The 55853-nt window shown below is 71.0% G+C and carries 55 protein-coding genes and 1 tRNA gene; 39 read left to right on the top strand and 17 right to left on the bottom strand.

Going from position 1 to position 55853, the window contains the following annotated elements; genetic code table 11:
- Positions 1-166 precede the first annotated feature (166 nt).
- Genes hisD through hisF form a run of 9 tightly spaced genes read left to right on the top strand, consistent with a single transcriptional unit; the run spans position 167 to position 6168 of the window.
- Positions 167-1483: a histidinol dehydrogenase gene (hisD, locus tag ABZ815_RS31560; RefSeq protein ID WP_357704337.1), complete on the top strand. Its 1317-nt coding sequence runs from the start codon at positions 167-169 to the stop codon at positions 1481-1483.
- Positions 1480-2565, top strand: a complete 1086-nt coding sequence (locus ABZ815_RS31565) for a histidinol-phosphate transaminase (RefSeq protein WP_357704339.1) — start codon at positions 1480-1482, stop codon at positions 2563-2565. Before hisD ends, ABZ815_RS31565 begins: the two co-directional genes overlap by 4 nt.
- Positions 2562-3155 carry an imidazoleglycerol-phosphate dehydratase HisB gene (gene hisB, locus ABZ815_RS31570; RefSeq protein WP_357704341.1) on the top strand — a complete coding sequence of 198 codons (594 nt, stop codon included), beginning with the start codon at positions 2562-2564 and terminating at the stop codon, positions 3153-3155. Before ABZ815_RS31565 ends, hisB begins: the two co-directional genes overlap by 4 nt.
- Positions 3152-3307 carry a hypothetical protein gene (locus ABZ815_RS31575; RefSeq protein ID WP_357704343.1) on the top strand — a complete coding sequence of 52 codons (156 nt, stop codon included), beginning with the start codon at positions 3152-3154 and terminating at the stop codon, positions 3305-3307. The genes hisB and ABZ815_RS31575 overlap by 4 nt, the downstream gene beginning before the upstream one ends.
- A complete protein-coding gene (gene hisH / locus ABZ815_RS31580; protein WP_357704345.1) occupies positions 3304-3939 on the top strand; it encodes an imidazole glycerol phosphate synthase subunit HisH in 636 nt (211 codons plus the stop codon). Before ABZ815_RS31575 ends, hisH begins: the two co-directional genes overlap by 4 nt.
- Positions 3936-4265: a hypothetical protein gene (locus tag ABZ815_RS31585; RefSeq protein WP_357704347.1), complete on the top strand. Its 330-nt coding sequence runs from the start codon at positions 3936-3938 to the stop codon at positions 4263-4265. The genes hisH and ABZ815_RS31585 overlap by 4 nt, the downstream gene beginning before the upstream one ends.
- A complete protein-coding gene (priA, locus tag ABZ815_RS31590) occupies positions 4266-4988 on the top strand; it encodes a bifunctional 1-(5-phosphoribosyl)-5-((5-phosphoribosylamino)methylideneamino)imidazole-4-carboxamide isomerase/phosphoribosylanthranilate isomerase PriA (protein ID WP_357704349.1) in 723 nt (240 codons plus the stop codon).
- A 32-nt stretch (positions 4989-5020) separates the two neighbouring features.
- Complete coding sequence (locus tag ABZ815_RS31595) at positions 5021-5410, top strand: Rid family hydrolase (RefSeq protein ID WP_352326354.1); 390 nt, start codon at positions 5021-5023, stop codon at positions 5408-5410.
- Complete coding sequence (gene hisF / locus ABZ815_RS31600; protein WP_357704351.1) at positions 5407-6168, top strand: imidazole glycerol phosphate synthase subunit HisF; 762 nt, start codon at positions 5407-5409, stop codon at positions 6166-6168. Before ABZ815_RS31595 ends, hisF begins: the two co-directional genes overlap by 4 nt.
- 41 nt (positions 6169-6209) lie before the next feature.
- Here hisF and ABZ815_RS31605 read toward each other — a convergent pair whose 3' ends face one another.
- The 3 genes from ABZ815_RS31605 to ABZ815_RS31615 form a co-directional block, all read right to left on the bottom strand.
- On the bottom strand, positions 6210-7571 hold the full coding sequence (locus ABZ815_RS31605; protein ID WP_357704353.1) for a glutamine synthetase family protein: 1362 nt from the start codon (positions 7569-7571) through the stop codon (positions 6210-6212).
- 62 nt (positions 7572-7633) lie between these two features.
- Positions 7634-7795, bottom strand: coding sequence for a hypothetical protein (locus ABZ815_RS31610; RefSeq protein WP_185844438.1), 162 nt, complete (start codon positions 7793-7795; stop codon positions 7634-7636).
- 163 nt (positions 7796-7958) lie between these two features.
- Positions 7959-8588, bottom strand: coding sequence for a TIGR03085 family metal-binding protein (locus ABZ815_RS31615; RefSeq protein ID WP_357704355.1), 630 nt, complete (start codon positions 8586-8588; stop codon positions 7959-7961).
- Positions 8589-8705: 117 nt separating this feature from the next.
- Between ABZ815_RS31615 and ABZ815_RS31620 the strand changes: the two genes are divergently transcribed.
- Positions 8706-10508: an ABC transporter ATP-binding protein gene (locus ABZ815_RS31620; RefSeq protein WP_357704621.1), complete on the top strand. Its 1803-nt coding sequence runs from the start codon at positions 8706-8708 to the stop codon at positions 10506-10508.
- Complete coding sequence (locus ABZ815_RS31625) at positions 10505-12283, top strand: ABC transporter ATP-binding protein (protein ID WP_357704357.1); 1779 nt, start codon at positions 10505-10507, stop codon at positions 12281-12283. Before ABZ815_RS31620 ends, ABZ815_RS31625 begins: the two co-directional genes overlap by 4 nt.
- Positions 12284-12340: 57 nt before the next feature.
- Here ABZ815_RS31625 and ABZ815_RS31630 read toward each other — a convergent pair whose 3' ends face one another.
- Both ABZ815_RS31630 and ABZ815_RS31635 read right to left on the bottom strand, forming a co-directional pair.
- The gene (locus ABZ815_RS31630; protein ID WP_352326361.1) at positions 12341-12730 is read right to left on the bottom strand and encodes an ATP-binding protein; all 390 of its coding nucleotides are present in this window, start codon (positions 12728-12730) and stop codon (positions 12341-12343) included.
- A complete protein-coding gene (locus tag ABZ815_RS31635) occupies positions 12723-13559 on the bottom strand; it encodes an MEDS domain-containing protein (RefSeq protein ID WP_357704359.1) in 837 nt (278 codons plus the stop codon). The genes ABZ815_RS31630 and ABZ815_RS31635 overlap by 8 nt, the downstream gene beginning before the upstream one ends.
- Positions 13560-13702: 143 nt before the next feature.
- Between ABZ815_RS31635 and ABZ815_RS31640 the strand changes: the two genes are divergently transcribed.
- From ABZ815_RS31640 to trpA, 9 genes are all read left to right on the top strand, one after another.
- Entirely contained in the window at positions 13703-14077 is a 375-nt protein-coding gene (locus ABZ815_RS31640; RefSeq protein ID WP_357704623.1) for an STAS domain-containing protein, read from the top strand.
- A gap of 8 nt (positions 14078-14085) precedes the next feature.
- Positions 14086-14421 (top strand): phosphoribosyl-AMP cyclohydrolase, encoded by a 336-nt coding sequence (gene hisI / locus ABZ815_RS31645; protein ID WP_357704361.1) that lies wholly within the window; start codon positions 14086-14088, stop codon positions 14419-14421.
- 9 nt (positions 14422-14430) lie between these two features.
- Positions 14431-15069, top strand: a complete 639-nt coding sequence (locus ABZ815_RS31650; RefSeq protein ID WP_357704363.1) for a TIGR02234 family membrane protein — start codon at positions 14431-14433, stop codon at positions 15067-15069.
- A 109-nt stretch (positions 15070-15178) separates the two neighbouring features.
- Complete coding sequence (locus ABZ815_RS31655) at positions 15179-15853, top strand: DUF4190 domain-containing protein (protein ID WP_357704365.1); 675 nt, start codon at positions 15179-15181, stop codon at positions 15851-15853.
- Between the two features lie 144 nt (positions 15854-15997).
- Entirely contained in the window at positions 15998-16600 is a 603-nt protein-coding gene (locus tag ABZ815_RS31660) for a CD225/dispanin family protein (protein ID WP_357704367.1), read from the top strand.
- 20 nt (positions 16601-16620) lie between these two features.
- Complete coding sequence (locus ABZ815_RS31665) at positions 16621-17052, top strand: DUF2752 domain-containing protein (RefSeq protein ID WP_357704369.1); 432 nt, start codon at positions 16621-16623, stop codon at positions 17050-17052.
- Between the two features lie 119 nt (positions 17053-17171).
- Positions 17172-18011: an indole-3-glycerol phosphate synthase TrpC gene (gene trpC, locus ABZ815_RS31670; protein WP_125630391.1), complete on the top strand. Its 840-nt coding sequence runs from the start codon at positions 17172-17174 to the stop codon at positions 18009-18011.
- Positions 18012-18031: 20 nt separating this feature from the next.
- Positions 18032-19255 (top strand): tryptophan synthase subunit beta, encoded by a 1224-nt coding sequence (gene trpB, locus ABZ815_RS31675; RefSeq protein WP_357704625.1) that lies wholly within the window; start codon positions 18032-18034, stop codon positions 19253-19255.
- An 86-nt stretch (positions 19256-19341) separates the two neighbouring features.
- On the top strand, positions 19342-20136 hold the full coding sequence (gene trpA / locus ABZ815_RS31680) for a tryptophan synthase subunit alpha (RefSeq protein ID WP_357704371.1): 795 nt from the start codon (positions 19342-19344) through the stop codon (positions 20134-20136).
- An 88-nt stretch (positions 20137-20224) separates the two neighbouring features.
- On the opposite strand, the gene ABZ815_RS31685 is transcribed toward trpA, so the two are convergent.
- Entirely contained in the window at positions 20225-21952 is a 1728-nt protein-coding gene (locus ABZ815_RS31685; protein ID WP_357704373.1) for a beta-galactosidase family protein, read from the bottom strand.
- Positions 21953-22058: 106 nt separating this feature from the next.
- Between ABZ815_RS31685 and ABZ815_RS31690 the strand changes: the two genes are divergently transcribed.
- From ABZ815_RS31690 to ABZ815_RS31710, 5 genes are all read left to right on the top strand, one after another.
- The gene (locus tag ABZ815_RS31690; protein ID WP_357704375.1) at positions 22059-22898 is read left to right on the top strand and encodes a helix-turn-helix transcriptional regulator; all 840 of its coding nucleotides are present in this window, start codon (positions 22059-22061) and stop codon (positions 22896-22898) included.
- Positions 22899-23042: 144 nt separating this feature from the next.
- The gene (locus ABZ815_RS31695; protein ID WP_357704377.1) at positions 23043-23561 is read left to right on the top strand and encodes a MauE/DoxX family redox-associated membrane protein; all 519 of its coding nucleotides are present in this window, start codon (positions 23043-23045) and stop codon (positions 23559-23561) included.
- Positions 23533-24297: a thioredoxin domain-containing protein gene (locus ABZ815_RS31700; RefSeq protein ID WP_357704379.1), complete on the top strand. Its 765-nt coding sequence runs from the start codon at positions 23533-23535 to the stop codon at positions 24295-24297. Before ABZ815_RS31695 ends, ABZ815_RS31700 begins: the two co-directional genes overlap by 29 nt.
- A gap of 27 nt (positions 24298-24324) precedes the next feature.
- On the top strand, positions 24325-25368 hold the full coding sequence (gene lgt / locus ABZ815_RS31705; protein WP_357704381.1) for a prolipoprotein diacylglyceryl transferase: 1044 nt from the start codon (positions 24325-24327) through the stop codon (positions 25366-25368).
- The gene (locus tag ABZ815_RS31710; protein ID WP_357704383.1) at positions 25365-26069 is read left to right on the top strand and encodes a VIT1/CCC1 transporter family protein; all 705 of its coding nucleotides are present in this window, start codon (positions 25365-25367) and stop codon (positions 26067-26069) included. Before lgt ends, ABZ815_RS31710 begins: the two co-directional genes overlap by 4 nt.
- A 107-nt stretch (positions 26070-26176) precedes the next feature.
- Here ABZ815_RS31710 and ABZ815_RS31715 read toward each other — a convergent pair whose 3' ends face one another.
- Positions 26177-26503: a hypothetical protein gene (locus ABZ815_RS31715; protein ID WP_357704385.1), complete on the bottom strand. Its 327-nt coding sequence runs from the start codon at positions 26501-26503 to the stop codon at positions 26177-26179.
- Positions 26504-26986: 483 nt separating this feature from the next.
- Between ABZ815_RS31715 and ABZ815_RS31720 the strand changes: the two genes are divergently transcribed.
- Together ABZ815_RS31720 and ABZ815_RS31725 are read left to right on the top strand one after the other, a co-directional pair.
- Positions 26987-27976 carry a hypothetical protein gene (locus ABZ815_RS31720; protein WP_357704387.1) on the top strand — a complete coding sequence of 330 codons (990 nt, stop codon included), beginning with the start codon at positions 26987-26989 and terminating at the stop codon, positions 27974-27976.
- Positions 27973-28608, top strand: a complete 636-nt coding sequence (locus ABZ815_RS31725; protein WP_357704389.1) for a hypothetical protein — start codon at positions 27973-27975, stop codon at positions 28606-28608. Before ABZ815_RS31720 ends, ABZ815_RS31725 begins: the two co-directional genes overlap by 4 nt.
- Before the next feature lie 28 nt (positions 28609-28636).
- On the opposite strand, the gene ABZ815_RS31730 is transcribed toward ABZ815_RS31725, so the two are convergent.
- Positions 28637-30178 carry a bis-aminopropyl spermidine synthase family protein gene (locus tag ABZ815_RS31730; protein WP_357704391.1) on the bottom strand — a complete coding sequence of 514 codons (1542 nt, stop codon included), beginning with the start codon at positions 30176-30178 and terminating at the stop codon, positions 28637-28639.
- A gap of 312 nt (positions 30179-30490) precedes the next feature.
- Between ABZ815_RS31730 and gltB the strand changes: the two genes are divergently transcribed.
- The 7 genes from gltB (at position 30491) to pyk (ending at position 42349) form a co-directional block, all read left to right on the top strand.
- A complete protein-coding gene (gene gltB, locus ABZ815_RS31735; protein WP_357704393.1) occupies positions 30491-34996 on the top strand; it encodes a glutamate synthase large subunit in 4506 nt (1501 codons plus the stop codon).
- Between the two features lie 13 nt (positions 34997-35009).
- The gene (locus ABZ815_RS31740) at positions 35010-36488 is read left to right on the top strand and encodes a glutamate synthase subunit beta (RefSeq protein WP_357704395.1); all 1479 of its coding nucleotides are present in this window, start codon (positions 35010-35012) and stop codon (positions 36486-36488) included.
- A 103-nt stretch (positions 36489-36591) separates the two neighbouring features.
- Positions 36592-37173, top strand: a complete 582-nt coding sequence (locus ABZ815_RS31745; RefSeq protein WP_357704397.1) for a helix-turn-helix domain-containing protein — start codon at positions 36592-36594, stop codon at positions 37171-37173.
- 90 nt (positions 37174-37263) lie between these two features.
- Entirely contained in the window at positions 37264-38709 is a 1446-nt protein-coding gene (locus tag ABZ815_RS31750) for an MDR family MFS transporter (protein WP_357704399.1), read from the top strand.
- A 135-nt stretch (positions 38710-38844) separates the two neighbouring features.
- On the top strand, positions 38845-40536 hold the full coding sequence (locus tag ABZ815_RS31755) for a S8 family serine peptidase (protein WP_357704401.1): 1692 nt from the start codon (positions 38845-38847) through the stop codon (positions 40534-40536).
- A complete protein-coding gene (locus tag ABZ815_RS31760) occupies positions 40533-40883 on the top strand; it encodes a DUF2784 domain-containing protein (RefSeq protein WP_357704403.1) in 351 nt (116 codons plus the stop codon). The genes ABZ815_RS31755 and ABZ815_RS31760 overlap by 4 nt, the downstream gene beginning before the upstream one ends.
- 35 nt (positions 40884-40918) lie before the next feature.
- Positions 40919-42349, top strand: coding sequence for a pyruvate kinase (gene pyk, locus ABZ815_RS31765; protein ID WP_357704405.1), 1431 nt, complete (start codon positions 40919-40921; stop codon positions 42347-42349).
- A 125-nt stretch (positions 42350-42474) separates the two neighbouring features.
- Here pyk and dapD read toward each other — a convergent pair whose 3' ends face one another.
- Both dapD and ABZ815_RS31775 read right to left on the bottom strand, forming a co-directional pair.
- Positions 42475-43437: a 2,3,4,5-tetrahydropyridine-2,6-dicarboxylate N-succinyltransferase gene (gene dapD / locus ABZ815_RS31770; protein WP_357704407.1), complete on the bottom strand. Its 963-nt coding sequence runs from the start codon at positions 43435-43437 to the stop codon at positions 42475-42477.
- 24 nt (positions 43438-43461) lie between these two features.
- Positions 43462-43884, bottom strand: coding sequence for a pyridoxamine 5'-phosphate oxidase family protein (locus tag ABZ815_RS31775; RefSeq protein WP_357704409.1), 423 nt, complete (start codon positions 43882-43884; stop codon positions 43462-43464).
- Between the two features lie 225 nt (positions 43885-44109).
- On the opposite strand from ABZ815_RS31775, the gene ABZ815_RS31780 reads away from it, so the two are divergent.
- A complete protein-coding gene (locus ABZ815_RS31780; RefSeq protein WP_357704411.1) occupies positions 44110-44703 on the top strand; it encodes a TIGR03086 family metal-binding protein in 594 nt (197 codons plus the stop codon).
- A 145-nt stretch (positions 44704-44848) separates the two neighbouring features.
- Here the strand turns inward: ABZ815_RS31780 and ABZ815_RS31785 are convergent.
- A tRNA-Leu gene (locus ABZ815_RS31785) sits at positions 44849-44921 on the bottom strand.
- 89 nt (positions 44922-45010) lie between these two features.
- Between ABZ815_RS31785 and ABZ815_RS31790 the strand changes: the two genes are divergently transcribed.
- The 3 genes from ABZ815_RS31790 (at position 45011) to ABZ815_RS31800 (ending at position 48598) form a co-directional block, all read left to right on the top strand.
- Positions 45011-45595 (top strand): response regulator, encoded by a 585-nt coding sequence (locus tag ABZ815_RS31790; protein WP_352327599.1) that lies wholly within the window; start codon positions 45011-45013, stop codon positions 45593-45595.
- A gap of 151 nt (positions 45596-45746) precedes the next feature.
- Positions 45747-47039, top strand: coding sequence for an ABC transporter substrate-binding protein (locus tag ABZ815_RS31795; RefSeq protein ID WP_357704413.1), 1293 nt, complete (start codon positions 45747-45749; stop codon positions 47037-47039).
- Positions 47040-47290: 251 nt separating this feature from the next.
- The gene (locus ABZ815_RS31800) at positions 47291-48598 is read left to right on the top strand and encodes an ABC transporter substrate-binding protein (protein WP_357704415.1); all 1308 of its coding nucleotides are present in this window, start codon (positions 47291-47293) and stop codon (positions 48596-48598) included.
- Between the two features lie 3 nt (positions 48599-48601).
- Here ABZ815_RS31800 and ABZ815_RS31805 read toward each other — a convergent pair whose 3' ends face one another.
- A complete protein-coding gene (locus tag ABZ815_RS31805; protein ID WP_357704417.1) occupies positions 48602-49300 on the bottom strand; it encodes a hypothetical protein in 699 nt (232 codons plus the stop codon).
- Between the two features lie 340 nt (positions 49301-49640).
- Here ABZ815_RS31805 and ABZ815_RS31810 point away from each other — a divergent pair, with 340 nt between their 5' ends.
- The gene (locus ABZ815_RS31810; RefSeq protein WP_357704419.1) at positions 49641-50936 is read left to right on the top strand and encodes an ABC transporter substrate-binding protein; all 1296 of its coding nucleotides are present in this window, start codon (positions 49641-49643) and stop codon (positions 50934-50936) included.
- A 50-nt stretch (positions 50937-50986) separates the two neighbouring features.
- On the opposite strand, the gene ABZ815_RS31815 is transcribed toward ABZ815_RS31810, so the two are convergent.
- The 5 genes from ABZ815_RS31815 to ABZ815_RS31835 are packed head-to-tail and all read right to left on the bottom strand — an operon-like array spanning position 50987 to position 55372.
- Positions 50987-51388: a hypothetical protein gene (locus tag ABZ815_RS31815; protein WP_357704421.1), complete on the bottom strand. Its 402-nt coding sequence runs from the start codon at positions 51386-51388 to the stop codon at positions 50987-50989.
- Positions 51389-51447: 59 nt separating this feature from the next.
- On the bottom strand, positions 51448-52272 hold the full coding sequence (locus ABZ815_RS31820) for an ABC transporter ATP-binding protein (RefSeq protein ID WP_357704422.1): 825 nt from the start codon (positions 52270-52272) through the stop codon (positions 51448-51450).
- On the bottom strand, positions 52269-53207 hold the full coding sequence (locus tag ABZ815_RS31825; protein ID WP_357704424.1) for an ABC transporter ATP-binding protein: 939 nt from the start codon (positions 53205-53207) through the stop codon (positions 52269-52271). The genes ABZ815_RS31820 and ABZ815_RS31825 overlap by 4 nt, the downstream gene beginning before the upstream one ends.
- Positions 53197-54195: a branched-chain amino acid ABC transporter permease gene (locus tag ABZ815_RS31830; RefSeq protein WP_357704426.1), complete on the bottom strand. Its 999-nt coding sequence runs from the start codon at positions 54193-54195 to the stop codon at positions 53197-53199. The genes ABZ815_RS31825 and ABZ815_RS31830 overlap by 11 nt, the downstream gene beginning before the upstream one ends.
- Before the next feature lie 16 nt (positions 54196-54211).
- Entirely contained in the window at positions 54212-55372 is a 1161-nt protein-coding gene (locus tag ABZ815_RS31835; RefSeq protein WP_357704428.1) for a branched-chain amino acid ABC transporter permease, read from the bottom strand.
- Positions 55373-55853 lie beyond the last annotated feature (481 nt).

Consider the following 55853-nt stretch of genomic DNA (forward strand, 5'->3'; position numbering starts at 1 on the left):
TGCGGCGTCGCTCTGGGCGCCCCGGTCTGGGCGCTGGCGTGGTTGTGGCGGCCCGCCCGGGCGTCGTGCCCCCCCCGCCGCGCGCGGCCCCCCGTAACCCGCCTCACCTGCGTCCCGCATTCTGGACAGAACCGGATGCGGGGCCCGGACTCCGTAGACTGTCAGGGTGATTTCCCGTATTGACATGCGCGGTTCCCTCCCCGAGAACCTGCGCGACGTGCTGCCACGCGCCGAGCTCGACGTCGAGGCCGCCCTGGAGAAGGTGCGGCCCATCTGCGACGACGTGCGCCATCGCGGGGCGGCAGCCGTACGGGAGCTGACCGCCAGGTTCGACGGTGTCGAGATCGCCTCCGCCCGCGTCCCCGCCGACGCGATCCGCCGGGCGCTCGACGAGCTCGACCCCCGGGTCCGGGCCGCGCTGGAGGAGTCGATCAGGCGGGCCAGGCTGGTCCACCGCGACCAGCGCCGCTCCGACACCACCACGCAGGTCGTGCCCGGCGGCACGGTCACCGAGCGCTGGGTGCCGGTCGACCGCGTGGGCCTCTACGTGCCCGGCGGCCGGGCCGTCTACCCCTCCAGCGTGGTCATGAACGTCGTCCCCGCCCAGGAGGCGGGCGTCGCCTCGCTGGCGGTCACCAGCCCCGCCCAGAAGGAGTTCGGCGGGCTGCCCCACCCCACCATCCTGGCCGCGTGCGCGCTGCTCGGCGTCGACGAGGTCTACTCCGTGGGCGGGGCGCAGGCCGTGGCCATGTTCGCCTACGGCACCGAGGAGTGCGCGCCCGCGACCATGGTGACCGGCCCCGGCAACATCTGGGTCGCCGCCGCCAAGCGCCTGCTCAAGGGCCGCATCGGCATCGACTCCGAGGCCGGTCCCACCGAGATCGCCATCCTGGCCGACGAGACCGCCGACCCGGTGCACGTCGCCGCCGACCTGATCAGCCAGGCCGAGCACGACACGATCGCCGCCGCCGTCCTGGTCACCACCAGCCCCGAGCTGGCCGAGGCGGTCGAGAAGGAGCTGCCGGGCCAGGTCTCGGCCACCCGCCACTCCGAGCGCATCACCGAGGCGCTGGGCGGCCGGCAGTCGGGCATCGTGCTGGTCTCCTCGATCGACGACGGCCTCAAGGTCGTCGACGCGTACGCGGCCGAGCACCTGGAGATCCACACCGCCGGCGCGGCCGAGGTCGCGGCCAGGGTGCGCAACGCCGGGGCGATCTTCGTCGGCACCTACGCGCCGGTCTCGCTCGGCGACTACCTCGCCGGGTCCAACCACGTGCTGCCCACGGGTGGCTGCGCCTGCCACTCCAGCGGCCTGTCGGTGCAGTCGTTCCTGCGCGGCATCCACGTCGTCGACTACACCCGCGAGGCGCTGGCCCAGGCGGCGGCCCACGTGTCGGTGCTGGCCGACGCCGAAGACCTGCCGGCGCACGGCGCCGCGATCCGCGCCCGCTTCGACTGGCGAGTCCCCACGGAGTCAGAGTGAATCCCGCCGACGTGACGCTCGACGACCTGCCCATCCGCGACGACCTGAAGGGCCGCTCGCCCTACGGCGCGCCGCAGATCGACGTGCCAGTCCGGCTCAACACCAACGAGAACCCCTATCCGCCCTCGCCCGCGCTGGTCGCCGACCTGGCCGAGGCCGTCGCCGCGAACGCGGGCGAGCTCAACCGCTACCCCGACCGCGACGCGACGCGGCTGCGCGCCGAGCTGGCCGCCTACCTGGGCCACGGGCTGAGCCCCGACCAGGTGTGGGCGGCCAACGGCTCCAACGAGGTGCTCCAGCAGATCCTGCAGGCCTTCGGCGGCCACGGGCGCACCGCGATCGGGTTCGAGCCGTCGTACTCGATGCACCCGATCCTCACCACCGGCACCAGCACCGAGTGGATCGGCGCCCTGCGCGAGGACGACTTCTCGCTCGACCCCGGCAAGGCCGTCGCGGCGATCGAGGAGCACCGGCCCGACATCGTCTTCCTGGCCTCGCCCAACAACCCGACCGGCACCGCGCAGCCGCTGTCGACGATCGAGGCGGTGCTCGCCGCCGCCCCGGGCGTGGTGGTGATCGACGAGGCCTACGCCGAGTTCGCCCGCGAGGGCACCCCGTCGGCGCTGACGCTGCTGCCGCGCCACCCCAGGCTGATCGTCACCCGCACGATGTCCAAGGCGTTCGCCATGGCCGGCACGCGGCTGGGCTACCTGGCCGCGCATCCGGCCGTGGTGCAGGCGCTGCTGCTGGTGCGGCTGCCGTACCACCTGTCCACGCTCACCCAGACGGCCGCGCGCGTCGCCCTGCGCCATCGCGACGAGCTGCTCGGCACGGTCGACGCGCTGCGCGCGGAGCGGGATGCCACGGTCGCGTGGCTGCGCGGCAAGGGGCTGTCGGTGGCCGACTCCGACGCCAACTTCGTGCTGTTCGGGCGGTTCCCCGACCGGCGCGCGGTGTGGGAGGGGCTGCTGGCGCACGGCGTGCTCATCCGCGAGGTGGGCCCGCCAGAATGGCTGCGTGTGTCGATCGGCACCGGCGAGGAGATGGCGGCCTTCCGCGCCGCGATGGAGGAGGTTCTGTGAGTCGCGTAGGGCGCGTGGAGCGGGCAACGAAGGAGACCTCGGTCCTGGTCGAGGTTGGCCTCGACGGCACCGGCCTGGTCGACGTCTCGACCGGGGTGGGCTTCTTCGACCACATGCTGGCCCAGCTCGGCAAGCACGGTCTGTTCGACCTGACCGTCAAGACCGAGGGCGACCTGCATATCGACGCCCACCACACGATCGAGGACACCGCGCTGGCGCTCGGCGCGGCCTTCCGCCAGGCGCTGGGCGACAAGTCCGGCATCCGGCGGTTCGGCAGCGCGTCGTGCCCGCTGGACGAGTCGCTGGCCCAGGTCACGGTCGACCTGTCCGGGCGGCCGTACCTCGTGCACAGCGAGCCCGAGGGCATGGCCCCGATGATCGGCCCCGACTACGACACGACGATGACCCGGCACATCCTGGAGTCGCTGGTGGCCCAGGCGGCCATCTGCCTGCACGTGCACGTGCCGTACGGGCGTAACGCCCATCACATCGTCGAGGCCCAGTTCAAGGCGCTGGCCAGGGCGCTGCGCGAGGCGTCCGAGCTCGACCCGCGCGCCTCGGGCGTGCCGAGTACCAAGGGCGTGCTGTGACCGACAATCTCATCGCCGGCGTGATGGTGTTCCTCGGCCTGTTCCTCGGCGGAGGCGTGTTCTCGCTGGCCAAGCAGGGTCTCAAGGTGGGCGCCGCGGTCTGCGCGGTCGGCGCGGCGATGGCGATCACGGCGGGGGTGTTGTGGTGGTGAGCAAGAACATCGTGGTGCTCGACTACGGCTCGGGCAACCTGCGCTCGGCCGAGCGGGCCCTGGCCAGGGTCGGCGCGGACGTCACCGTGACCGCCGACTTCGACGCGGCCCTCGACGCCGACGGGCTGGTCGTGCCGGGCGTCGGCGCGTTCGCGGCCTGCATGGCCGGGCTCAAGGCCGTCCACGGCGACCGGGTCATCGGCCGCCGCCTGGCCGGCGGGCGTCCGGTGCTGGGCATCTGCGTCGGCATGCAGATCCTGTTCGCCAGGGGCGTCGAGCACGGCGTCGAGACCGAGGGCTGCGGCGAGTGGCCGGGCACGGTCGAGCGGCTGGAGGCGCCCGTGCTGCCGCACATGGGGTGGAACACGGTCAAGGCGCCCGCCGACAGCGTGCTGTTCGCCGGGCTCGACGCCGACACCCGCTTCTACTTCGTGCACTCCTACGGCGTGCGCGAGTGGGAGCTCCACCCGGCCGACCAGGGCTTCGCCGCGCCCGTGGTGACCTGGGCCGAGCACGGCGTGCCGTTCGTGGCCGCCGCAGAGAACGGCCCGCTCATGGCCACCCAGTTCCACCCCGAGAAGTCCGGCGACGCCGGAGCCGCCCTGCTGAGGAACTGGCTAGAGACGGTATGAGCAAGGAGCGGGCGCGCCGGCGGGCCGTGCGGGAGGCCGAGCGGGCGCGCGCGATCCGGCTCAACGAGGAGCGGCAGGCGCGCCGGGCCCGGCGCCGCGCCCTGACCGCCCGCCTGATCCCGCGTCCGGTCAGGTTCGCCCGGCAGGGCGGCCTGATCGCCCGCCGCCACCGCGCCCAGAACGTCGCGGTGGCGCTCGGCTTCCTGATCGTGCAGGCGATCGTGTGGCTGGTGTGGGGCTCGCCGGCGCTGAGCCTCGCCGTGTTCGTCTTCTCCCTGCTGCTCGCACCCGTTGTCGTGACCCTCGCTTTCGACCGGAGGACCTGAATGTCGCTCGTATTGCTGCCCGCCGTGGATGTGGCCGATGGCCAGGCCGTACGCCTCGTGCAGGGGGAGGCCGGGACCGAGACCGGCTTCGGCGAGCCGCTCGCCGCGGCGCTGGCCTGGCAGCAGGCGGGCGCCGAGTGGGTCCATCTGGTCGACCTCGACGCCGCCTTCGGCAGGGGCTCCAACAAGGAGCTGATCAGCGAGGTGATCGGCAAGCTCGACGTCGACGTGGAGCTGTCGGGCGGCATCCGCGACGACGAGTCGCTGGCCGCCGCCCTTTCCACCGGCTGCCGCCGGGTCAACATCGGCACCGCCGCCCTGGAGAACCCCGACTGGTGCCGCAAGATCATCGCCGAGCACGGCGACCGGATCGCCGTCGGCCTCGACGTGCGCGGCACCACGCTGGCCGCCCGCGGCTGGACGAAGGAGGGCGGCGACCTGTGGGAGGTGCTCGACCGCCTGGAGGCCGACGGCTGCCCCCGCTACGTCGTCACGGACGTGACCAAGGACGGCATGCTCCAGGGCCCCAACCTCGACCTCTACCGGCGTATCTGCGCACGCACCGACAAGCCCGTGATCGCCAGTGGCGGAGTGTCCAGTCTTGACGACCTGGTGGCACTGGCTTCTCTCGTCCCGGACGGAGTGGAGGGAGCCATCGTGGGCAGGGCCCTGTACGCTCACGCGTTCACTCTGGAGGACGCGCTGGCCGCGGTACGCGTTTAGCTTCGCCGGGAGGGGGCGGAATGAGCGTCAGCATGGAAAGCACCGGTCCGAGGGTGTTTTCGGGCGGCATCTGGGAGGAGAAGTACGGCTACGCCCGCGCCGTGGTCGTGGGAGAGCGGGTGATCGTGTCCGGGTGCACGGCCACGATCGACGGCGAGGTGCGTCACGTCGGCGACGCCTACCGGCAGAGCCTGACCGCCATCGACATCGCGCTCGACGCCGTCGAGGTCGGCGGCCTGACCCGCGAGGACGTCGTCATGGTCCGCTACTACGTGGTGGAGCAGCGCCACTTCGACCTCGTCGGCCGGGCCATCTACGAGGTCTTCGGGCACGTGCGGCCCGCCTGCACAGGAGTGAGGGTCGCCGGGCTGGTCGACCCTCGAATGCTGGTCGAGATCGAAATCGAGGCACTACGAGCATGACCGTAGCGGTAAGAGTGATCCCCTGTCTCGACGTCGACGCCGGACGGGTCGTCAAGGGCGTCAACTTCGAGAACATGCGCGACGCGGGAGATCCGGTCGAACTGGCCAGGCGCTACGACGAGGAGGGCGCCGACGAGCTGACCTTCCTCGACATCACCGCGTCGTCGGGCGAGCGGGAGACCATGCTCGACGTGGTGCGCCGCACCGCCGAGCAGGTGTTCATCCCGCTCACCGTGGGCGGCGGCGTGCGCGCGGTCGACGACGTCAACCGGCTGCTGCGGGCCGGGGCCGACAAGGTGTCCCTGAACACCGCGGCGATCGCCAGGCCCGAGCTGCTGACCGAGGCGTCGCGGCGGTTCGGCGCGCAGTGCGTGGTGCTGTCGGTCGACGCGCGCCGGGCGCCGGGCATGCCCAGCGGGTTCGAGGTGACCACCCACGGCGGCCGGCGCGGCACGGGCATCGACGCCGTGGAGTGGTCGGCGCGCGGCGAGGAGCTGGGCGTGGGCGAGATCCTGCTCAACTCGATGGACGGCGACGGCACCCTCGACGGCTACGACCTGGAGCTGCTGCGCGCGGTGCGCACGGCGGTGCGGGTGCCGGTGATCGCCAGCGGCGGGGCCGGCCGGCTGGAGGACTTCCCACCGGCGATCGCGGCCGGGGCCGACGCCGTGCTGGCCGCGAGCGTGTTCCACTTCGGCACGCTGAAGATCGGCGACGTCAAGGAGACGCTGCGGATGGCGGGCCACCCGGTCCGCTGAGACCGCCCGCCGGCCCCGCCCGCGCGAGGCCGGCGGCCGGTTCAGAACACCCGCATGTGGTGGTAGAGCTCGTAGGAGACGTCCTGGGCGGCGAACGCGGCCGCCTCCGAACGCTTGACCGCCAGGTACGCCTCGCGCCGCAACGGCCCGAGCGCCTCCATGAGCACCTCGTCGGCCTCCAGCGCGTCGAGCGCCTCCTCCAGCGAGCCGGGCAGGCGCTGGTAGCGGCCGGGCAGGGTGTCGGGATCGACGTCCACGGCCTCGCCCGGGTCGAGCTTGCGCCGGATGCCGTCGAGCCCGGCGTGGATGACCGCGCCGAGCGACAGGTACGGGTTGGCCGAGGAGTCCGACGGCTTCAGCTCCAGGTTCGGCTCGCCGCTCTCGCCCAGCGGCGAGCACACGCGCACGGCCGCCTCCCGGTTGTCGGGGCCGTAGACCGCGTACGCGCTGGACCACATGCGGGGCGCGAGCCGGCGGAAGCTGTTGACGCTGCCGCAGGTCAGGGCGGTCAGGGCGGGCAGGTGGGCGATCAGGCCGCCGATGAAGCCCGTCCGCGCGTCGCCGTCCTCGGCGAACAGGTTCCGGGTGTCGCGCCACAGCGACAGGTGCAGGTGGGCGCCGTTGCCGGCCTGGTCGGCCAGGGGTTTGGGAGCCAGCGAGGCCCACATCGACATGCGCATCGCCACGCCGCGCACGGTCTCGCGGTAGAGCACGTGGTTGTCGGCGGCGCGCAGCGCCGGAGCATGGCGCACCGACAGCTCCTGCTGGCCGGGGCCGAGCTCGGGATGGTAGTGCTCGACGCGCAGGCCCTGGGTCTCCAGGGCGCGGACGAGCTTGATCGCGTAGTCGTGCGCGGTGTCGAAGCCGGTGTTGGCATTGCAGAGAGTGTCGTCGAGCGGCACCAGCCGGTCGGGGCCGCCACCGGGGTCGGGCAGGCGGCGGCCCAGCGTGAACTCGGGCTCGAAGGCCGCCTCGATCCGGTAGCCGTCGGCGGCCAGCTCCGCCACGGCGTCCTTGAGGAACGTGCGGGCGCAGGCTTCCCAGGGTGAGCCGTCGGGACGGCGAAGGTCCGACAGCATCGCGGCGGCGCCCGGCGCATGGGGCAACAGGACGAACGTGGCGGGGTCGGGGACAATGCGAACCTCACCCACCGGACCCAGATGCTCGACCTCCTGGAGCTGGTCGAGCATGTTCATCGCCATCATGGCCACCGTGTGCCCGATGCCCGAGTTGAGCCGTTCGGCCAGCCGGGACCGGGACGCCGCCTTGCCACGGACCACGCCACCGTGGTCGGCGTACAGGAAACGGATCAGCTCGACGCCCTCAAGCTCGGCCCGTTCGAGGACGCGCCGGGCCTGCGGATCGAGCTGATTGATCTTGGTGCCGCTGGGGCGATCTCTCATCCTGCCTGCGTAACACGATCTGTCAGCGCGTGGAAGCACCCAGCGCGGACAGAACGCGAACGTCAGGTCAGAACGTTCGTAAAGAAGACCGCCAATTGGTTGGCTCCTTGGACAATTCCATCAAACACGCCGTTGACCGCGGCCGCCGCCTGGGCCGGCCGGGTGAACAGGTAGAAGACCACGAACGCCACCAGAACGTACGTAGCCACCTTCTTGACCTGCATGGGGGGCCTCCTGCAGTCCATTCCCAGCCGTATATACCCGGATCTGGGCGATCACGGTCATCTTCTGTGAAGATGTCCAAGATCCTAACCGGGGGGCTTCTTTCCTGTGCCATCGTACGTGCTGAAGGTTTAAGACGAAGGGTTTCTGCGCCGAGGGTTTCGGTCAGAATCCGAGCCGGGCTTCGGTTGCCCGGGTCACCGCCGGGTCGTCGCCGGTCAGCTCCACCCTGGCGTGCGCCTGCCGGCCGAAGCAGAACAGCAGGAGCTCCTGGGCCGTGCCGGTGACCTGCACCTTGGCGCCCTCCCGCGCCCCGCCGAGCGCGACCCCGCCGCCGGTGCGGCGCAGCACCAGCCGCACGGGCGAGCGGCGCAGCATGAGCCGGGCGCCCGCCGCCACCCGCTTCCAGATGAGCCGGTCGAGGTCGGCCGGCAGCTCGCGGGGCTCCCATCCGGGCTGGGCGCGGCGCACGTCCTCGTGGTGGACGAAGAACTCCAGCGTGTTGACCGCCGTGTCGAGGAAGGGCAGCAGCCCGTAGACGCCGCCCGGCCGGCGCACGATGCCCACCAGCTCGGGGTAGGGGTGCTTGGCCTTCAGGCCGTTCTGGACCGAGGCGGTGTAGCCCGCCAGCGCGGAGATCCCGATGCCGCCCATGGCGTCCGGCCGGCGCTCGCGCAGCACGAGGTGGGCGGCCAGGTCGTAGGTGTTCCACCTCTCGCACAGGGTGGGCGCGCCGGGGCCGAGCCGGTCGAACAGGTCGCAGAGCGCGGCGCGTTCGCCACGAGCGTGAGTCACCCGGCCAAGCCTACCTGTGGGAATAAGGAGCTGATCTGACGTGATAGGGACATAGATAGAAATTTCGACGTTTGAAGGGAAAAATACCGAGTGGCGAGCAAGGTCACCTCGGCCGTCATGCGTCAAGGGCTGCGTGTCCTTGGGGTGGCCATTCGCACGGAGAGAGCCGTGTTCGCGATGGCCGCGCTGGCCAGCGCGGTCTACGGCGGCATGACCGTCGCCTCCGCCTGGGCACTGGGCTGGGCGACGCAGAACGTGGTGCTGCCCGCCTTCGACCGGGGCGAGACCGCCGCCGGCGCCCTGTGGACCGGGGCCGCGCTCATCGTCGGCACCGCGCTGCTGAAGGCGATCGGCGTGGCCGGACGCCGCATCCTGGCCGGCGTCGTGCAGTACCGCATGCAGGCCAGGTCGCGCAGGGACGTGACCAAGCAGTACCTGCGGCTGCCGCTGTCCTGGCACCACCAGCACCCGACCGGGCAACTGCTGTCCAACGCCAGCGCCGACGCCGAGGCCGCCTGGGCGCCGCTCGCGCCGCTGCCGATGGCCGTCGGCGTGCTGGTCATGCTGTTCACCGCGGCCATCGCCATGGTCTTCACCGACCTCGTGCTCGCCCTGGTGGGCTTCCTGATCTTCCCGGCCATCGCCGTGCTGAACCTGATCTACCAGCGCAGGCTCAGCCCCCTGGCCACCCGCGCCCAGCAACTGCGCGCCGAGGTCAGCGAGATCGCCCACGAGAGCTTCGACGGCGCGCTGGTCATCAAGACCCTCGGCCGCGAGGAGCTGGAGACCGACCGCTTCCGCCGCCGCGCCCACGAGCTGCGCGACGCCAACATCGCCGTCGGCCGGGTGCGCGGGCTGTTCGACCCCATGCTGGAGGCGCTGCCCACGATCGGCGTGCTGGCCGTGCTCGGGGTCGGCGCGCTGCGCCTGTCCACGGGCGCGATCGACTCCGGCGACCTGGTGCAGGTCGCCTACCTGTTCACGCTGCTGGCCTTCCCGATCAGGGCGCTGGGCTGGGTGCTGGCCGAGCTGCCGCGCAGCGTCGTCGGCTGGCAGCGGGTGCAGGCCGTGCTCGACGCCGAAGGCTCCATGGACTACGGCGACACGCCGGTGGCCTCGTCCGGGCCCGCCGAGCTCAAGGTCGCCGGCGTGTCCTACGCCTACGGCCAGGCCGAGGTGCTGCACGACGTCACCTTCGACGTGCCGCCCGGCCGTACCGTGGCCCTCGTCGGGCCGACCGGGTCGGGCAAGTCGACGCTGGTGCAGCTTCTCGCCCGGCTCGTCGACCCCGCCTCCGGGCAGGTGCTGCTCGACGGCGTGGACGTGCGCGACCTGCCCTACGGCGCCATCGCCGCCTCCGCCGCGCTGGTGCCCCAGCAGACGTTCCTGTTCGACGACACCGTACGCGGCAACGTCGCGCTCGGCCTGGACACCGGCGACGAGGACGTGTGGGCGGCGCTGCGCCTGGCCCAGGCCGACGGCTTCGTCGGCCGCCTGGGCGACGGCCTGGACACCCGCGTCGGCGAGCGCGGCGCGTCGCTGTCCGGCGGCCAGCGCCAGCGCATCGCCCTGGCCCGCGCGGTCGTCCGCCGCCCGCGCCTGCTCATCCTGGACGACGCCACCTCCAGCGTGGACCCCCAGGTCGAGGCCAGAATCCTGCACGGGCTGCGGGACACCGCGCACGCCTCCACCGTCGTCGTCGTCGCCTACCGCATGGCCACCATCGCCCTGGCCGACGAGGTGGTCTACCTCGACCACGGCCGGGTCGTGGACCGCGGGACCCACGAGGAGCTGCTCGTACGCTGCCTCGGATACCGCAACCTGGTGACCGCCTACGAGCGCGAGGAGGCCGAACGGGCCGCCATCGACCTGGCCCCGGCCCAGGACGCCGAAGAGGAAGAGGAAGAGGTCAGCGCATGAGCGAGGCGCTCCAGGGCAACGTCGAGCGGTCCGCGCTGGCCACCATCTGGCACGGCCTGTCGCTCACCCCCGAGTTCCGCAAGGGGCTGGCCGGCACGCTGGGGCTGGCCGTCGTGGCGACCGTCGGCAAGATCATCGTGCCCGTCGCGGTGCAGCAGACGATCGACACCGGCATCAAGTCCGGCACGCCGGACCTGCCGTACATCACCCGGGCCGTCCTGGTGTGCGCCGCGGCGGTGGTGCTGACCGCGCTGGCCGGCTACATCATGAACGTGCGCCTCTACAAGGCCACCGAGTCCTCGCTGGCCAGCCTGCGCGTCCGCGGGTTCCGGCACGTGCACGACCTGTCGGTGCTCACCCAGAACAGCGAGCGGCGCGGCGCGCTGGTCTCGCGGGTCACCAACGACATCGACCAGATCAGCACGTTCATGCAGTGGGGCGGGTTGATGATCATCGTGGCGTTCGGCCAGCTCTTCGTGGCCAGCGTGCTCATGCTGGTCTACTCCTGGCAGCTCACGCTCCTGGTGTGGGCGTGCTTCGTCCCGCTGGTGATCGCGCTGCCGCGCTTCCAGCGGTTGTTGTCGCGGGCGTACACGACCGTGCGCGAGCGCACCGGCGACATGCTCGCCGCGGTCAGCGAGTCCGTCGTCGGCGCCGCCGTCATCAGGGCCTACGCCTCCGAGCGGCGCACCGCCGAACGCATCGACAGGTCCGTGGACGCCAACAGGGCCGCGCAGATCAAGGCCCAGACCATCGTGGGCTTCGTCTTCCCGCTGACCGAGATCGTGGCCGCGCTGGCCATCGCCGGGATCGTGCTGCTCGGGGTCAGGCTCGGGGTGTCCGGCGACATCACCGCGGGCAAGCTGGTGGCCTTCCTCTTCCTGGTCACGCTGTTCGTCTCGCCGCTGCAGACCGCCACCGAGGTGCTGAACGAGGCCCAGAACGCGGTGGCCGGGTACCGCCGCATCCTGGGCGTCCTGGACACCCCGCCGGACGTCGCCGACCCCGGTGAGAAGGGCGTGCTGCTGCCCCGGGGCCCGATCTCGGTGGCCTTCGAGAACGTGCACTTCTCCTACCCGGGCGGGCCGCCCGTGCTGCGCGAGGTCTCGCTGGAGATCCCGCCGCGCTCGCGGATCGCCGTCGTGGGCGAGACCGGGTCGGGCAAGACCACGTTCGCCAAGCTGCTGACCCGGCTCATGGACCCCGTCGGGGGCCGCGTCACCGTGGACGGCCACGACCTGCGCGACGTGCGCTTCTCCTCCCTGCGCGAACGCATCGTCATGGTCCCCCAGGACGGCTTCCTGTTCGACGGCACCCTGGAGGACAACGTCCGGTACGGCAGGCCGCCGGCGACCCGCGAGGAGATCCAGCTCGCGATGACCGAGCTCGGCCTGGCCGACTGGGTCGAGGGCCTGCCCGCGGGCCTGGACACGCCCGTCGGCCAGCGCGGCGAGTCGCTGTCGGCCGGGGAGCGCCAGCTCGTCGCCCTGGCCCGCGCCTACCTCGCCGACCCCGACCTGCTGCTGCTGGACGAGGCCACCTCGGCCGTCGACCCGGCCACCGAGGTGCGCCTGGCCCGCGCGCTGGAGGGCGTCACCAGGGGCCGTACCGCCGTCTCGATCGCCCACCGGCTCTCGACGGCGGAGAACGCCGACGAGGTGCTGGTGTTCGACGCCGGACGCCTGGTGCAGCGCGGCCCGCACGCCGAGCTGGTCAGCCGGCCCGGCGTCTACGCCGGTCTGCACGCCTCCTGGGTCTCGGCGGCACACTCCTAGCCAGGTGCGACGGTTTCCCGGTCGGGTGCGACGGCTTCTCGTCGAGCGCGGCGGCTCCTAGTCGAGGGCGGCGGCGAACGTCACGCTCGTGCCCGCCGGGCCGGACACGATCGTGATGTGGTCGCACAACATCCGGGTCAGCCACAGCCCCCGCCCGCGGAACTCCAGCCCCGCGGGCGGGCGCGCCTCGCCCATCCAGCCGGGCGGCAGCCCCGGGCCCTGGTCGGTGACCTCGCACCACAGCCGGCCCTCGCCCGACCACAACCGCAGCCGCCCCTGGCCGCCGCCGTGCAGGACGGCGTTGGTGGTGACCTCGTTGACCGCCAGCACGAAGTCCTCCAGCCGCCGCCCGCTCAGCCCTTCGTAGGCGGCCTGCTCGGCCACGGCCCTGCGCAGGAACGTGATGCGCCCGCGCGCGAAGGTCGCGCGGAGCACCTGCCTACCCATCGCCCACCCGGCGGACGACGACGTGCGTGTCGGCCCTGACCAGCCGGAGCACCCGGGCCACCCGCTCGGCGCAGACGACCACGGTCGAGCCATAGGGCCTGGCCGCGGCCGTGACGGTCAGCAGCCGGGCCGAGCCGGCGTCGATGAAGTCGAGGTGGGAGGCGTCGATCACGACCTGCCCCGGCTCCTTCTCCAGCGGCGACAGCACCGAGCCGAACGCCGGCCTGTTGGTGAGGTCGACGTCGCCCCACACCCGCAGCCCCGGCGGAGAGGAGGTGTTGGCGAAGCGCAGCAGGGCCTGCTCGGGGGCGATGGGGTGGACGGCGGTGGCCCGTTCGATGGCGTCGAGGGGGAACAGCTCGCGGTCGTACTGGCACACCGCGGCCAGCCAGCGCTCGCCGAACAGCTCGTTGGCCGCGGCCTCGAAGGCGGCCTGGGCCTGCGCGTCGCGCGCTCCCCAGGAGGCGTCGATCAGGGCGTAGACGCCGTGCTGGCCGTGCCTGCGCGCCCGGTAGTGGGCGTCGGCCAGGCCGTGCAGCAGGCGGTCGGGGTCGAGCCGGCCGTCGGTGAAGTGCGTCTCGGCACAGGAGAGGATCTCCACCTGCCCGGCGGCCTCGGCGTCGTCGAACCCGGGGATGAGCGGCGCCAGCCAGCCCCGGGTCTGCTCCGGGGTCTCCGCATGGGTGATGATCATCACCTTGGTCCGGCGGCGCAGCCCGTTGAGCGTGAACTGCCTGGTCGTCGTCATGCGCTGCCGGTCGCCCTCGAACGGCAGGCAGACGTGGTCCCCCAGATCCGGGTCGAGGACCGAGCCCGCGACGTGCACCACGATGTGTCCTCCCTAGCACGCGTCGCCTAGAAATTACCGTGATGCCCGCGATCACGTAGCGCGTTCTCGGCAAAACACACCGTTACCCGATGCGGGCCGGTGTACGTTTTCGGCGGGGCCGCCCAGGAAGGGTCGTGAAAGGCATGGGCGTGGACGTTCTGGAGACGACGCACAGCAGGCACGGGGAGATCGTGGTGGTCGGCCTCATGGGCGAGGTCGACGTCGACAACGTCGACCGGGTCAGGAGGTGCCTCGACGAGGCGGTGGAGGCGTACGGCCCGCGGCTGGTGGTCGACCTGACCGGGTTGACCTTCATCGACACCACGGGGCTCGGGGTGCTGGTACGCCAGCTCGCCGCGTTGCGCGACAGGAACGGCACGATGGCGCTGGTGGCCTCCGACGGCCAGGTGCTGCGACGGCTGCGCAGGACGAACCTGGCGGCCCTGTTCCCGATCCACGGCACCTTGTCCGAGGCGCTGGCCCAGCCGGAGGCGGGAGCACGAGGGCGGGCTGGTTGAATGGCAACATGTCCCTCGACCCCGAGATCGCCGCACGGCTGAAGCGCAACGCGGACGGCCTCGTGCCCGCCGTCGCCCAGCAGCACGACACCGGCGAAGTGCTCATGATGGCCTGGATGAACGACGAGGCGCTGCATCTCACGCTCACCACCGGCCGGGCCACCTACTGGTCGCGCAGCCGCGACGAGCTGTGGGTCAAGGGCGACACCTCCGGGAACGTCCAGCACGTCAAGAGCGTGGCCCTCGACTGCGACGGCGACACGATCCTGCTCAAGGTCGACCAGGTCGGCGCGGCGTGCCACACCGGCGACCACACCTGCTTCGACGCCGGCCTGATCGGTTAGGGCCGCGAGATGGCCTCCGACAACGGGCGGCGCGAGCTGTGGGCGTGGCTGGGGCTCACCGTCCTGGGCAGCTGCCTGGTGCTGCTGGCGGCCGGCCGGGGCTGGGTGCGGGTGCTCGGCGGGCAGGCCGCCGACGCCGTGGCGCCCACCGGCGGCGACCTGAGCCCCGTGCTCACGCCGCTGGGGCTGGCGGGGCTCGCGGGCGTGGTGGCCGTGCTGGCCACCAAGGGCGCCGGGCGCAGGGTCGTCGGCGTGCTGGTCGCGCTCTGCGGCGCGGGCGCGGCGGCGGGCACGTGGTCGGCGCTGGCCTCGGCCACCGTCACCGGCTGGCTGCGCGAGCACAACGCGATGCGCGCGATGGCCGGCCTGCCCTGGGAGCCGGTGCCGGCCTGGCCGGTCGTGGCCGGGCTCGGCGCGTTCCTGCTGCTGGCCGGCGGCGTGCTGGCCGTGGCGCGCGGCGGCAGGTGGACGGGCATGTCGGGCCGCTACGAGAGGGCCGCCGCCACCAGCGGAGACGGAACCGGCGACCGGGCTGACGACCGGGGCGGCGCGGTCGCGGCCTCCGCCCGCAGGGCCCATGACGACCGCGAGCTGTGGGACGCGCTCGACCGCGGCGACGACCCGACAGAGTCCCCGGATCGCCGTTGAGGTCGGTAGTCACGAAATCTCCACGGTTCTGAACCTGTGTCTGCTTGGCAAACCTTTTCTCAATAAGCTGCCGTTGCAACTCGCCGAGAACACAAGAGGAGCCAGGCTCATGAGCTACGGGGACCAGGGCGGCAGCGGGGGCTACGGCGCGCAGCCACCCGGCGGAGGCTACGGCCAGCAGCCGCCCACCGGCGGCGGCTACGGCCAGGGCCCGGGTCACGGCCAGCAGCCCCCGAGCGGCGGCTACGGTCAGCAGCCCCCGAGCGGCGGCTACGGTCAGCAGCCCCCCAGCGGTGGCGGCTATGGCCAGCAGCCCCAGAGCGGCGGCTACAACCAGCAGCCGCCCGGCGGTTACGGCTACAACCAGCAGCCGCCGAGCTACCCCCAGGAGCCCCTCGGCTACGGGCAGCAGCCGCAGCCCCCGAGCGGCGGCTACGCCCAGCCCGGCTACGGCCAGCAGGGTTACGGCCAGCCCGGCTACGGCCAGTACGGCGCCCCCCAGCAGCCCCGCTCCACCAACGGCATGGCGGTGGCCTCGCTCATCCTCGGCATCGTCGGCCTGGTCACCTGCGGCGCGACCAGCATCGTCGGCGTCATCCTCGGTCACATCGCGCTCAACCGCATCAAGCGCACGGGGGAGGAGGGCCAGGGCATGGCGATGGGCGGCCTGGTGACCTCGTACATCATGGTCGTGCTCTTCGTGCTGCTCTTCCTGCTGTGGGGCGGGGCCCTGCTGACCCTGATCGGCCTCGGCTCGGCGGCCTCCGTCAGCGACTACTCGTGAACGGACGGGGCGCAGCGTGACGCCCCGCTTGCGGTGTGATTACGAATTGTCCGCAACGTGGGCGTTAGTCCACGTAGGGGATGCTTTCTCGCTAGGCTGCCGCGCGCAACTCGCTTCACGATGACGACATGAGGAGTCATGAGCATGAGTTACGGAAACCAGGGCGACGGTGGTTACGGCGCCCAGCCGCCCGGCGGCGGTTACGGCCAGCAGCCGCCGAGCGGTGGTGGCGGTTACGGCCAGCAGCCGCCCAGCGGTGGTGGCGGCTACGGCCAGCAGCCCCCCAGCGGTGGCGGTTACGGCGGCGGCTACGGCCAGCAGCCCCCGAGTGGCGGCGGCTACGGCGAGCAGCCCCCCGGTGGTTACGGTCAGCAGCCACCGAGCAGTGGCGGCTACGGCCAGCCCCCCGGTGGCGGTTACGGGCAGCCGCCCGGTGGTTACCCCGGTGGCGGCTACGGCCCCGGTGGCGGCGGCACCCCGCCGGACAACCAGCTGGTCCCGGCGATCCTCACCACCCTGTTCTGCTGCCTGCCCCTCGGCATCGTGGCGATCGTGAAGTCGTCGCAGGTCAACTCCAAGTGGCAGGTCGGCGACTACCAGGGCGCCATGCAGGCCGCCGAGGAGGCCAAGACCTGGTGGAAGCGCAGCCTGATCTTCGGCATCATCGCCATCGTGCTGCTCATCATCTTCTACGTGGTGGTGTTCGTCCTGCTCGCCGCCTCCACGAGCAGCTACGGCTCTTACTGACGGACGGGGACACCGAGAGCATGAACATCGCAACAACCGGGCGGCGGGGGACGAGACGGCTGAAGGGCCTGCTCGCGCCGCTCGGTGTTGCGGCCGCGGCGGGGGCCGTGTTCGGCGTGGTCGGCGTGGTCGACCCCAACCAGCCCGGCCACTACCCGACCTGCCCGTTCCTGTGGGTCACCGGCCTCTACTGCCCGGGCTGCGGCACGCTGCGCACCATCCACGCGCTGGCCCACCTCGACCCGGTGGCCGCCCTCGGGCTCAACCCGCTGGCCGTGGCCATGATCCCGTTCCTGCTGTTCTGGTGGGGGCGGTGGGTCGTACGGGCCTGGCAGGGCAGGCCGCGGCGAACCACTCTGGCGCATCCGGCGTGGCTGTGGGCCTTCATCGGGGTCGTGATGGTCTACTGGGTCGTCCGAAACCTTCCCTTCGGGGCGTTCCTCGCGCCCTAGTACGGGTCCTGTGGCGAGGTGACCCCGGTGGGGCCGATACCATCGCAGGACAAGGCCGAGAGCGGACGCGAGGCGAACTCTCTGCCACCCCCACTGTCAACCGGAGGGACCCCAAGCGCGTGAGTGAGCGGACGGAAGGACCGAGTGTCCTCGACGACATCCTCGAAGGGGTGCGCGCCGATCTCGCCGCACGTCAGCAGGCCGTGTCGATCGACGAGCTCAAGCGGCGAGCCGAGCGGGCCCAGGGGCCCCGAGACGCGATGGCCGCACTCGGGGGTGACAGGATCTCGGTGATCGCCGAGGTCAAGCGGTCGAGCCCGTCCAAGGGCGCGCTCGCCGCCATCGCCGACCCCGCCGCGCTGGCGGCCGACTACGAGGCCGGCGGGGCCCACGTGATCAGCGTGCTGACCGAGCGGCGCAAGTTCGGGGGCAGCCTGGAGGACCTGGCGGCCGTCCGCGCCCGCGTCGACATCCCCATCCTGCGTAAAGACTTCATCCTCACCTCCTACCAGCTCTGGGAGGCCCGGGCCCACGGCGCCGACCTGGCGCTGCTGATGGTCGTCTGCCTGGAGCAGGAGGCGCTGGTGTCGCTGATCGAGCGGGCCGAGTCCATCGGGCTCACCCCGCTGGTCGAGGTGCACACCGAGGAGGAGCTGGAGCGGGCGGTCGCCGCCGGGGCACGGGTCATCGGGGTCAATGCGCGTAATTTGAAGACTCTTGAGGTCGACCGTGACGTCTTCGCCAAGCTGGCGCCGAAGATTCCGGATAATGTGATCAAGATCGCCGAGTCGGGCGTGCGCGGCCCGCACGACCTGCTCGCCTACGCCAGGGGTGGCGCCGACGCCGTCCTGGTGGGGGAGAGCCTGGTCACCGGCAAGGATCCGCGCAAGGCGGTGGAGGCGCTGGTGACCGCCGGCGCTCACCCGTCGACGCGCCCCGACCACTCAGCAGAGGGATAGCAGTGGCTAACGAAGGCTCCATCCTCAGCGCCGCCGACCTCGATGGCGGCGCCGCGTACGGCAACGACCCCGACCTGCACGGCAAGTTCGGCATCTTCGGCGGCCGCTACGTGCCCGAGGCGCTCATCCCGGCGCTCGACGAGGTGGCCGCCGTCTACGAGAAGGCCAAGACCGACGCGCAGTTCCTGCGCGAGTTCGACCACCTGCTGCGCACCTACGCGGGCCGGCCGACCACGCTGACCGACGTGGCTCGCTTCAGCGAGGAGGCCGGCGGCGCGCGCGTCGTGCTCAAGCGGGAGGACCTGACCCACACGGGCGCCCACAAGATCAACAACGTGCTCGGCCAGGCGTTGCTGACCAAGCGCCTGGGCAAGAAGCGGGTGATCGCCGAGACCGGCGCCGGCCAGCACGGAGTGGCCACCGCCACCGCGGCCGCCCTGCTCGGCCTGGAGTGCGTCATCTACATGGGCGCCGTCGACTGCGAGCGCCAGGCGCTCAACGTGGCGCGGATGAAGCTGCTCGGCGCCACCGTGGTGCCGGTCCACAACGGTTCCAAGACGCTGAAGGACGCCATCAACGAGGCGTTCCGCGACTGGGTGACCAACGTCGACACCACTCACTACCTGTTCGGCACCGTCGCCGGCCCCCACCCGTTCCCCGAGATCGTGCGCGACTTCGCGCGCATCATCGGCGTCGAGGCCCGCCGCCAGATGCTGGAGCTGACCGGCAAGCTGCCCGACGCGGTGTGCGCGGCGGTCGGCGGCGGCAGCAACGCCATCGGCATCTTCCACGCCTTCATCGGCGACGAGGGCGTGGCCCTGCACGGCTACGAGGCCGCCGGTCACGGCCTGGAGAGCGGCGAGCACGCGCTCACCCTCACCGCCGGTTCGGTGGGCGTGCTGCACGGCTCGCGCACGTACGTGCTGCAGGACGACGAGGGCCAGACGATCGAGTCCCACTCGATCTCGGCCGGGCTCGACTACCCGGGCGTCGGCCCCGAGCACGCCTGGCTGAAGGACTCCGGCCGCGCCACCTACCACGGCGTCACCGACGACGAGGCCATGGCGGCGTTCGCGCTGCTGGCCAGGACCGAGGGCATCATCCCGGCCATCGAGTCCTCCCACGCGCTGGCGGGCGCGCTGAAGCTGGGCCGCGAGCTCGGTCCCGAGTCGACGATCCTGGTCAACCTGTCCGGGCGCGGCGACAAGGACATGGGCACCGCGATGAAGTACTTCAACCTCTGACGCCCTCGCCCGCGCGGCGCGGAACACCCTGAGACGGCCTGCGGCAGGGCATCATGGGTGGGACTCGACCTTCGAAACGGACAGACATGACGACTCTTCAGACGGTTTTCGCCAAGGCGAAGGCGGACAACCGGGCCGCGCTCGTCGGCTACCTGCCTGCCGGCTTCCCGTCCAAGGACGGTGCGATCGCCGCCGCCGCGGCCCTGGTCGAGGCGGGCTGCGACGTCATCGAGATCGGCCTGCCCTACTCCGACCCGCTGATGGACGGCCCGACGATCCAGGACGCGGTGCACCGCTCGCTGGTCAACGGCACCCGCATCGCCGACGTGATGCGCACGGTCGAAGGGGTCGCCGCCACGGGGGCCGCCACGCTCGTCATGACGTACTGGAACCCGATCGACCGCTACGGCGCCGACCGGTTCGCCCGCGACCTGGCCAACGCGGGCGGCGTGGGCACGATCACGCCCGACCTGACGCCGGAGGAGTCCGAGCCGTGGCGCCGGGCCTCGGCCGAGGCGGGCATCGACACGGTGTTCCTGGTGGCGCCCAGCTCCACCGAGGAGCGCATCAAGGCCGTGGTCGACTGCTGCACCGGCTTCGTCTACGCCGCCTCGTTGATGGGCGTCACGGGCGCCAGGGAGAGCGTCAACTCCGCGGCCGAGGGCCTGGTCAAGCGCACCCGCGAGCACACCGACCTGCCCGTGTGCGTGGGCCTGGGCGTCGGCACGGGCGCGCAGGCGGCCGAGGTGGCCCGCTACGCCGACGGCGTGATCGTGGGGTCGGCGTTCATCCGCCGCATCCTCGACGCGCCTGACGAGGCCGCGGGCCGTGAGTCGATCATGGCGCTGGCCGGCGACATGGCGCGCGGCGTGCGCCGCTGACCCTCATCGTGGCGAAGGCGCGTCCCCTGGGTGGGGGCGCGCCTTTTCGTCGTGCTCATCTCGGAGGCGCCGAGCGGGGTGGCGGAGGTCAGCCCAGGTCGGCGGTGGTGCGGAGGTCCAGTGTCCGGCCCACCTGGTCGAGTTCGAGTACGACGATCTCGTTCGTCCCGGCGCGCAGCAGCGGGGCCGGGACGTAGAGGGTGCGCTGCGGGCCGCGGTCCCAGTAGCGGCCCAGGCAGAAGCCGTTCACCCAGACGTACCCCTTGCCCCAGCCGGGCAGTGCCAGGAACGTGTCGGCGGGTTCGTCCACCTCCAGGAGGAAGCGGAAGAACGAGCGCGGCCCGGCGTCCGCGCCGTCGGCGAACGGCACCGCCGAGACGTCCTCCAGCGGGATCGGCCGCGCGCTCCACCCGTTCAGGTACTGCTGGTGGTGCAGCACCCCACCGGTCAGGCCCTTGCTCTCACCGGTCAGCGGCCCGTAGTTCGTCCGTCCCATCGACTCCACCAGCAGCTCCACCGTGGCGGGGCCGGACACCGACACCTCGGGCTCCTCGGCGTCGCGCTCGAACACCCCGGCGAGCCGGCCGTCCACGAGCACGTGCGCCCGGTCACGCAGCCCGGGCAGCCTCAGCCGGTACGCGCCCCGCGGCCCCGGCACCTGCCCCCGGTACAGCACCAGGCCGTGCTCCAGCCCCAGCTCCTCGAACGACGGCGGCACCGGCGCATGCGTCTCGGGCCCCGCCACCGCCTCCAGCGCCTCCAGCAGCGGCACCGACTGTACGGGCCGCAGCGTCGCCGGCGGCAGCACATCCGGGACCGGCGGCACCGCGGGCGGCTCGCCCGTGTACCGCGACAGCACCTCGCGGAAGCGCCAGAACTTCTCGGTCGGCGCCCCGCGCTCGTCGATCGGCGCGTCGTAGTCGTAGGAGGTCACGGTCGGCCGCCAGTCGCCCATCGCCCGCTCGCCGGCCTGGTTGGCGCCCGCCCGGGCGCCGAAGTTGGTGCCGCCGTGCGCCATGTACAGGTTCACCGACGCGCCGAGTTCGAGGATGCGCTCCAGGACGGCGGCCGCGTCGCCGGCGTCCCTGGTCATGTGCTTGTGGCCCCAGTGGTCGAACCAGCCGCACCAGAACTCCATGCAGAACGGCGGGTCGTCAGGCCGGTGCTCGCGCAACGCGGCGAACGCCCGGTCGGGGTCGGAGCCGAAGTTCACCGTGGCCAGCACGCCCGGCAGGGTGCCGCCGGTCAGGTACCAGTCGGCGGGGCCGTCGGAGGTGAACAGGGGCACCTCGACGCCCCGGGACGTCAGGCCGTCCGCCAGGTGGCGGAGGTAGGCCTGGTCGCTGCCGTAGGAGCCGTACTCGTTCTCCACCTGGACCATGATCACGTTGCCGCCGCGGGTCACCTGCCGCTCGGCGACCTGCGGGAGCAGCCGGTCGAAGTAGCGGTCCACGTGGCCCAGGTACTCGGGGTCGGAGGTCCTGACCCGGCCGGTGAGCCAGGTGGGCAGGCCGCCGTTGTCCCATTCGGCGCAGATGTACGGCCCCGGCCGCACGATCGCCAGCAGCCCCTCCTCGGCCGCCGCGTCCAGGAACGCGCCCAGCTCCTCCATCCGGCGGAACTCGCCCCTGCGCGGCTCGTGCAGGTTCCACGGCACGTACGTCTCGACCGTGTTCAGGCCCATCGCCCGCAGCATCGCCAGCCGGTGCCGCCACTGCCCGGGATGCACCCGGAAATAGTGCATGGCCCCCGACAACACCCTGAAGTCCGCGCCGTCGAGCCGGAACACTCCGTTCTCGACCGAGAAAACACCCATAACTCTTCCTCCGGTAGGATTTCGCGCCCCGCATCCTGGCCGAGACCGCAGGTCAGCGGCCATGGACAAACCCAGTCAATCTGTTGGACTCACCCGCGGAGACCGCATGACGCCGCCCTACGACAAGTGGATGCGCTACCTCACCCCCGGCCCCGCCCACCGGGGGCTCGGCCTGGTGTGCCTCGGCGTCGGGCGCCAGGAGGGGCGGCTGCCCACGGTCGGGCCGCGTACCCTGCAGCACCACGTCGCCGTCCTGGTCACCGCGGGCCGCGGCTGGTTCTCCCAGGCCGACGGGCCCGTCGTGGACGTCGTGGCACCGGCCGTCATCTGGCTCCTGCCCGGCGTGTCCCACCACTACGCGCCCGACGAGGCCGGCTGGGACGAGTGGTTCGTCGACTTCGCAGGCCCCTCCGCCGCCGTCTACCAGGACCTGGGCTTCGTGGACGCGGACAACCCGGTCACCCCCCTCACCACGGCCGAACCGGCCGCCCACGCCATCGGCCGCATCGCCCAGGCGTGCCGCAGGGGCGGACCGTACCTGGAGGTGGAGACCTCGGCCATCGTGCACGAGGTCCTGGTCGCCCTCAGGCGCGCCCGCGCCGACGAGGACCCGTACGGCGACCCGGTGCTGGCCGGGCTGGCCAGGGACGCCTGCCTGCCGGTGCCGGTGGCCGAGCACGCCAGGCGCCTCGGCATGCCGCTGACCGAGCTGCGCCGCGCCGTACGACGGCTGGCCGGGTGCAGCCCCAAGGACTACGTGCTGTCCATCAGGCTCAACCGGGCCAAGGATCTGCTGGCCACCACCGACCTGCCCGTGGCCGCCGTGGCCCGGCGCGTCGGCTATGCCGACCCGGCGTATTTCACCAGGTTGTTCACCCGCCGCGCCGGTCTGCCGCCCAGCGAATTCCGGACGCAGCAGTATCGTGGACTTCCTACCATGAAGTGAACGGGACTCTGTCTTAGCCGACCCTTATCCCGAGCGTGATCGGATGATGTCCCGGTACTGTGCGCATTCCCGGCGCAGAGAAAGAGGAGATCATCCGTGGTCGCGTCACAACCGTCACGCAACGGCAGAACGGCGATACCCTGGGTGACGACCGTCGCCCGGCTGATCCTGGGGGGCGTGCTGATCGCGGCGGGCGCGCTGAAGATCGGCAACCCGTCCGACTCGGTGGTCGCGGTCAAGGCGTACCAGTTGCTGCCCGAGTCGATCGCCGAGATGGTGGGCTACATCCTGCCGATCCTGGAGATCGTCGTCGGCGTGCTGCTGGTCGTCGGTCTGCTGACCAGGGTGGCCGCGGTGATCGCCGCGCTGCTCATGTTCGCCTTCGTGTTCGGCATCGCCTGGGCCTGGGCGCACGGCCTGCGGATCGACTGCGGCTGCTTCGGCGGCGGCGGCCAGCTGGAGTCAGGACAGGAGCCGGCCTATCTGCTCGACATCCTGCGCGACTTCGGCCTGGTGCTGCTCGGCGCGTGGACGGTCCGCTTCCCGCCGGGACGGTTCGCCCTCGACGGGGCGCTCGGACTGGCGGGTGCCGAGGAAACAGGTGACGAGGAACCAGGTGACGAGGAGATCGAGGATGAGCAAAGCCCAGCGCACCAAGTCTGACCGGAACATGTCGGCGCGCGACAAGATCAGAGAGCAGCAGGCCGCCGCACGCGCCCAGGAGCGGCGCAAGAAAGTGGTGACCTACACGACCGCCGCGGTGGTCGCGGTGGCCGCCGTCGGCCTCGGCGCCTGGTACACCATCAGCTCCTCCAAGTCGGAGGAGGCCGGGGCCGGGCTCGCGCCGATCACCGTGCAGCCCGACGGCAGCGCCGTGATGGCCCAGGCGGGCGTGACCCAGCCGGTGGTCGACATCTACGAGGACTTCCAGTGCCCGGTCTGCAAGGAGCTGGAGCGCGTCAGCGGCCAGACCTTCAAGAACCTGGCCGCCGAGGGCAAGGCCAAGGTCGTCTTCCATCCCATCACGATCTTCTCCAGGGAGCCGACGAAGGGCAACTCCGTGCGCGCGGCGGCGGCCGCCCGCTGCGTGGCCGACGGCAAGCAGTGGATGGCCTTCCACGACCTGATCTACAAGAACCAGCCGGCCGAGACCGTCGAGGGCTTCAAGACCGACCAGCTCGTCACGTGGGGCAAGGAGGCCGGTGTCACCTCGCCCGATTTCGAGAGTTGCGTCACGTCCCAGAAGCACGCGCCCGCCGTGCTGACCGACAGTGCGAAGATCATGGAGAAGCAGGCGATCGAGGGCACGCCCACCGTGAAGCTCAACGGCACCAGCATCGGCGAGGCGGCGTTCTCGCCGCAGCAACTTCGCGATGCGGTCACGAAGGCCGCCAAGTAGCCGCAGGCTGCGCTACCCTCACCTGACATGCCCCTAGCCTCGATTCCCAGCCCTTCCCAGGGGGTCTGGTATCTCGGAATCATCCCGATCCGGGCCTATGCACTGTGCATCGTGCTCGGCGTCGTCGTCGCCGTATGGCTGAGCGAGCGGCGTTGGGTCGCTCGCGGCGGCCAGAAAGGGACGATCATCGACATCGCCGTCCCCGCGGTGATCTTCGGCCTGATCGGCGGTCGGCTCTACCACGTCATCACCGACTGGCAGACCTACTTCGGCAGCCGTGCGATCAAGGAGCCGTACCAGGCCCTGTTCATCTGGGAGGGCGGTCTCGGCATCTGGGGCGCGATCGCGCTCGGCGGGGTCGGCGTGTGGTGGGCCGTGCGCAAGCGCGGCATCTCCATGAGCGCCGTCGCCGACACGGTCGCGCCGGGCATCGCCTTCGCGCAGGCCATCGGCCGCTGGGGCAACTGGTTCAACCAGGAGCTCTACGGCAGCCCGACCACGCTGCCGTGGGGCCTGGAGATCGACGTCGACCACGGCGGCGAGCCGGGCGTCCTGTACCACCCGACCTTCCTGTACGAGTCGCTGTGGGACGTCGCGCTCGGCTTCCTGCTCATCCTGGCGGGCAAGCGGTTCGCGCTGCGGCACGGGCGGCTGTTCGCCCTCTACGTCGCGGGCTACACGCTCGGCCGCTTCTGGATCGAGGGGCTGCGCATCGACCCGGTCGGCGGGGTCGACCACGCGGTGACCTTCCTCAGCCTGCGGCTCAACCAGTGGACGTCCATCGTGCTGTTCGTCGGCGCGCTGGTCTACCTCTGGCTGACCAGGAACAAGGACACCGAGGAGAGGGTCGTGCCGCTCGACCTGACGGTGGATCCGGCGCACGAGAGCGGCCAGGCCGACCCGGGCTCGTCCGACGCGCCGGCCGCGGTCGTGGCCGAGCGCCCGGAGGAGGACGACGGCCCGGCCACCTCGGCCGGGGACGAGCCCTCCGGCGCCGCCCCCGACACCCACGGCGACGCCGACGCCGACGCGGACGCCGAGTCCGCGACGAAGGAGACGAACCCGCGATGACCGGCGGCGCGGAGATCCACCATCGCCATCGCGACGTCAGCGGGGGCTGGTTGCGGCCCTCGGTGTTCGGCGCGATGGACGGCCTGGTGTCGAACTTCGCGCTCATCGCCGGTGTCGCGGGCGGCACCACCAGCACCAAGGTCGTCGCCCTCAGCGGCGTGGCCGGGCTGGCGGCCGGAGCCCTGTCCATGGCGGGCGGCGAGTACGTCTCCGTGGCCAGCCAGCGCGAGCTGGCCCAGGCCGAGATCGCCGTGGAGAAGCGGGAGCTCGCGGGCAACCCGGAGGCCGAGCTGGCCGAGCTGGCTCAGTCCTTCGTGGACAAGGGGGTGGAGCCCGAGCTGGCCACCGCGGTTGCCACGCAGATCTCCCGTAACCCCGAGCGGGCCCTTGAGGTCCACACCCAGAACGAGCTGGGTGTCGTTTCCGGCGCGCTGCCCTCGCCGAAGGTGGCGGCGGTGTCGTCGTTCGTGTCGTTCAGTGTGGGGGCGGTGCTGCCGCTCCTGCCGTACTTGTTCGGAGTCGAGGGGCTTACCGTGTCGGCCGTGGTGTCGTGCGCGGCGTTGTTCGGGGCGGGCGCGCTGGTGTCCGCCGTGACGGCGCGCAGCTGGTGGTACTCGGGGTTGCGTCAGCTCGTGGTGGGCGCGGTCGCGGCGGGGATCACGTTCGGGCTGGGCAAGTTGATCGGGGCGTCGGGACTGTGAGATCGGGACGACGCTCCGGGTCCGGTTCCGGCTCCGGTGGCCCTGGCGATCCCGGCGGCGCTTCCGGCACCGGCGGTTCTGCGGGCACTTCTGGCATTTATGGCGGTTCAGGTGGTGTCGGCGGCGGTGGTGTCGGCGGCGGTGGCGTCGGCCGTGGCGGCGGTGCCGCCGCAGGCGCTTCCGGTGGCGGTGCTTCCGGTGGTGGCGCTTCTGGCGTCGGTCGTTCCGGTGGCATGGGAGGAGGGCGTGGCGGGCGTGGATCGGGGTCCGGGAGGGCCCGCCGCCGTTCCGCCGCCCGCGCCGCCGAGGCCGTGCCGCCTGAGCAGCAGGTGAGCGGTGGCGAGGGGGGCCAGGACCTCTGGGCGGCCCGCCGCGCCGCCCGCCCCCAACAGCCCCCGGACGCGGGCTGGGCATCCCGCCCGTCCGCCCCCCAAGGGCCCGACACCGCATGGCCCCCGCACACCGCCCCCCAAGGACTCGACGGCCCGTGGCCCTCGCACACTGCCCCGCAGGGCCCCGATGGCCCGCGGTCCCCGCACATCGCCCCTCAGGGCTCGGACGCGCAGTGGGCAGCTCAGGGGTCGGACGCGCAGTGGGCGGCTCGCCCCGCCTCACAGGGGTCAGATGCCCAATGGCCTGCTGGTTCCGGCTCTCAGGGGTCGAACGCGCAGTGGGCCGCCGGGTCTCAGTGGTCGGATGCTCAATGGGCGGCTCAGGCCGATTCGCAGGGTTCTGATGCTCAGTGGGCGGCTCGTCCCGCCGGCGAGGCCGCCGCGCCGCGTGGGCGACGTTCGCGCGGGAGACGTTCCCAGGACGGCGCGGAGGCGTCCAGGGGCAGGCGTTCCCAGGAGGGCGGGGAAGGGGCTCACGGGCGGAGGCGTGCGTCCGACAGCGATGACGCCGTCTGGGCCGCGAGCATGGACGACCTGGCGGAGGCCGCCCGGTCGGGCCGTCGCGCCGCGGCGACGGACACCGGTGAGCAGCCCCGGCAGGGACGGCGCGGCGCCGCCGCGGACGGTGACGAGCAGGCCGACGGTTTCGGGGCCTTCGGGGCGACGGGAGCGTCGCGGCCGTCCGGGGAGCAGGCGGAGCCGGCGACCGGCTCCGGGACGCGCAAGCGGCGCCGGACGCCGCGTTCCGACTGGCAGTTCCCGGTGCTCACCGAGTGGGGCCTGCGCCCCGATCAGCAGCGGCTGATCGTCATCATCGCCACGGTCATCGGCGTCGTCGCGGGCGCGACGGGGCTGGTGGCGGTCGTCAGCTCGCTCGGCGACTACACCCCAGAGCGCCAGGCCAACGCCGCCGTCCTGGGCCCGGACGCCGCCTTCCCCGTGTCCTACCAGGGCTGGAGCTCGCCCAAGCTGTTCGCCTCCCTGGCCGACAGGAGCAAGGACAGCCGCGACCTCACCGAGAAGGAGGTGTTCGCGCAGAGCGAGCTCGCGGTCTCCAAGAAGCTCAAGCTCAAGCTCGCCGCCAAGCGCATCGACGCCGACTGCTCGGCCGCCCTGTGGGGCACGACCCTGCTGGAGAAGGTGTCCGACGCCGGCTGCCTCCAGGCGGCCCGCGGCCTGTACACCAGCTCCGACGGCCGTTACGTCGGTCAGTACACGCTGCTCAACCTCAAGGACGGCCAGTCGGCCGGCGAGCTGGTCGAATCCCTGAAGACCCTCTACCGGGGCGGCTGGGCACGCCCTCTGACGTCCTCGAAGGCGTCCTTCCCGGCGGGCGGTTACTCCGAGGGCGGCGGTTACGCGCTCGGGCACTACGTCGGGCTCGTCTGGATCGGCAAGACCGACGGCCTCGACCCCACCGCCAAGGACGACTTCGTCTCCGTCACCCTGGCGCTGCGCGGCGCGGAGAAGTCCGTCTACCGCCGGGTCGTCGCGATCACGGGACCGGCCTCGTGACCTCCGCTCACGCGGACGGGACCGCCGGAGCGCCGTCCAGGAGGTCGCGTCGTGCGGTCGTCGTGGCCGGGGTGGCCTTGGGGGTTCTGGCGGTCGCGGTGGCCGGGTGGTTGTGGCTGCGTCCGGGGGAGCCGCGGCCGGCCGCCTTCCGGGGCGAGCCCACCTCGGACTTCTACGCGGCCGTCGACTCCCGCCGGGCCGACGCCGCGCCGCTGACCGTGCAGGAGGTCTTCACCGCCCAGACCGAGACGCTCGGCTCCCTGCGGCGGCTCTCCACGCAGGAGCACGCCGACTGCGACGAGGTCCTGTGGGGCGCCTCGGCGGCCGGGTGCACGCAGGTGCTGGGGGCCGCGTACGAGGGCGGCGGGCTGGCCGGGCAGTTCGCCATCTTCAACCTGCCCGACGGGCGCGCGGCCGACGCGCTGGTGGCCGCCCTCGGCAAGGACGGCTTCGTCCGCCAGGACGCCGCGTTCGACGCCGCCCGCAGCCGTGCCCAGGCGCGTGCCATGGGCCACTACGTGACGGTGAGCTGGGCGGGCGGAACGGCCTCCGCCGACGACCTGGTCACCGCACTCGTCGCCCTCGACGGCCTCGGCCGCGTGGTCCAGAACCGCATCCTCGCCGCCACCTGACCGCCCGCTGTCTGTCCCGTCGAAGGGGTCAGGGGGTGGTCGTGGTGAGGGCGGTGACGGTGGTGGAGACGGCGGCCGGGAGGCCGGTCAGGCGGTGGAGGGGCGCTTCCAGGGGGGTCAGGTCGTCGGACCAGGGAGCGGTCTGGCGGATGAGGGCGCGGGCCTCGTTCTTGGTGAGGGCCGTGCCCTGGTCGCGGGCCGCCGCGATGAGCGCCTCCCGCCAGGTGTTGGCCAGCTTGGCGTGGCCGTTGTCGAGGATCCGGCGCAGCACCGCGTCGGCCGCTCCGGCGGGCTGCGGACGGCGTACGGCGTCGAGCGCCCCGCCCGTGCGGCGCGACTCGTAGACGGCGGACAGCGCGTCGGGCAGCGGCGGCAGGTCGGCCCCCCACACGCGTACGTGCGTGGCGCGGGTGGCGAGCAGCACGCGGGGCAGCGCGGCCTCCAACCCGGGCGGCAGCGCGACGGCCACCCGCTCGGCGGCCGCCGCGTAGGGCTTGGCCAGCCAGGTCGACAGCCGCACCCGCGGCTGGGCCGCCTCCTTGGGCCACTCGCCCACCAGCAGGTCGGCCTCGAACCCGGCCAGATCGGGCGCCGCGTGCGCGGCGGGGGCCGACTCGACCGACTGGGGGCCCTGCGTGTAGATGGCCGTGGCCTGACGGCCCAGCCGGGCGTTCACCGCCGGGCGGGTCTTGCTCGTGGGCCGCAGCAGGTAGAGATCGGCCGCCGACCCGATCGCCTCCGCCCCGAAATATCTATTGAAATCAGGGTAAATCGCCTCGTAGGTGAGGTTGAGCTCCGACAACGCCTGCTGGACCTTGAAGGCCAGCATCGGCGTACGCTCGCTGGCGCCGTACGCCACCAGCACCCGCCCGTCGTCCTTCAGGCCCTCCAGGGCGCGCGCCGCGAACAGCCCGATGCCCTCCGGCGTGTACGGCGGGTCGGTGAACGCCAGATCGTGCTCCCGGGCCGAGGCCGGCAGCCCCAGCCGCAGGTCGGCCCAGCGGGTGCGGACCCCGAGCCCCTGCTCGTCGATGTAGGCCAGGATGCGCTCGTCGACGTCGACCACCGTGACGTCGGTCTCGGGATGGACCAGCTTGACGGCCAGCGAGGTCAGGTCGTGGTCGCCGACGCACAGCAGCCGCGCCCCCGGCAGCCAGAACCGCGCCCCGAGCAGCAGCGCGCGCCGCAGCGCCGTCTCCGGCGTGGCCGAGACGTGGTCGATCACGTGGCGGGCCCGCGGCGCGCCCGCGACCAGCACGGTCAGGCGTTCGAGCGCGTCGGGGTAGTGGGGGAGCAGGTGGGCCACCGGGTCCTCGGGAGGCGGCGCCATGGCCAGCAGGTCCTGGTAGGCGGGCGTGTCGCCCGGAGCCACCCGGAACCGGTCGCCCGAGCGCTCCAGGCGCACCTCGCGCAGCAGGGCCTCGATCGTGCGCCTGGAGGTGGCGGTCTGCCTGACCAGGTCGGCCAGGGACCACCACTGGCCGTCGCACAGGAGGGTGAGGGCGTGCCGCAGCCGCCTGCCGTCGACCCCGGCCTCGGCGAGAAGGCGCTCCACCCCGTCACGATCCATGCGCCAACCCTATCGAGGGGCGGGGCCGGCTCCGGCCGTCCGCCGGGTGGGCCGGGGCCGTTCGGGAGGAGCTTCAGGGGTCTGTGAGGGCCATGGGGCGGCAGGGGTGTGACCTGGGAATTCTCATGGCCTGGTCCGGGGTTTGGGATGGCGGGTTCGGATGCTGGAACCGTGCGCAATGTTCGCAATGCGGACGCGGCGGGCACCATTCCGGCAGCGTGCGGTAATCTCTACCCACGATATGCAGCAGGGCCAACGTCGTCCCCGCCTGTAGAGCAGTTCTTGACAGACGAAGACGACGGGAGGGATTCAATGCCTGCTGCCCACCTCGGATTCCCCGAGCCTCAGGGCCTCTACCACCCCGCCAACGAGCATGATGCCTGCGGTGTCGCCATGGTCGCGGACGTCGCCGGACGCCGGGGGCACACGATCGTGGTCAAGGCGCTGACGGCGTTGTGCAATCTCGACCACAGGGGAGCCAAGGGTAGCGAGCCGGACACCGGCGACGGAGCCGGGATCCTGACGCAGATCCCCGATGGGTTCTACCGCGCGGTCGTGCCGTTCGCGCTGCCCGAGGCCGGCGCGTACGCGACCGGCATCGCCTTCCTGCCGGCCGACGAGCAGGCCAGGGGCGTCGCCACCGGCCTGATCGAGGAGATCGCGGCCGAGGAGGGCCTCACGGTGCTGGGCTGGCGGGACGTCCCCGTCGACCGCGCCCTGCCGGGCCCGAGCGCCCGCGCCGTCATGCCGCACTTCGCCCAGCTCTTCGTGGCGAGCCCCGGCGGCGAGCAGGGCCTCGACCTCGACCGGCTGGCCTTCTGCCTGCGCAAGCGGTCCGAGCACGAGGCCGACGTCTACTTCCCCTCGCTGTCGGCCCGCACGGTGGTCTACAAGGGGATGCTCACGCCCGATCAGGTCGAGCCGTTCTTCCCCGACCTGAGCGACGAGCGCTACGAGAGCGCGATCGCGTTGGTGCACTCGCGCTTCTCCACCAACACGTTCCCCAGCTGGCCGCTGGCCCACCCCTACCGGTACGTGGCGCACAACGGCGAGATCAACACCGTCAAGGGCAACCGCAACTGGATGCGGGCCCGCGAGGCGATGTTGTCCTCCGCCCACATCCCGGGCGACATCTCCAGGCTCTTCCCGATCTGCGACCCCGACGGCAGCGACACCGCCAGCTTCGACGAGGCCCTGGAGCTGCTGCACATCGGCGGCCGGAGCCTGCCGCACGCGGTGCTGATGATGATCCCCGAGGCGTGGGAGAACCACACCGAGATGGATCCGGCGCGCCGCGCCTTCTACGAGTTCCACTCCTCCCTCATGGAGGCGTGGGACGGCCCGGCCTCGATCACGTTCACCGACGGCACGCTGGCCGGGGCCGTGCTCGACCGCAACGGCCTGCGTCCGGGGCGCTTCTGGGTGACCGCCGACGGGCTGGTCGTGCTGGCCTCCGAGGCCGGCGTGCTCGACTTCCAGCCCGAGGACGTCGTCCGCAAGGGCCGCCTCCAGCCGGGCCGTATGTTCCTCATCGACACCGCCCGCGGCAAGATCATCGAGGACGACGAGATCAAGGCCGAGCTGGCCGCCGAGCTCCCGTACGAGGAGTGGCTGCACGCCGGGCTGGTCAGGTTCGAGGAGCTGCCGGCGCGCCAGCGGGAGATCCCCACGCACGAGGCGCTGGTCAAGCGGCAGCAGACCTTCGGCTACACCGAGGAAGAGCTGCGGATCATCCTGTCGCCGATGGCCAGGTCCGGTGCCGAGCCGATCGGCTCGATGGGCACCGACACGCCGGTCGCGGTGCTGAGCGAGAAGCCGCGGCTGCTGTTCGACTACTTCACGCAGCTGTTCGCGCAGGTCACCAACCCGCCGCTGGACGCCATCCGGGAAGAGCTGGTCACCTCGCTGGCCAGCGTGCTCGGCCCCGAGGGCAACCTGCTCGACCCGGGCCCGACCTCCTGCCGCCAGCTCGTGCTGCCGTACCCGGTGATCGACAACGACGAGCTCGCCAAGATCATCCACATCAACGACGAGCACGACCTGCCGGGCTTCCACCCGCACGTCATCAGCGGCCTGTACGAGGTCGCGGGCGGCGGCCAGGCGCTGCTCGGCCGCCTGGCCGAGATCAGGGCCGAGGCGTCGGCGGCCATCGCGGACGGCGCGCGCATCATCGTGCTGTCCGACCGCGGCTCCTCCGACGCGCTCGCCCCGATCCCGTCGCTGCTGCTCACCGGCGCGGTGCACCACCACCTGATCCAGGAGAAGACCCGGACCAAGATCGGGCTGGTCATCGAGACCGGTGAGGCCCGCGAGTGCCACCACATGGCGCTGCTCATCGGCTACGGCGCCGGCGCGGTCAACCCGTACCTGGCGATCGAGACCGTCGAGGACCTGGTCGACACCGGGGCGCTCCAGATCGGCAAGCACAAGGCCGTCCGCAACCTGATCAAGGCGTACGGCAAGGGCGTCATCAAGGTCATGTCCAAGATGGGCGTGTCCACGGTGGCCTCCTACACCGGCGCGCAGATCTTCGAGGCGCTCGGCCTGAGCCAGGAGGTCATCGACGCCTGCTTCACCGGCACGACGTCCCGCCTGGGCGGCGTCGGCTTCGACGTGCTGGCCGAGGAGACCGCCCAGCGCCACCGCCACGCCTACCCCCGGGCGGAGAACGCCCACCGCAGGCTCCAGGTCGGCGGCGAGTACCAGTGGCGGCGCGAGGGCGAGCCGCACCTGTTCAACCCCGAGACCGTCTTCAAGCTGCAGCACGCCACCCGCACCCGCCGCTACGAGATCTTCAAGGAGTACACGAGCCTCGTGGACTCCCAGGCCGAGCGGCTGATGACCCTGCGCGGCCTGTTCAGGCTGCGCAAGGGGCAGCCGATCCCGCTCGACGAGGTCGAGCCCGTCGAGAGCATCGTCAAGCGCTTCTCCACGGGCGCGATGTCGTACGGCTCGATCTCGATGGAGGCGCACGAGACGCTCGCCATCGCGATGAACCGGCTCGGCGGCAAGTCCAACACCGGCGAGGGCGGCGAGGACCCCGAGCGCCTGTACGACGCCACCCGCAGGTCGGCGATCAAGCAGGTGGCCTCCGGCCGGTTCGGCGTCACCAGCGAATACCTGGTCAACGCGGCCGACCTGCAGATCAAGATGGCTCAGGGGGCCAAGCCCGGCGAGGGCGGCCAGCTCCCCGGCCACAAGGTCTACCCGTGGATCGCCAAGACCCGCCACTCCACGCCCGGCGTCGGCCTCATCTCGCCGCCGCCGCACCACGACATCTACTCGATCGAGGACCTGGCCCAGCTCATCCACGACCTGAAGAACTCCAACCCGGAGGCCAGGGTCCACGTGAAGCTGGTCGCCGAGGTCGGCGTCGGCACGGTCGCGGCGGGCGTGTCCAAGGCCCACGCCGACGTGGTGCTCATCTCCGGCCACGACGGCGGCACCGGCGCCTCGCCGCTGACCTCGCTCAAGCACGCGGGCGCGCCCTGGGAGCTCGGCCTGGCCGAGACCCAGCAGACGCTGCTGCTGAACAACCTGCGCGACCGCATCGTCGTGCAGGTGGACGGCCAGCTCAAGACCGGCCGCGACGTCGTCATCGCCGCCCTGCTGGGCGCCGAGGAGTACGGCTTCGCCACCGCCCCGCTGGTCGTCTCCGGCTGCGTGATGATGCGGGTCTGCCACCTCGACACCTGCCCGGTGGGCGTGGCGACGCAGAACCCCGAGCTGCGCAAGCGCTTCAGCGGCAAGCCCGAGTTCGTGGTCAACTTCTTCGAGTTCATCGCCGAGGAGATCCGCGAGTACCTGGCCGAGCTGGGCTTCCGCACGCTCGACGAGGCGATCGGACACGTCGAGATGCTCGACACGACGGCCGCGGAGAACCACTGGAAGGCCGGCGGCCTCGACCTGTCCCCGATCCTGCACCAGCCCGACCTGCCCGAGGGCACGCCCAAGCGGCGCACCGTCGAGCAGGACCACGGCCTGGAGCACGCCCTCGACAACACCCTGATCCAGCTCGCCGAGGGCGCGCTCAAGGAGGGCACGCAGGTCACGCTGGAGCTGCCCATCCGCAACGTCAACCGCACGGTCGGCACGATGCTCGGCTACCAGGTGACCAAGCGGTACGGCGGCAAGGGCCTGCCCGACAACACCATCGACATCGGCTTCACCGGCTCGGCGGGCAACTCCTTCGGCGCGTTCCTGCCCCGCGGGATCACGCTGCGCCTGACCGGCGACGCCAACGACTACCTCGGCAAGGGCCTGTCGGGCGGGCGGATCACCGTCCGGCCGCACGAGGAGGCCCCGCTCGACGGCCACATCATCGCCGGCAACGTCGCCCTGTACGGCGCCACGTCCGGCGAGGTGTTCGTCCGCGGGGTGGTCGGCGAGCGCTTCTGCGTGCGCAACTCCGGCGCGACGGCGGTCGTCGAGGGCGTGGGCGACCACGGGTGCGAGTACATGACCGGCGGCCGGGTGGTCGTGCTCGGCCAGACCGGGCGCAACTTCGCGGCCGGCATGTCCGGCGGCGTCGCCTACCTGCTCGACCCGCGGCCCGAGCGGGTCAACCGCGAGATGGTCGCCGTCGAGACGCTGACCGAGCAGGACGGCGAGTTCCTGAAGGAGACGGTCGAGAAGCACTTCGCCGAGACCGCGTCCCCGGTGGCCAAGCAGTTGCTGGCCGACTGGGACGCCGCGCTCGCCCGGTTCGGCAAGATCATGCCGACCGACTACAAGAGGGTGCTGGAGGCCGCCGAGGCCGCCCGCGCCGAAGGCAGGGACATCGACGAGGCCGTCATGGCGGCTGCGGTTCAGGGCTAGGGAGGCGTACTCGATGGCTGACCCCAAGGGTTTTCTCACGCACGAGCGGGAGCTGCCGGCGCGCCGCCCGGTCGACGTCCGCATCAGCGACTGGCGGGAGGTCTACCAGGACTTCCCGCAGGAGAAGCTGACCAGGCAGGCGGCCCGCTGCATGGACTGCGGCATCCCGTTCTGCCACAACGGCTGCCCGCTCGGGAACCTCATCCCCGAGTGGAACGACCTCGTCCACCGCACCGACTGGCGCGAGGCGATCGAGCGGCTGCACGCCACGAACAACTTCCCGGAGTTCACCGGCAGGCTCTGCCCGGCTCCGTGCGAGGCGGCGTGCGTGCTCGGCATCAACTCCGACCCGGTGGCGATCAAGCGGGTCGAGGTCGAGATCATCGACCGCGCGTTCGCCGAGGGCTGGGTGACCCCGCAGCCGCCTCGGGTCCGCACCGGCAAGAAGGTGGCCGTGGTCGGCTCGGGCCCGGCGGGCCTGGCCGCCGCCCAGCAGCTCACCAGGGCCGGGCACGACGTGGTGGTGTTCGAGCGCGCCGACCGCGCCGGCGGCCTGCTGCGCTACGGCATCCCCGAGTTCAAGATGGAGAAGCGCCACATCGAGCGGCGCCTGGAGCAGATGCGGGCCGAGGGCACCCGGTTCCGCACCGGCGTGAACGTCGGCGTCGACGTCACCGCCGCCGAGCTGCGCGAGGAGTTCGACGCGGTGGTGCTGTCGGGCGGCGCCACCCAGTGGCGTGACCTGCCGGTCGCCGGGCGCGATCTCAAGGGCGTCCACCAGGCGATGGAGTACCTGCCGCCGGCCAACAAGGTCCAGGAGGGCGACTACGCGGTCTCGCCGATCTCGGCCGAGGGCAAGCACGTCGTGGTGATCGGCGGCGGCGACACCGGCGCCGACTGCATCGGCACCGCGATCAGGCAGGGCGCCGCGTCGGTGACCCAGCTGGAGATCATGCCGCGGCCGCCGGCCTCCCGGCCGGGCGGCCAGCCCTGGCCGACGTTCCCCATCCTGTTCAAGATGGAGAGCGCGCACGAGGAACTGGCCGACGGCGGCGGCGACCGCGTCTACGCGGTCTCCACCACCGAGTTCGTCGGCGACGAGGACGGCAACGTCAGGGCGTTGCGCCTGGTCGAGGTCGAGGGGCCGCAGAACGGCTTCAAGCCGGTCCCCGGCACCGAGCGGGAGATCCCGGCCGACCTGATCACGCTGTCCATGGGCTTCCTCGGGCCGGAGAAGGGCGCCCTGCTGGAGGACCTGGCCGAGGTCGCGGGCGAGGGCTTCTACGACGCCCGCGGCAACGTCGCCCGGGACAAGACGTACATGTCGAAGGTGGACGGCGTGTTCGTGGCCGGTGACATGGGCCGCGGGCAGTCGCTCATCGTGTGGGCCATCGCCGAGGGCCGTTCGGCCGCCTCAGGCGTCGACCGGTACCTGAGCGGGGAGACGGCGCTGCCGTACCCGATCCTGCCGACGGCGCGTCCGCTGGTCTGACCTGCGGTGAAGGGCCCCGGAGCCGGACGGCTCCGGGGCCCTTCGTCATTTGCACACTATGCACGTCTTGCAGAGTGTGCAAAGCTTGCGTAGAGTGCAACGCATGGAGAGTCCGGAGCAGCGCCGTGAGCGCCGCCGGGCCGAGAAGCGGCAGGCCATCCGGCTGGCCGCGGTGCGGCTGGCGCTCGACGAGGGCCTCGACGCCGTGACCGTCGAGGCCGTCAGCGCGGCGGCCGACATCTCGCCCCGCACGTTCTTCAACTACTTCGCCTCCAAGGAGGAGGCGCTCGTCATGGAACCGGTCTGGCGGCCGGACGACATCGTCGGCCTGCTCGGCGAACGTCCGCCCGACGAGCCCGCCTTCCAGTCGCTCAAGGCGGTGGCCCGGGAGCTCGCCGTGCGCGTGCGCCCGGTCTGGGACACCATGCAGCCGTTCATGGAGCTCAACAACCGCTATCCCGAGCTGGCCGCCAGGGCGCGCGCCGTCGACCAGACCCAGATCATGGAGACGGTCCTCGGCGCGGTCAGGGCCCGGCCCGGAGTCACGAGCGGCATCCACGCCCGGATGCTGCTCATCACCACGATCGGCGCCATGATCTCCGCCATCCAGGAGTCGGCGGCGACGGACAAGCCGGTCGAAGAACTGCTCGACGAGGCGTTCGCGCTGCTCGAACGCGGACTCTGACCCATCTAGAAGAGAAGCGGCGATCGGGGTGGCACCCCCGACCGCCGCGGATTCCTCCTGCCCTCGCGAAAGAAGCAAGGAGACAACTGAATGGTATCGACAATCGCCCAGGAGGCCGGACCGCGGCGCGGCCTCCTGCTCAGCATGGGCTCGCTCCTGCTGTGCCTGTTCCTGGCCGCCGTCGACCAGACCGTGGTGGCCACGGCCACCCCCACCATCGTGCGCGAGCTGAACGGCCTTGAGAGCGTGTCCTGGCTGGTCACGGCGTTCTCCCTGACCTCCGGCATCGTCTCGCCCCTCTACGGCAAGCTCAGCGACATGTACGGCCGCCGCCGCCTGTACCTGTCGGCCATCGCCCTGTTCCTCCTCGGCTCGGCCCTGTGCGGGCTCGCCCAGACGATGGCCCAGCTCATCGCCTTCCGCGCCTTCCAGGGCATCGGCGCCGGCGGCCTCATGGTGCTGACCCTGGCGATCTCGGCCGACATCGCCACCCCGCGCGAGCGCGCCAAGTTCCAGGGCCTGTTCGGCGCGGTGACCGGCGTGGCCGCCGTGCTCGGCCCGGTCATCGGCGGCTACCTCACCGAGCACATCTCCTGGCGCTGGATCTTCTACATCAACCTGCCGCTCGGGGCCGTCGCGCTGGCGGTCGCGTTCGCCGTGCTGCGGCTGCCGCGCCGCACCTCGCCGCACCGGATCGACTGGCCCGGGGCCGCGCTGATCTCCGGGGTGCTGACCTGCCTGACGCTGCTGGCCTCGTGGGGCGGGACGACGTACGCGTGGTCCTCGCCGGTCGTCCTCGGGCTGGGCGCGGGGGCGGTCGTGCTGACGGGGCTGTTCGTGCTGGTGGAGCGTACGGCCAAGGAGCCGGTGCTGCCGCTCGGGCTGTTCCGCGACCGTACGTTCACGATCGCCACGGTCACCATCGTGCTGGTGGCGACCGGGATGGTGGGGGCGGCCACCTTCCTGCCCCTCTACCTGCAACTGGCCGCCGGGGCCAGCGCGTCGAACTCGGGGCTGCTGCTGCTTCCGCTGATGGCGGGCCTGATCGCGTCCTCGGCCGTGGCGGGGCGGGTGGTGACCCGGATGGGGACGTACAAGTGGGTCGTGGTGACCGGGGCGGTCCTGGCGACGGTGGCCGCGTTCCTGTTCTCCACCATGGAGCTGGGGACGGGGGCGGTCACGTCCGGGCTGTACATGGTGGTGTTCGGGATCGGGCTCGGCATGGTGCTGCAGAACCTGATGCTGGCCGTCCAGGTCGCCGCGCCCGCCGCCGACCGTGGCGCGGCCACCTCGGTGGTGTCCTTCGCCAGGAACGTGGGCGGCGCCGTGGGGGTGGCCGTGCTCGGGGGCGTCTTCAGCGGCGGGCTGGGGCGGGCGGCCCTCGACTCGGGGTCCGTGGGGGCGATGCCGGAGTCGGTACGGCCGGCGTTCGCCGAGGCGATCACCGGGGTCTTCGCCTGGGTGTCGCCGATCATGCTGGTCGGCGCCGTCCTGCTGGCCTTCCTGCCGAACGTGCGCCTGCACCGCGACACCTGACGGCACAGCGGGCCCTGGGGAAGAACGCCCACGGCCCGCATAACCCCCATCGGCCGAAATTTCGTACTGAAGTTGCATCAGCCGTGGAGTGTCGGGAAGATGCAGATTCTGCGACAGTCGGTGGATGGGGGAGCAATGCGGCGAGTCGCCTCTGGCCTGACGGCGTTGGCCGTCGCCGCCGCGCTGACCGCGTGCTCGGCCGCCGCCGGCGAGCGCGCCACCTCCGGCCGGCCCGCGCAGGACGGCCCCACCGGCTCCGCGCAGGCCACCACCGGCTCCCGCACCGGCCAGAACCAGAACCTCGTCTTCTACGCCGATGGCAAGCAGAGCCAGGCACTGGAGGCCGTCAAACGCGCCGGCGGCACGGTCGTCGAGGAGGACGGCAAGCTCGGCTACGTCCTCACCGAGGGCGGCGGCGACGGCTTCGCCGAGAGCGTCGGCGCGGACCCGGCGATCGTCGGCGTCTCTCCCGACCGCCGCGTCATCGGCTCCACCTCCTCCCGAGCCGGACGCCCGACGGGCGGGGGCTTCCCCGACGCCGGATCCATGGCGGGCGCCGCCCGGGAGCCGCTGGCCCACCTCCAGTGGGACATGAAGATGATCGGCGCCGACCGGGCCAACACCAAGGTCCCCGGCAGCAGGAAGGTGCTGGTCGGCGTCATCGACACCGGCATCGACGGCAGGCACCCCGACATCGCCCCCAACTTCAACCGCGAGCTGAGCCGCAACTTCGTCACCGACAAGCCCAAGGACGAGCGCGGCGAGACCCTGGACGGCCCCTGCGAGGTCCCCTCCTGCAAGGACCCCGTGGACGAGGACGACGACGGCCACGGCACCCACGTCGCCAGCACCATCGCCTCCCCGATCAACGGCATCGGCATCGCCGGCGTCGCCCCGGGCGTGCAGCTCGTCAGCATCAGGGCCGGCCAGGACTCCGGCTTCTTCTTCCTCAAGCCCAGCCTCGACGCCCTCACCTACGCCGCCGACATCGGCGTGGACGTCGTCAACATGAGCTACTACGTCGACCCCTGGCTGTTCAACTGCGCCGCCAACAAGGCCGACACCAGGAAGCAGCAGCTCGAACAGAAGGCCGTCGTCGTCGGCATGCAGCGCGCCCTCGACTACGCCCGCGGCAAGGGCGTCACGCTCGTCTCCGCCCTCGGCAACGGCTCGACCGACCTCGGACGCCCCACGGCCGACAAGCAGAGCCCCGGCTACCCGCGCGGCGAGGAGAAGACCCGCAAGATAGACAACTCATGCATCAACGTGCCCGCCGAGTCCAAGGGTGTGATCTCGGTCTCAGCCGTCGGCCCGTCCGGACGCAAGGCCATCTACAGCGACTACGGCCTGGAGCAGACCGACGTGGCCGCCCCCGGCGGCGACGCGCTGGACGGCAAGGGCGCCGAGGCCGTCCGGTCGATCCTGGCCGCCGCCCCCGAGCACGTGCTCAAGGCCGCCGGCCGGATCGACGCCTCCGGCAAGCCCAAGGGCGCCGACGTCGTGCGCGACTGCCACAAGGGAACCTGCTCCTACTACCAGTACCTCGACGGCACCTCCATGGCCGCCCCGCACGCCACCGGCGTCGCGGCGATCCTGATCAGCCGCTTCGGCAAGCCGGGCCCCGGCGGCCTGTCCATGGACCCCGCCACCGTCGAGGACCTGCTCTACCGGACCGCCACCCACGTGGCCTGCCCCACACCTCGCGCCTACGTCTACAAGATGTACGGCGAGAGCGAGACCCACGAGTGCGAGGGCGACACAGCCAAGAACGGCTTCTACGGGCACGGCGTCGTGAACGCCTGGATGGCGGCCACCATAGAGCCATGATGTACCGCCTGCTCGCGTACGCGGTGATGGTGACGCACTTCGCCTTCCTCGCCTATGTGGCCGTGGGCGGGTTCGTGGCCTGGCGGTGGCGGCGCACGATCTACCTGCACCTCGCGGCCGTCGGCTGGGCGGTGGTGACGCTCGTCACCCGCGTGGACTGCCCGCTGACCGTCGCCGAGGACTGGGCGCGGCGCAAGGGCGGGCTGCCCGGCCTGCCGCCGAGCGGCTTCGTGGACCACTACATCCAAGGCGTGCTCTACCCTGAACAGTACGCGAACTTGGTACGGCTGGGACTCACCGTTCTCGTGTTGTTCTCCTACGTCGGGTACGTTCTCCGTCGTCAGTGACTGCCAAGTGGTCTGTACCAATTAAGGTAGGACTCGTGACTCGTCGCGCGAAAATCGTCTGCACCCTAGGCCCAGCCACTTCGTCCAAAGAACGCCTCCACGAGCTGATCTCCGCGGGCATGGACGTGGCACGGTTCAACCTCAGTCATGGCGACCATGACATGCACAGAGAGGTCTACGACCGGGTTCGGGAGGTGGCGGCCGACCTCGGCCGCGGCGTAGGCGTGCTCGCCGACCTGCAGGGCCCCAAGATCCGCGTCGGCACCTTCGAGGAAGGGCCGGTGCGCCTCGGCTTCGGCGACGTCTTCACCATCACCACCGAAGACGTCCCCGGAGACCGCGAGCAGGTCTCGACCACCTACAAGGGCCTGCCCGGCGACGTGCGTCCCGGTGACACGATCCTGGTCGACGACGGCCGTCTGGTCCTGGAGGCCACCCGCGTCGACGGCGACCGCGTCACCACCCGCGTCGTCATCGGCGGCATGATCTCCAACAACAAGGGCCTCAACCTGCCGGGCATCAACGTCAGCGCCCCCGCCCTCACCGACAAGGACGAGGCCGACCTGCGCTGGGCGCTGCGCACCGGCTTCGACATGATCGCGCTGTCCTTCGTCCGCCGTCCCTCCGACGCCGACGTCGTGCGCAACATCATGGAGCAGGAGGCCGTCCGCCTGCCGCTGCTGGCCAAGATCGAGAAGCCGCAGGCCGTCGAGCGCCTGCCCGAGATCGTCGAGGCCTTCGACGGCATCATGGTCGCCCGCGGCGACCTCGGCGTCGAGCTGCCCCTGGAGCAGGTGCCGATCGTGCAGCGGCGCATCATCGGGCTGTGCCGCGAGAAGGCCCGCCCGGTCATCGTCGCCACCCAGATGCTCGACTCCATGATGAGCGCCCCGCGCCCCACCCGCGCCGAGGCCAGCGACGTCGCCTACGCCGTCATGGACGGCGCCGACGCCGTCATGCTGTCGGGCGAGACGTCGGTCGGCAGCTACCCGATCGAGTCCGTCTCCACGATGGACCGCATCGCCTGCGCCGCCGAGGTGTCGTCCCTGCACGCCACCCACACCCTGGAGCGCATGCCGGAGACCACCGGCGGCGCCATCGCCAGGGCCGCGGCCGAGGTCGGGGCGATCGTCGGCGCCAAGGCGCTGATCGCGTTCACCATGTCGGGGGAGACGGCCCGCCGCCTGGCCCGCTACCGCTCGCCGATCCCGCTGCTGGCCTTCACTTCGGCCCCGCACGTGCGCGGGCAGCTCTCGCTGACGTGGGGGGTGGAGACGTTCCACGTGCCGTTCGTGCACCACACCGACGACATGGTGCGGCAGGTGGAGGCGTCGCTGCTGTCGCTCGGGCGGCTGGAGAAGGGCGACAAGGTGGTCATCGTGGCCGGCTCGCCTCCCGGCACGCCGGGCAGCACCAACGCGCTGCGGGTGCACACCATCGGCTCCGCGGTCTCCCACGCCAACTGACCCGCGTTCCGGCCGGGGGTCCTCCAGGAGACGCCCGCAGACCCCGCACCGGCGCGGCGCCGTGACGCGGCGCCCTGTGGGCCCCCGCCGTGGAACCGGAGGGGGCCCGCGAGCACAGCAGTGACTCAGTGGGCGTGCAGGGCGGCGTTGAGGGTGATGCCGGAGCCCGTGCGGGGGAGTGCCTCCACCGCGCCCGACTGCGAGTTGCGGCGCAGCAGGATCCCGTTCGAGCCGGACAGCTCCGCCGCCTTGACCACCTTCCCGTCGGGCAGCGTGACCCGCGTGCCCGCCGTGACGTAGAGGCCCGCCTCCACCACGCAGTCGTCGCCCAGCGAGATGCCGATGCCGGCGTTCGCGCCCAGCAGGCAGCGCTCGCCGATCGAGATGACCTGCTTGCCGCCGCCCGACAGCGTCCCCATGATCGAGGCGCCGCCGCCGACGTCGGAGCCGTCGCCGACCACCACGCCGGCCGAGATGCGCCCCTCGACCATCGACGTGCCGACCGTGCCGGCGTTGAAGTTCACGAAGCCCTCGTGCATGACCACCGTGCCCGAGGCCAGGTGGGCGCCCAGCCGCACCCGGTCGGCGTCGGCGATCCGCACGCCCTCCGGCAGCACGTAGTCGACCATGCGCGGGAACTTGTCCACGCCGTACACCGTCACCACGCCCCTGCCCCGCAGGCGCAGCCGCGTGCGCTCGAAGCCGGGCACCGGGCACGGCCCGAAGTTCGTCCACACGACGTTCGCCAGCAGGCCGAACTGGCCGTCCAGGTTCACGCCGTGCGGCCGGACCAGACGGTGGGAGAGCAGGTGCAGCCGCAGGTAGACGTCGTGGGCGTCGACCGGCGGCTCGGAGAGCTTGGCGAGGCCCGTGCGCACCGCCACCACCTCGACGCCCCGCGCCGCGTCGCGGCCGGTCAGCGCGGCCAGCTCGCCGGCCTCCTCGGCGGAGAGCCGCTCGGTGCCCGTCACGGGCGGCTCGCCCAGCTCGGGAGCCGGGAACCAGGTGTCGAGAACGGTGCCGTCGTCGGCGATGGTCGCGAGGCCGACGCCGTGGGCGCCGGTGGAGGTGGGATCGATAGCAGTCACAGGCCAAAAATACCGGGCGCCCGGTCAGCCCAAGGAGCCCAGGTCCGCCGACAGCCACCGCTCGGGACGCATCCTGAAGGTCACCAGGACGTGCAGGTCCGAGCCCTGCACGTAGCCCGACACCGCCTCCTGCGGCAGGTAGCGGGCCGCGATGCGGGTCAGCTCCTCGATCGTCGTGGGGTCGGACCGCACCACCGGGCCGTCGACCGACACGTACCGGTAGGTCGGGCTGATCCGCTGGACCAGCATCGTGAACCGGCCCGCCTTCGCCACCAGCCGGGCCTTGTGCGACTCGCTGTCGGTCAGGAACCTCAGCTCCCCGCCCGGGACGTAGTCGTACCAGACGGGCACGGCCAGCGGCGCCCGTCCCGCGCCCGTCTCCACCGCCAGGCTCGCGATGTGCGGCTCGGCCAGGAACGCCTCCCGCTCGGTCACGCTCAACGGCATCCCCCGCCACCCCCGTCTCGTGGGTCGTAACTCGTCACACAGGACTATTCCCGGCGAACCGCCTGCGAAATCCCGCCCACCACGGCCGTGACGACCTGCGCCCCCAGGAGATGCCGCCGAAAACCACTCGCACCGCCACAGAGGGGCCGACATCATCGTCAGGTTGGCCACCCTCGGGCCGGACGGGCCGACCGGTGGGTTCTTCGACGACGACGGGACAGTGCCTTGGCAGACATCATCGAGCTCAACCGGCGGTCGGTGCGGGCCACCGTCGACCTGGTGAACACGATCAAGCCCGCCGACCTCGACCGGCCGACGCCCTGCGCCGGATGGGCCGTCCGTGACTTGCTGGAACACCAGATCGTGCAGAACCACGGGTTCGCCGTGGCGGCCTCGGGCGCGCGTTCGGAGCCGGCGAGCTGGCGGCCGCGTGCCCTGGGCGAGGACCCGGTGGCCGAGTACGCCGCCTCGGCGCGGGCCGTCGCCGACGCCTTCGCCGCCGACGGCGTGCTCGACCGGGCCTTCTTCCTGCCCGAGATCCGTGACGGCGGCCCGTTCCCGGCGGCCATGGCGATCGGCTTCCACTTCATCGACTGCGTCGTGCACGACTGGGACCTCGCCAAGGCGCTGGCGGTGCCGCCCAACGTCGACGACGACCTCGCCGAGGCCGCCCTCCCGCTGGCCGCGCAGGTGCCCGACACGCCGGTCTCGCGCGGTCCGGGGAAGGCGTTCCTGCCCGGCGTCGAGCCCGGCGACGCCGCCACGGCCCTCGACCGCGTGATCGCCCTCCTCGGCCGCTCACCCTCCTGGACGCCCTGACCCGGTCAGGAGTTCGGGCCCACGCGTCGATCCGGCAGTCGGGGACACGCGTGTACAGGAAGCCCGGTGCGGTCGTCATGACGGCGGTCGGGGGCGGAAAAGCGAAAACCGCCCGGCCTACGAGGGGGCCGGGCGGTCAGGCCGGTGCCCCGGGTGGGATTCGAACCCACACTGTATGGATTTTGAGGCCATCGACTCTGCCGTTGGTCTACCGGGGCGGTTTCGTCCGGTTGGTGATCTCGCAGCGTAATGCCCGAGGCCGCACCGGCGTGGATCTAATCTACCGGACGTCTGTACTCTTCTGCTCGTGAGTACGCAGCGGCGAGTAGTGATCGCGGAAGACGAGGCCCTGATCCGCCTCGACCTCAAGGAGATGCTCCAGGAGGACGGTTACGTCGTCGTGGGCGAGGCCGGTGACGGGGAGCAGGCGATCCAGCTCGCCGCCGACCTGCGGCCCGACCTCGTCATCCTCGACGTGAAGATGCCCGTGCTCGACGGCATCTCGGCGGCCGAGCGCATCGTGGCCGACCGGATCGCGCCGTGCCTCATCCTCACCGCCTTCTCCCAGCGTGACCTGGTGGAGCGCGCGCGTGACGCGGGGGCGATGGCCTACCTGGTGAAGCCGTTCACCAAGGCCGATCTGGTGCCGGCGATCGAGATGGCGGTCAGCAGGCACGAGGAGATGGTGGCGCTGAGCGCGGAGGTGTCCAGCCTTTCGGAGCGGCTGGAGACCCGCAAGCTGGTCGAGCGGGCCAAGGGCCAGCTGATGGCCCAGCACGGCTGGACCGAGCCGCAGGCGTTCCGGTGGATCCAGAAGGCGTCGATGGACCGGCGGCTGAGCATGCGGGAGGTTGCTCAGATCGTTATAGATGACGCGGCCGAGCGGGCGTGAAAAGGGCCTATATCAGGTGATTTAGCCCCGCGGGTTGTGACCCGGTCACGACTGGGCATCCAACCGGCTTCGGCTTCTTTCGGCGCAGGCGTCCCGGCGCATGCTGATGGGCGGACGGAAGGTCCGCTCATCTCGAACGGAGACGCTTTCGATGATCCGCATTTCCCGCGCGCTGGCCGTCGCCACAGCGGCGAGCCTGGCACTGGCGGCATGTTCGACCGGCGGCACGACCGCCGGGACGGGCGCCACCGGAGCCGCGTCCGTGAAGCCCTCCTCGGCCGCCGTGGCCAAGGGGGACGGCACGCTGACGATCGGCACCGTGCTGCCCCAGACGGGCAATCTCGCATATCTGGGACCACCCGAGTTCGCCGGGGTCGATCTGGCGCTCAAGGAGATCAACGACGCCGGGGGCGTGCTCGGCAAGCCGGTGGTGAAGATCGACACCGACTCGGGCGACACCACGACCAACATCGCCTCGCAGTCGGTGGACAAGCTGCTCGGCCAGAAGGCCGACGCGATCATCGGCGCGGCGTCCTCGTCGGTGTCGGAGTCGATCGTGGACAAGATCACGCGGGCGGGCGTGGTGCAGTTCTCGCCGGCCAACACCTCCGACAAGTTCACCACGATCAACGACCAGGGCCTGTACTTCCGTACGGCGCCGCCGGACAAGCTGCAGGGCCGGGTCCTGGGTGACCTGGTGGCCGCCGACGGCAACGACACCGTCGGCATCCTGGCCATGCAGGACTCCTACGGCTCGGGCCTGGCCGACCAGGTGACCAAGACCGCCGAGGAGGCCGGCGCGACCGTGGTCGAGCGCGTCGACTACGACCCGAAGGCGGCCGAGTTCTCCGCGGACGTGGCCAAGGTCAAGGCCAAGAACCCGAAGGCGATCGTGCTGATCGGCTTCGAGGAGACGGCGAAGGTCGTGCAGGAGCTGGTCAAGCAGGGTCTGACGGCCGACAAGGTCAAGTGGTACATGGTGGACGGCAACATGTCGAACTCCAACTACCTCAAGATGCCCAAGGGCACGCTCAAGGGCGTCAAGGGCACGATCCCGGGTGCGGCGGCGCCGGAGGCGTTCCAGAAGCGGCTGCTCACGGTGAACCCGAAGCTGACGAACTACACCTACGCCGCGGAGTCGTACGACGCGACGACGCTGCTCGCCCTGGCGGCCGAGGCGGCCAAGGACGACTCGGGCACCGCGCTGGGCCCCAAGCTGATCGAGGTCAGCAAGGGCGGCGAGAAGTGCCAGGACTTCAAGTCCTGCGCCGACCTGCTCAAGGCGGGCAAGGACATCGACTACGACGGCGTGAGCGGCCCGGTGGACTTCAACGACGCCGGTGACCCGTCGATCGCGACGATCGGGGTCTACCAGTACGACAAGGACAACAAGTACGACGCGGCCAAGGCGCTCGAATATCGCAAGGGCAACATCGCCGGCTAGACGGTGACGGCAGCAAGCCGGACATCCCACCATAGAACCACCCCAGTCCTGAAATTTCGGGCTGGGGTGGTTCATTTGGAGTCAAGACCGTAACGCTGATGAAACATGCAATTACAGACCGTGATTGCGACATTACAAATTAGCATAAAAGTACCCGAAATCCCCACATCTCCCCGTCAAAGAGGCATGCTGAGCTCGTTAAACGCAGCGAGGGAGATCGTTCCCCGCTGGGAATAAGGGGAGTCTCTTTTATGATCCGCATTGCTCCAGCAGGGCGCTTCCTGGCCGTCGCGGCAGCGGCGAGCCTGGCCCTGACGGCCTGTGGCGGCGGTGGCGACACGGCCGCGCAGCAGACCACGTCCGCGGTGCCGTCCTCGTCGGCCCCGGCCACCCAGACGGACGCGGCCAAGGGTGACGGCACGCTGACGATCGGCACCGTGCTGCCGCAGACCGGCTCGCTGGCCTTCCTCGGCCCGCCCGAGTTCGCCGGCGTCGACCAGGCCGTCAAGGAGATCAACGACGCGGGCGGCGTGCTCGGCAAGCCGGTCACCAAGATCCACACGGACTCGGGTGACACCACCACCAACGTGGCCTCGCAGTCGGCGGACAAGCTGATCGCGCAGAAGGCCGACGCCATCATCGGCGCCGCCTCCTCGTCGGTGTCCGAGTCGATCATCGACAAGGTCACCGGTGCCGGCGTGGTGCAGTTCTCGCCCGCCAACACCTCTGACAAGTTCACCACCATCAGCGACCAGGGCCTGTACTTCCGTACCGCGCCGCCGGACAAGCTGCAGGGCCGCGTGCTCGGCGACCTGATCGCCGCCGACGGCAACGACACCATCGGCATCCTGGCCATGCAGGACTCCTACGGCTCGGGCCTGGCCGACCAGGTGACCAAGACCGCCGAGGCGGCCGGCGCCAGCGTCGTCGAGCGCGTCGACTACGACCCGAAGGCGGCCGAGTTCTCCGCGGACGTCGCCAAGATCAAGGCCAAGAACCCGAAGGCGATCGTGCTGATCGGCTTCGAGGAGGGCGCCAAGGTCATCCAGGAGCTGGTCAAGCAGGGCCTGACGGTCGACAAGACCAAGTGGTACATGGTGGACGGCAACATGTCGAACACCAACTACCTCAAGATGCCCAAGGGCACCCTCAAGGGCGTCAAGGGCACCATCCCCGGCGCCGAGGCCCCGGAGGACTTCCGCAAGAAGCTCCTGGAGATCGACCCCAAGCTGGAGGACTACACCTACGCGGCCGAGTCCTACGACGCCGCGATCCTCATCGCCCTGGCGGCCGAGGCCGCCAAGGACGACAGCGGCAAGTCCATCGCCGCCAAGCTGCCCGAGGTCAGCAAGGGCGGCGAGAAGTGCAAGACCTTCAAGGACTGCGCCGACCTGCTGAAGGCCGGCAAGGACATCGACTACGACGGCATCAGCGGCCCGATCGAGTTCAACGACGCCGGTGACCCCGCCGTGGCCACCATCGGCGTCTACCAGTACGGCGACGACAACAAGTACGCCCCCAAGGCCCTGGAGTACCGCACGGGCAACATCGAGGGCTGACCCTCACCCGCCGCCCAGGCCGCACACTCGCAACGAGTACTGGATCAGCCGATCCTGCAGCGGCTTGGGCGGCACCACGATCACCACCCGCTCGGGCCCCCCGTCCACGGTGGCCCGCACCGGGAACAGGAACGCCTTCTTGGCCTCGGCGAAGGCGTGCGGGTCGCAGCGGCCGGGGGTGAGCGTGACCGGCACCTCCAGCCGCTCCTGCCCGGCCTCCAGCTCGGCCACGGGCCGCCGGTCGGCGTCCGGCGTGATGATGTAGTGCGTGGTGCCGTCGAGCTCGGTCAGCGTCACCTTGCCCGCGCCGCGCCGCGTGACCACCAGGTTGCCCCGCATCGCCTTGCCCACCTGCTTCCAGTCGGGCCCGAACTCGATGCCGGCGGCCTCCTTGATGAGGAACTCCGAGCATTCGTCCCGTAACAGGCGGGTCAGCAGCGGGCTGGGGTGCGGCACCTTGAAGACCACCCGGCGCGGCTGCTCGGAGCCGGCGCGGATGTTCGCCACGACGGTCGCGGGCTCCAGGCGCGGCAGACCCGTGGGCAGGCAGTTGGCCGGGCCGTAGGTGATGCGCAGGTCGGTGCGCTCGGTCCGTTTGATCGTGGCGTCCGTCTTTTCCGGCGGCAACGTTTTGAACGACGGCGTCACGAGCTGGACGTCCGCGAAATACACGGGGATGCCGGTGGTATTACGGACGGCCACCTCCAGCGCGTGAACGGGCTCGTCGGAACGCCATTGCTCCAGCGTGACCGATACGCCGGCGGGAGGATCCGAGGAAGGCGGCGCGGGCGGCGGGGACGAGGTGCACCCGGCAACAAGGACCGCCGTGACTAGGACAGGCGTAAAACGCTTCACCCGACGCACATTAAGCCTGCTAGCGCAGGTCCGTAAGTTGAGGACTGATTACGACTCCGCATCCAAGTGCCGACAGTTCACCCCGCCATCTGGTTCGAGTACACAGCGATTTTGTACGTTTCCGTCATTCGATCGGGAGCGCTCGGCGGTGCTGAGGATCCCGGCCTGGAAATGAAGGAGACACTTCATGATCCGCATTGCTCCCGTGGGGCGGGCGCTGGCTGTCGCGGCCGCCACCAGCCTGGCCCTGACGGCCTGCGGCGGTGGCGGCAGCAACACCGCCACGCAGTCCTCGCAGCCGGCCGCGCCATCCTCGTCGGCTCCCGCGACCAAGGGCGACGGCACCCTCACGATCGGTACGCTGCTGCCCCAGACCGGTTCGCTCGCCTTCCTCGGCCCGCCCGAGTTCGCCGGCGTCGACCAGGCCATCAAGGAGATCAACGAGGCCGGGGGCGTGCTGGGCAAGCCCGTCACCAAGTACGACACCGACTCGGGCGACACCACCACGAACATCGCCTCGCAGTCGGTGGACAAGCTGCTGGCCCAGAAGGCCGACGCGATCATCGGCGCGGCGTCCTCCTCGGTGTCGGAGTCGGTGATCGACAAGATCACGGGCGCGGGTGTCATCCACTTCTCGCCGGCCAACACCTCCGACAAGTTCACCACGATCGAGGACAAGGGCCTGTACTTCCGGACGGCGCCGCCGGACAAGCTGCAGGGCCGTGTGCTCGGTGACCTGGTGGTCGCCGACGGCAACGACACGGTCGGCATCCTGGCGATGCAGGACTCCTACGGCTCCGGCCTGGCCGACCAGGTGCAGAAGACGGTCACCGACGGCGGCGGCGAGGTCGTCGAGCGCGTCGACTACGACCCCAAGGCCGCCGACTTCTCCGCCGACGTGGCGAAGATCAAGGCCAAGAACCCCAAGGGCATCGTCCTGATCGGGTTCGAGGAGACCGCCAAGGTCATCCAGGAGCTGGTCAAGCAGGGCCTGCCGGCCGACAAGCACAAGTGGTACATGGTCGACGGCAACACCTCCAACACGAACTACATCAAGATGCCCAAGGGCACGCTTGAGGGCGTCAAGGGCACCATCCCGGGCGCGGCCGCTCCGGAGGAGTTCCGCAAGAAGCTCCTCGCCCTCAACCCCAAGCTGGAGGACTACAGCTACGCCCCCGAGTCCTACGACGCGATGAACCTTCTCGCGCTGGCCGCCGAGGCCGCCAAGAGCGACGCGGGCGTCGACATCGCCGCGAAGCTGGCCGAGGTCAGCAAGGGCGGCGAGAAGTGCCAGGACTTCAAGAGCTGCGTCGACCTGCTCAAGGCCGGCAAGGACATCGACTACGACGGCGTGAGCGGCCCGGTCGAGTTCAACGACGCCGGTGACCCCGCGGTCGCCACCATCGGCATCTACCAGTACGGCAAGGACAACAAGTACGCCACCAAGGCGCTGGAGTACCGCACCGGCAACATCGCCGGCTGACGTCCGAGGTTCGGCGAAGGGGCCCGGTCCGCGAGGATCGGGCCCCTTCGTCATGCGCAGCCGGCCACGATCTGGTCGGCGGCGGCCCGGTACTGCCGCAGCAGCGCCACCTGCCGCTCGTGCGGCACGTCGTTCCTGGACAGGCCCTCGGTGGCCGACTTGACGCTCTGCACGGCGGCGTGCAGCGAGGCCGGCAGCCGGTCGCCGAACTGGAGCGTGATGCCGCGCAGCTCGGCCAGCCGGCCGATGACGGCGTCCTCGAAGTACTGCCGGTCCTCCTGGCCCTTCGGCTTGAGCATCAGGCCGGCGTACCCGATGGCCGAGACCACGCGCGCGCACGGGCTGTCGGTCGGGTCGCCGCCGGTGCTGTACCTCTGCGCCGAGGAGGCGTCCTCCTGGCAGCCGACGAGCAGGACGGGCAGGACGAGCGCCACGGTCAATAATCGTTTCACAGCGCTCATTAAAAAACGGCGGAGGGGCTCCGGGGGAGCCCCTCCGCCGTTCGATTCGGTTACGCCTTGGCCAGCGTGCCGAGGTACAGCTCGATGACCTTGGGGTCGTTGGCGAGCTGCCTGCCGGTGCCGGTGTAGGCGTTGCGGCCCTGGTCGAGCACGTAGCCACGGTGGCAGATCTGGAGGCAGCGGCGGGCGTTCTGCTCCACCATGATCACGGTCACGCCCGCCTTGTTGATCTGCTGGGCCTGGATGAAGACCAGGTCCTGGAGCTTGGGCGACAGGCCCGCCGACGGCTCGTCGAGCAGCAGCACCGACGGCTCGGTCATGAGCGCCCTGGCCATGGCCACCATCTGCCGCTCACCGCCGGACAGGGAGCCCGCCCGCTGCTTGCGCCGCTCCTTGAGCGCCGGGAACAGCTCGGCGACGAACTCGAAGCGCTCCTTGAACTTGCCGGGCACCTGGAAGGCGCCCATCTCCAGGTTCTCCTCGATGGTGAGGCTGGGGAAGACGTTGTTGGTCTGCGGCACGTAACCGACGCCGCGGGAGACCAGCGAGTGCGCCTTCATGTTCGTGATGTTCTCACCCTTGAGCAGCACCGTGCCGCTGCGGATGTTGACCAGCCCGAACATCGCCTTCAGCAGCGTCGACTTGCCGGCGCCGTTGGGGCCGATGATGCCGATCAGCTCGCCCTCTTTGACGTAGAGGTCGGAGCCGTTGAGGATGTTGACGCCCGGCAGGTAGCCGGCGATCAGCTCGTCGCACCGCAGCACGGCGTCGGCGGCGCCCTCCAGGTGCGCGGCGCGGTCGGTGACGGCCGCCTGCGACTCGGGTGCCGACTTGGGTGCCGACTCGGGGGCGGTCGTCTCGGGGACGTCGCTCACTTCTGCGTCTCCTCTTCGATCTCGGCCTCCAGCGCCGCCTCGGCCTCCTGGAGCTGCGTCTCCAGTTCGGTGTCCGATAGCGGGGCGTCGTGGTGGGCGCCGAGGTAGGCGTCGATCACGCGCTCGTCCGACATGATCGTGTCGGGCGGGCCCTCGGCGATCACGGCGCCCTGCGCCATGACGATCACCCAGTCGCTGATGTCGCGGACCATGTCCATGTCGTGCTCGACGAACAGCACCGTCATGCCCTGCTCGCGCAGGTCCTTGACGTGGCCGAGCAGCGACTGGGTCAGGGCGGGGTTCACGCCCGCCATGGGCTCGTCCAGCATGACCAGCTCGGGCTGGACCATGAGGGCGCGGGCCATCTCCAGCAGCTTGCGCTGGCCGCCGGACAACGATCCGGCGAAGTCGTCCCGCTTGGCGCCGAGCTTGAAGCGTTCGAGCAGCTCCTCGGCGCGGACGGTGATCTCGTCCTCCTGGCCGCGCCACATGCCGGGGATGAGCGCCCGCCAGAAGGTCTCGCCCTTCTGCTGCTGGGCGCCCAGGCGCATGTTCTCCATGACGGTCAGGCGGGACAGCGCCTTGGTCAGCTGGAAGGTGCGCACCATGCCGGCGCGGGCGACCTTGTGGGCCGGCACCCCGTTCATGCTGCGGCCGTTGAACGTCCACGAGCCGGAGTCGGCCGTGTCGAAGCCGGTGAGCTGGTTGAAGAAGGTCGTCTTGCCGGCGCCGTTGGGGCCGATCAGCGCGGTGATGGAACCCCGCTGGATCTCGACGTGGCCGACCTCGACCGCGGTCAGGCCGCCGAAGCGGCGCACGACGTTGTCGACGGTGAGGATCGGGTCCGGCTTGGGCACGCCCGGCTCGCGGGCCAGGTCCTTGAAGACGGCCAGCGCCGCGGCCTTGCGCTCGGTGGCCGTGGTTTCAGCGTGCATTGATCGCTATCTCCCTCTTGTCGCCGAAGATGCCCTGTGGCCGGAAGATGAGCAACAGGACGAGGCCCAGGCCGACCAGGATCCAGCGGACGGCGCCCACCTGGTTCGTGTCCATGAAGGTGATGATCCCGGCGCCGACGGCCTCGGAGAGCACGCCGTAGATCAGGACGAGCAGCACCCAGAAGATGGACGCGCCCACGACGGGCCCGAGCACGCGGGCGGCGCCGCCGAGGATGACCATCGTGTACGCGTAGAACGTGGTCTCGGTGCCGAAGATGTCGGGCTGGACGGAGGCGTAGGCCAGGCCGTAGATGAAGCCGCCCAGGCAGCCCACGACGCCGCCCAGGATGAGCGACTGCATCTTGTAGGAGAAGACGTTCTTGCCGAGGCTGCGCACGGCGTCCTCGTCCTCGCGGATGGCCTTGAGCACGCGGCCCCAGGGGCTCTTCATCAGCAGGTAGACCAGGCCGCAGCACAGGGCGATGAGCACCCAGCCGACGGTCAGCACCCACAGCACCCTGTTGTTGAAGAACAGGGGGACGGAGCCCAGGTTGAAGCCGTACTGGCCCTCGGGGTAGGGGTTGAGCGCGTAGAAGCCGTCGGAGAAGCCGCGCTGGCCGTCCGAGCCGCCGAAGACGCTCTTGAACGCCACCGACCGGAACACCAGCCGGACGATCTCGGCCGCCGCGATGGTGACGATGGCCAGGTAGTCGGCGCGGAGCTGGAGGGTCGGGATGCCGAGCAGGATCGCCAGGAGCACGGCGGCGAGCAGGCCGACGATGATGCCGACCCAGAACGGCAGCCCCATGACGGTGACGGTGACGGCCAGGCCGTAGCCGGCCACGCCCATGAACGCCGCCTGGCCGAAGTTGAGCAGGCCGGTGTAGCCGAATTGGATGTTGATGCCGATCGCGGCGAGCGCGTACAGCACGGTCTCGACGCCGACCGCGGACTTCAGCGTCGTGCTGATGATCGTGATCCAGTCCATTCTGATCCTCCCCCGATCAGCCGATTCGCTCGCGGCGGCCCAGGATGCCCTGGGGCCGGACGAGGAGCACGATGATGAGCACGACCAGCGCGCCGACGCTCTTGAGCTCCGGCGGCACCCACAGGGTGGAGACCTGGATGAACAGGCCCACCACCAGCGATCCGACCAGCGCGCCGAAGGCGGTGCCGAGCCCGCCGAGCGTGACGCCGGCGAAGATGAGCAGCAGGATGTCCTGGCCCATCGTGTACTTCAGGTTCTGCGAGAGCCCGAGCATGATGCCGGCCAGCGCCGCGATGGCGCCGCCCAGGGTCCAGACGGTCCGGATGACCCGGTCGACGTTGATGCCCGACGAGGCCGCGAGAGCGGGGTTGTCGGACACGGCCCTGGCCGCCTTGCCGGTGCGGGTGCGCAGCAGCGCGAAGCCGACCAGCAGCAGCACGGCCAGCTCGATGCCCATCGCCACGAAGTTCTTGGGGGCCGCGGAGATCGGCCCGACCTGGATGCCGGGCTGGGCCGTGTACTGGGCGTAGGCCTCGTTCTGGCCGCCGAAGAAGATCAGCATGACGTAGCGCATGACCAGCGCGACGCCGATGGAGATGATCATCATGGCGATGATGCCGGTGCCGCGCCTGCGGAGCTGGCCCCAGAAGAGGCGGTCCTGGGCGTAGCCGAACGCGCCGCCCAGCGCCACGGCGAGCACCGCGGCGGGGATGAGATGGAGGCCGGCGCCCACGTTGAACATGTACGCCAGCACCGCGCCGAGTGTGACCAGCTCGCCGTGGGCGAAGTTGGTCAGGCCGGTCGTGCCGTAGATCAGCGACAGGCCGAGCGCGGCCAGGGCGATGATCAGGCCGAGGTTGAGCCCCTCGAAGGTGAGCTGCGCCGCGGTGTCCCAGAACGTGCTCTCGCCGCTCTCCGCGTCTCCCTGTGGCTGGCCTGCCACGCCCTTGGCCTGCAACGCGAACAGCACGGTCGAGCAGTTGCCCTCGAAGACGGTCGGCGTGCGGACATTGCCGCCCCCGCGCACCTCGGCGTTCTTCGGCAGGCTGCCGGGGTCAAGGGTGACCTTGAACTTGCCCTTGTCGGTAGGAACTTCCCACGTGCCCTGTGCGTTTGTTGTGACCTCCTTGACGGGTTGTCCGCCCTCGGTGGTCACGGCGATTTTGACGCCGTTCACTGGCTGGCCTTGGAGTTTGAGCGTCCCCTTCAAACCCTGGCATCCAGCCGGCCCCGCCTGCGCGGGACTGGCCAGCAGGAAGATGAGTCCACCCAGGAAGGCCGTGAACGCGATCACGGCTCTGCGCAATGGTGCTCCCTCAAATAGGTCAAGGCGGGGTTGTACCCCTCCATCTCGACACGCGCGCATCGCAGGCACAACTGGGATGCAATGGCGGGAGCTTATTCCGGAGACGCCCGTTTCAGTATGGTTCGTCACCAATTAGTGACATGCGTGTGGCACACATGTGAGGAAACAACGCGGCAGGTCAGGGGCTAAATGAGGGAAGACGCCTGGCTGCGGCGGAAACGAAACGATAACGATGGGGAGAAAACGTGGACGAGCCCGCGGAGCGGCCTTTGGGGCCATGTAGGGCTTCCCCGGCCGTACACGTTATCTACCGGGCCTCCCCGCGGGCTCTGTTCGGACAACCGTAGCGATC

Source organism: Nonomuraea sp. NPDC047529 (assembly GCF_040642995.1).
Taxonomy (GTDB): Bacteria; Actinomycetota; Actinomycetes; order Streptosporangiales; family Streptosporangiaceae; genus Nonomuraea.

Coding starts and splice junctions, on each gene's coding strand:
- trpA (WP_357704371.1), top strand. CDS start 19,342: ATGACGACTCTTCAGACGGTTTTCGCCAAGGCGAAGGCGGACAACCGG.
- ABZ815_RS31720 (WP_357704387.1), top strand. CDS start 26,987: ATGGACGACCTGGCGGAGGCCGCCCGGTCGGGCCGTCGCGCCGCGGCG.
- ABZ815_RS31700 (WP_357704379.1), top strand. CDS start 23,533: ATGAGCAAAGCCCAGCGCACCAAGTCTGACCGGAACATGTCGGCGCGC.
- ABZ815_RS31825 (WP_357704424.1), bottom strand. CDS start 53,207: ATGCACGCTGAAACCACGGCCACCGAGCGCAAGGCCGCGGCGCTGGCC.
- ABZ815_RS31760 (WP_357704403.1), top strand. CDS start 40,533: ATGATGTACCGCCTGCTCGCGTACGCGGTGATGGTGACGCACTTCGCC.
- ABZ815_RS31690 (WP_357704375.1), top strand. CDS start 22,059: ATGACGCCGCCCTACGACAAGTGGATGCGCTACCTCACCCCCGGCCCC.
- ABZ815_RS31685 (WP_357704373.1), bottom strand. CDS start 21,952: ATGGGTGTTTTCTCGGTCGAGAACGGAGTGTTCCGGCTCGACGGCGCG.
- ABZ815_RS31625 (WP_357704357.1), top strand. CDS start 10,505: ATGAGCGAGGCGCTCCAGGGCAACGTCGAGCGGTCCGCGCTGGCCACC.
- ABZ815_RS31775 (WP_357704409.1), bottom strand. CDS start 43,884: ATGCCGTTGAGCGTGACCGAGCGGGAGGCGTTCCTGGCCGAGCCGCAC.
- ABZ815_RS31640 (WP_357704623.1), top strand. CDS start 13,703: ATGGGCGTGGACGTTCTGGAGACGACGCACAGCAGGCACGGGGAGATC.
- gltB (WP_357704393.1), top strand. CDS start 30,491: ATGCCTGCTGCCCACCTCGGATTCCCCGAGCCTCAGGGCCTCTACCAC.
- lgt (WP_357704381.1), top strand. CDS start 24,325: ATGCCCCTAGCCTCGATTCCCAGCCCTTCCCAGGGGGTCTGGTATCTC.
- ABZ815_RS31620 (WP_357704621.1), top strand. CDS start 8,706: ATGCGTCAAGGGCTGCGTGTCCTTGGGGTGGCCATTCGCACGGAGAGA.
- ABZ815_RS31605 (WP_357704353.1), bottom strand. CDS start 7,571: ATGAGAGATCGCCCCAGCGGCACCAAGATCAATCAGCTCGATCCGCAG.
- ABZ815_RS31795 (WP_357704413.1), top strand. CDS start 45,747: ATGATCCGCATTTCCCGCGCGCTGGCCGTCGCCACAGCGGCGAGCCTG.
- priA (WP_357704349.1), top strand. CDS start 4,266: ATGTCGCTCGTATTGCTGCCCGCCGTGGATGTGGCCGATGGCCAGGCC.
- ABZ815_RS31655 (WP_357704365.1), top strand. CDS start 15,179: ATGAGCTACGGGGACCAGGGCGGCAGCGGGGGCTACGGCGCGCAGCCA.
- ABZ815_RS31800 (WP_357704415.1), top strand. CDS start 47,291: ATGATCCGCATTGCTCCAGCAGGGCGCTTCCTGGCCGTCGCGGCAGCG.
- hisI (WP_357704361.1), top strand. CDS start 14,086: ATGTCCCTCGACCCCGAGATCGCCGCACGGCTGAAGCGCAACGCGGAC.
- ABZ815_RS31610 (WP_185844438.1), bottom strand. CDS start 7,795: ATGCAGGTCAAGAAGGTGGCTACGTACGTTCTGGTGGCGTTCGTGGTC.
- hisF (WP_357704351.1), top strand. CDS start 5,407: ATGACCGTAGCGGTAAGAGTGATCCCCTGTCTCGACGTCGACGCCGGA.
- ABZ815_RS31830 (WP_357704426.1), bottom strand. CDS start 54,195: ATGGACTGGATCACGATCATCAGCACGACGCTGAAGTCCGCGGTCGGC.
- ABZ815_RS31665 (WP_357704369.1), top strand. CDS start 16,621: ATGAACATCGCAACAACCGGGCGGCGGGGGACGAGACGGCTGAAGGGC.
- ABZ815_RS31710 (WP_357704383.1), top strand. CDS start 25,365: ATGACCGGCGGCGCGGAGATCCACCATCGCCATCGCGACGTCAGCGGG.
- ABZ815_RS31750 (WP_357704399.1), top strand. CDS start 37,264: ATGGTATCGACAATCGCCCAGGAGGCCGGACCGCGGCGCGGCCTCCTG.
- ABZ815_RS31630 (WP_352326361.1), bottom strand. CDS start 12,730: ATGGGTAGGCAGGTGCTCCGCGCGACCTTCGCGCGCGGGCGCATCACG.
- ABZ815_RS31660 (WP_357704367.1), top strand. CDS start 15,998: ATGAGTTACGGAAACCAGGGCGACGGTGGTTACGGCGCCCAGCCGCCC.
- ABZ815_RS31595 (WP_352326354.1), top strand. CDS start 5,021: ATGGAAAGCACCGGTCCGAGGGTGTTTTCGGGCGGCATCTGGGAGGAG.
- ABZ815_RS31810 (WP_357704419.1), top strand. CDS start 49,641: ATGATCCGCATTGCTCCCGTGGGGCGGGCGCTGGCTGTCGCGGCCGCC.
- ABZ815_RS31730 (WP_357704391.1), bottom strand. CDS start 30,178: ATGGATCGTGACGGGGTGGAGCGCCTTCTCGCCGAGGCCGGGGTCGAC.
- ABZ815_RS31650 (WP_357704363.1), top strand. CDS start 14,431: ATGGCCTCCGACAACGGGCGGCGCGAGCTGTGGGCGTGGCTGGGGCTC.
- ABZ815_RS31740 (WP_357704395.1), top strand. CDS start 35,010: ATGGCTGACCCCAAGGGTTTTCTCACGCACGAGCGGGAGCTGCCGGCG.
- ABZ815_RS31745 (WP_357704397.1), top strand. CDS start 36,592: ATGGAGAGTCCGGAGCAGCGCCGTGAGCGCCGCCGGGCCGAGAAGCGG.
- ABZ815_RS31755 (WP_357704401.1), top strand. CDS start 38,845: ATGCGGCGAGTCGCCTCTGGCCTGACGGCGTTGGCCGTCGCCGCCGCG.
- ABZ815_RS31585 (WP_357704347.1), top strand. CDS start 3,936: ATGAGCAAGGAGCGGGCGCGCCGGCGGGCCGTGCGGGAGGCCGAGCGG.